Here is a 53,792-nt window from a genome sequence, read left to right as displayed (position 1 = left end):
CAGATGCGCCAGATATTCGGTGTGGCCGCGGAAACGGAAGCCGGCATCGTAAAGCGGCTTCTTGGCGATCGGGCAGGTGACGACTGCCGCCGCGCGGCCGCCAAAGCAGTCGTCAACAGCGCGGTCGATGGCCTCGATGATGCCGGCGGCGTTGGCAGGGTCCGGCCGGCCGGGGCCGTCGACGAAGCGGGCGACAAGGGGCACGACGGGCAGGGCGCGTGCAAAGACGCGCGCCGCTTTGGCTGGTATCGTCTCCGTGATTGGCACATCGGCGCCGAGCAAGCGCGCCCGTGCGGCAATCAACGCCGGATCGGAAATAAGATAGAAGGGCGGCACACCGGCGCTGTCGCGCGCTCGCCAGGCGGCAATGGCGATTTCCGGCCCGATGCCGGATGGATCGCCGACGCTCAGCGCCAGCGGAAGCTCTGCCTCTGGCGACTTCAGCGCTCGACGATGCGGGCTTTCTTCCGCAACTCCTCGACATACTTCTTGGAGAGCTCGTCGGCGTCCTTGCCGCTCGAGCCTTCACTCTGGAACACCATCTGGGCGGCCTTGTCGTCGGACACTTCGCGCGACGAGCAGATGCCGATGAACTCGACGCCGCGGTCTGTCTCGCGCGTGGGGGTGGCGCCGCCGACCTTGGTGGCCTTGATCTGGTCGGCCCAGTCCGGCGGCAATTGCGGCGCCAGTATCCGGCCGAGATCGCGAACGGTGACGTCGATCAGGCCCTTGGCAAATTCGCGCGAGGTGTTGCAGCTGTTGAAGCGGGCGCGCATGGCATCGGCTTCGCGCTTGCGCTTGGACAGAGTAGCGCTGCGCTCGGCCGCCGGCACGACGAAAATGACCTGCTGCAGCATGTACTCCATGGCGGTCGGCTTGGTGCCGCCATTGTCGAGCATGCGCCTGACCACGTCCTGCTCGCTCAACGCGCCGCCGCTCTTGGAGCGATGGCGCGCGGTCAGCGCCTGGTTCCAGGCCATCTGGGAGCGGATGAACTCCTTGAAATGTTCCTTGCCGACGCCGGACTGCGCCATGACGCCATCGAGTTGTTTGAGCTGCATCTTGTTGGTCGTGGCAAAGCGCTGATAGGCGGCGTCGACCTGGGCGTCGGTGATGCGGATGCCGAGACGCCTGGCTTCGGCGACGCGCAGCGTCTGCTCGATCATTTCCTCGGCAGCGTCGCCTTTCTTGCGCTGCAGGCGCAGGAAGGCAGCGCGATGCTGGATGTCGCCGGTGGTGATCGGTACGTTGTTGACGACGTATTTGATCTGGCTGGCGAAGGCCGGCGGCGTCATCACTGTGATCGAGGCCGAGGTCGCCGCCACCAGCAGCGCGAACCCTGCCGAAAAGAGGTATTTCCTCATCGAAAGCATCCCAATTTTATCTCGGTTCCGGCCCAATTCTATCCCATTTTGAGGGAGCTGGAATCCGTGCCTGCCCTATGCGGCGAAACGATGTCGCTAGACGCGATGTGGGTCCACGTGGACGCACAAGATACGCTCTAACACTTTGAATCTACGCATCGTGCTTTCCGAAAATCAATTCCGATTTCGGGCCGATGCGTTCGCCGGCCGCCGTTCCGCCCGTCTGTTGTTGGCCAGTCGCCTGCTACTGGACAGTGTTGAAGGAGCTTTGTGTCGAACCGAAATCGCCGAGCGTGCGGAACGACAGGTTGAAACCGATGTTCTGCGACACTTCCTTGGTGCTCAGATCGCGGGATTCCGAGAATGTCATCAAGTAGGTGAAACATGAATCGCTATAGGCAAAGCCGACCCCGTCCTTGACCAGGACACTTTGCTCCAGATCGTAGGTGCCGGTACCGAAGACACGCCAGTTCTCTGCAAGTTGCGTCGAGGCACCGAGCGTGACCTCGTGACGATCGGTCGTGAAGCCATAGAGCGGCTGCGCCTGGATGAAGGCGTATTTGGCGCTGAACGAAATCGGCAGGCCGGAATAGGCCGCCTTCACCTCGGCGCGGCGAACCTCGAAGCTTTGCTCGTCGAAACGGCCGCTGACCGAGCCGGAAAGCCCGCTGGGGCTGTTGAAGCCGACGAGACCGACATAATCGGAGGTCGCGGTCTCAAGGCCCGAATCGGCGCCGACGTTGACCAGGTCCGGCGCGGCGAAGGAGTTCTGGCCGTCAAGCTGGTAGGATTGGCCGAACAGCGCGTTGGTGCTCCAGCCATTGTCATAGGCGCCGGAATAGCGCAGCCCGACATTGGCGCGCGTGCCGCCTTCCAAGCGGTCGTAACCGGAGAACTTGTCGCGCTCGAACAATGTTGTGGCATCAAAGACGAAGCTCTGCGCGTCCTCGTTGGGAACAGCGAGGCCGCCGACATATTGCTCGTTCGGACGCACGAACACCTGCGCCATCGGCTCGAAGATGTGGCTGGAACTGGCCGACGAGAACAGCACCGGCCAACGCATTTCCAGCCCGGCGGTCGCCATGAAGCGGGCGAGCGACGATCGCATATCGTCGTCGACGCCGAGGTTAGACGCCATCTGATTGATGGCATTGAGCGATCCCGAAGAGGCATTGACATAGCCAGCGTCGCCGCGCAGCGCCAGCAGCGGCGTCAGCAGCAGCCCGCCATCGGTGGTGAAGGTGCGCTTCCATTCCGCTTCGGCGGTGAGACGGCCCGACTGGCCCTCGATGCCGCGTACACTGGTCACGGACGCAGCGTTGTTCGGATCGGCAAGGACCCTGTCCAGCCTGTCGCGGCTGATGGCCTGCGCGTTGACATTGAACGCCAACTGCCCGCCGCCCAGCGCCATGTCTGGGATGTAGGCGTAGTCGAGCGAGGGCAGCACCCAGGGCTGCTTGCCGGCGCGCGCGGTCGGATCGTCAGAGAGCGTCTCTTCCTGGACCTCGAAGCGCATGGCGCGCACGTCGAAATAGTTGCGGCCGTTGAGGCCGGTCAGGTAGATCGAGGAGTGATGCACGCTGTCGTTGAAGTCTTCGATGGCGTAGGTGCGCGAGAAGTTCTTGTCGGTCTGCAGCAGGACATCCCAGCCGAAGTCCCAGCGCGGATTGATGGCGAACTGGCCCTTGGTGCCCATCATGCCGCGGAATTTGTTCGGGTCGCCGGCCGCTCCCGAATCGACATTGTGCCCGTCGCTGTCGATGAACTCGTCGGGATCTACTTGCCGGATGCCGGCGATCTTCAGGCTGTACTGGCCGTTGTTGAAGCGCTGACGCCACTCGGCTTCGCCGAGAAAGCCCTGCTTGGTGTAGCCGGTGCCGGCGACGGTGAGATCGTAGGTTGGTGAGAGAGCGAAATAATAGGGGACTTTAACGCCGACGCCGAGATCGCTCTTGTAGGCGATGCCAGGGATCAGGAAGCCGCTCTTGCGCTTGACGGTCGGGTCGGCAATCTCGAAAGCCGGCAGATAGGCGAGCGGAAAGCCGAAGAACTCGAAATTCGAATTCTCGAAGCGAACCGTCTTCTTCTCGCCGTTCCAGATGATTTTTCTGGCCTTGATGCGCCAGGTCGGCGCTTTGTCAGGTTTGTCCTCGCACGGCTCACAGGCCGTGTAGACGCCGTTGTGGAACGTCGTCAGCACGCCCCCCATGCGTTCCGCGCTTTCGGCGGCGAAATAGGCCTTGTCGACGGTTTCGACACGCAGCGCGTTGACGAAGCCGTCGGCGAAATCGTCGGTGATGTCGACGTGCTGCGAATAGATCTTGGTGCCGTCGCTGTTGACGACCTCGACATTGCCGCTGGCGACGAGCCGCTTGGTTTTGCGATTGTATTCGACCCGCTGGGCGACGAGGCGGTTGCCGCCATAATCGATCTGCACGCCGCCGACGGCCGTCACTGTCTGGTTGTCGTTGTCATAGACCAGCGTATCTGCCGCCAGCAGCATTTGCGAGCCGGCGGGGACGTCGGCTGCCATGTCGCTGATATCCTGGGCAAAAGCCGGAATACTCGGGACGACACAAGCGAGCAGGCATGCCAAGGCGCTCGCCCCATAGAGGCGCGCCGAACCGGCCTGCCTATGGATGCGCAAAACCGCCCCCCTCACTAGCCGTCTTCCTTGTACAGCAAGAAAGTCACCCCGAAGAACATAGCCACGACAACCGGAACCCATGCAGCCACGACTGTGGGTACGAATCCCGCCACGCCGAATGCCTTGACCAGCACTGTCACGACATAAAGCAGAAACCCGGCCAGGACGCCACCCAGAATCATCGTCGCGGATTGTCCCATCCTCGCAAATCGCATCGACACCGTTGCGGCGATCAGCGTCATGGCGACGAGAAGGAACGGCAGCGCCACCAGCGAATCGAACTGCATGGCAAAGGCATTTGCCTTGAGGCCGAAGGAGCGGGCAACCTCGATCTTGCCGGGCAGATCGTAGAAAGGGATGGTTTCCGGGCGCGCCAGCCGTTCTTGCACGAATTCGGGCTTGAGATTGGTCGGCACCCGGTCGCTTGCCACCGATTGGATATTGCCGTCCCGGAAAACCTTGACGTCCTGCAGTTCCCAGTAGCCATCCCGCAAAAAGGCGTGCGCCGCGTCCTTGCGTTCGACGATGTCGCCTTGCGGGTTGAGGACGAAGAAGACGGCATCGGCCATCTCCAGGCCCTGATTGAGAATGGCGCGCGCGCCGATGATGGTATCGCCGGAACTGGTCTTCTGCCGGATCCAGGGCTCGGCGTCGGCCGAGACGGTGTTCGACTTGCCGGAGCGGAGCTGGGTTTCGATTTTTTCGGACCAGGAAAACGCATGCGCGGCGATCGGATTGATGACGACGACCGACAACACCCCGAACAACAGCGCCCCGATGCAGCACGGCAGCAGGAATTGCCAGGCGGACACGCCGGCGGAACGCGCGATGACCAGTTCATACCTGCGATTGAGCGAGACCAGTGTCGCCATCGCCGAGAACAGGCCGACGAACGGCACCGTCTGCAGCATGATCATCGGCGTCCGCAACCCTGAAATGGCGAACGCCGTGCCGTAGGTGAAGCCCGGCAAGCCGTTCGTGCGGCCGGAAAGTTCGGTGAAGTCGATCAGGAACACAAGCGCCAGCAGGCCGATGAAGAACCAGATGGTGATCGTCACGTAGCGGAAGAAGAAGTATCTACCCAGAGTCCAGCCCATCAGCGTATCCAGCCCATTAGCCGGCCCCTTGGCCAGAAGCGCCGCGCCTGGCGAAGCGGAGCTTCAGGGCGCTCCAGCCGTCACTGAAGCGGCCAGCGAAATTCGTCATCCAGTCGGCCCAGGCGACCGGCAGTTCCATGGTCCGGTTGGAGACGATGAACCATGTCGCGACCGCGGACGCCACGATAGGAACGCCGTAGACCATATAGGCGTATTGCGGAACGTTGTCGGCATTGCCGGCGGCAAAGAAACCGAGCCAGCGCACGAAAAACGCAATCGCGATCGATGTGATCAGCGGATGAATGCGCGCCTCGCGATGGGAGCGCGCGTCTCCCGCGACCGCAAGCGCGATCAGTGCGAAGACGAGTGAATAGGACCATTCGGAAAAACGCTGGTTGAGTTCGGCCAGGTACCTGTTCGGCTTTTTCTGGAACACCTTGTCGTTCGGACTGGGATTGAGCAGGTACTGGGTCGTCCGGTCCTTCGGCAAAAGCAATACGTCCGATGAGGCCGACATGAAGGCGGACAGGTCGAAGGCATAGGAGGTGAACCGGATGACCGAAAGATCGCCGGCCAGCGTTTCGCGATGGATGACGCCGTCATTCATCATCAGCACTTTCTCGTCGCCGTTTTCGATGATGGCGCCGGTCTTGGCATAGTAGATGAGGTTGGCGCCTTCTTCGCGCGAATCGGCGACGAAGATGCCGCCGAGGCGGTTGTCCGGAAGCCGTTCGCCGATCTGCAGGAACAGGCCGTCGTCGATCTTGCGGAAGGTGCCTTCCTGGATGATCAGCGACAACAGATCGGCGCGCGACGACGCCACCAGCTCGCGGTTTTTCTGTCGTGCATAGGGATCGACGCCGTTGTCGACGGCGAACGAAAAGACGCTGGCCGCCAGCGCCAGGAACATGATCGGCCTGACGATGGTCCAGCGCGAAGCGCCCGCTGCGTTCAAGACGGCAAGCTCAGAATCGGAATTCATCGCGCTCAGTGTCTGAGCGACCGCGACCACCAGGGCGAAAGGCACGACGATCGGGACGATCGACGGAATGATCAGCGCAGCGAACTCGAAGAAGGTCAGCGCCGACTGCCCGCTGTCGGTGACGAGGTCGATGCGGGCGAGCACCTGCGTCGTCCACACGATCGCCAGCGTCCAGATGAGCGCTGCCAGGAAGACCGCCAACGCACGACGCATGATGTAGCGTTCAACGACCTTCATGAAGGCTTTTCTCGATTTTGCCGAACGGCATCATGCCTCCAGACAAGGTAGTCGCCCGGCGACGCCTGTACAACCGGTCCGTTGGCGGTTCGATCTGGTTCCGTCCCACATCGATATTTCCGGTGGGCCGGAGTGTCGGCGGCAATGGATAAGAAAGGGCGAACATCAATGGTTAACAACACGTTGCGGCAGGAAAGCGGGGCCGTGCCGCGACGAATCGCCATCGATTCCATCCGCCATATGGGATCGGATTCCGGCAAAGTCTTGCCAAATGCCGGAAAACGACCAAATGTCGCGCCGATCACGGTTATGGCCGCCGTGGCTGCGACAGGTACAGGCATGGAAACAGAAGTAACAGAATTGCGCAGCCAAACCGGCCAGATTTTTCACGGTGCGATCGTGATCGGCGCCGGCGCAGCGGGGCTGGCCGCCGCCCATGCGCTGATAAAGGCCGGCGTACCTTCTGGAAAAGGAAAGCCGGCTTGCCGAACCCTGGTATCGGCGGCACGAACGGTTGCATTTCGACTCGCATCGCGATCTCTCGACACTGCCTGGCGTCGCCTATCCCGCAGGCACACCCGCTTTTCCCCACAAAAACGCCGTCGTCCGCCATCTGAACGAGTTCAGCCAGGCGCATGGTCTGCCGGTCCGGCTTGGCGTGGCCGTCGAGGAGATCGCGTTCAACGGCGATTACTGGACCTTTAAGACCAGTGCCGGGCCGCGGCTGGCGCGTCAAGTCGTCATTGCCACCGGGGGCGACCGGCAGCCGTTCATTCCGCGGTGGAAGGGGGCCAACGACTTTGCCGGCCGCATCATGCATTCGGCGGATTTTGGCAAAACCGAGGATTATTCCAAAAAAGGTGCTAGTTGTCGGCGCCGGCAATTCGGGCTTCGACGTGCTCTACCATCTGGCAGGGGCGAACGCCGCCTCTATCTGGCTGTCCGCCGGCAACGGCCCCTCGCTATTGCCGAAACGCATCGGCAAGATCGCCGTCCACAGGCCTTTCGCCGTACTTGGCGCGATTGCCGCTTTGGCTCGCCGATGCGGTGATGGCGGCAACGCAGCGCCTGGTTTTCGGCGACTTGACGAAGTTTGGCCTGCCGCCCGCCTCCTCGGGAGGTGCAAGCCGCCTGACTGCCGACTATACCGCGATCGCCACCGACGACGGGCCGTCCGCGCCATCAAGGCCGGCAAGATTGTGGTACCGCCGCAGGTAAGGGAATTTACCCGCGACGGCGTTTTCCTCGACAACGGCAACCGGATCGCTCCCGAGATCGTCATCGCGGCGACCGGCTACCGCATCGGGCTCCAACGCATGGTCGGCAAGCTCGGCGTCCTCGATGGCAAGGGGGGTTCCGCTATTCAACGGCGGCGAGGCCGACCCGAAATTGCCCGGCCTGTGGTTTACGGGCATGCGGCCAAGCATTCGCGGTTGCTTCGCCAATGCCCGAATTCAGGCCAACGCAATCACGCAGCAGATCGTCAGGCATGGGCGATGATTGAAAATTGGGGTGGTGCTTCCGGTCGGAAACAGCCAAATATCTAGTTTCATCAAGGCACTCTCCCAAAAACCCAACGCCGTTCCCGAAAGCAGGACATGATGACTTCGAGACCTTCGATCGCCTTCGCCAAATTCGCAGCGCCTAAAAAGGGCAGTGTCTTCGTGCTGGCGGCCAACGATGGCGGTCTCGGCGACGCGGCAAAGGCTTGCGATCCGGCAAAGACCCTGGAGCGGGCGTTCCCGGTGGCCGACTTTTCCGGCAAATTCGCCGGCCTGGTCGAAGTGCTGGCGCCCGAGGGCACATCGCTCGACCGGCTGGTGGCGGTCGGCGCCGGCAAGGTCTCGGGGCTCGACGATCATGCCTGGCTCAAGCTTGGCGGCACGATCACTACATCCTTTCGCAAGGCGACGGAGGTGGCCGTCGTGCTCGACCTGCCCGGTGCTGACGTCGGCGGCAGGCAAGCGGCACAGCTTGCCGCGGGCATTCTTCTGCGCAGCTATGCTTTCGACAAGTACAAGACGAAAAAGGACAATGGCGACGGCCAGCGCGACGGCAACAAGGCCGAGCCCAAAAAGCCGGTCAAGGTGACCATCCACACCACCGATCCGGGGGCGGCGAAAAAGGCCTTCGCCGACGAGGTGGCGGTGATCGACGGGGTGCTCCTGGCGCGCGATCTGGTCAACGAACCGGCCAATATACTCGGGCCGGTGGAATTCGCCGCCCGCGTCAACGAACTGGAAGCGCTCGGCGTCACGGTCGAGATCCTGGTCGAGAAGGAGATGAAGAAGCTCGGCATGGGCGCGCTGCTCGGCGTCGCGCAAGGCTCGCCGCGTGGCGCGCGCCTGGCCATCATGCGATGGCACGGCGGCAAGGCCAAGGACAGCCCGATTGCTTTCGTCGGCAAAGGCGTCACCTTTGACACCGGCGGCAATTCGATAAAGACGGCCTCCGGAATGGAGGACATGAAGGGCGATATGGGCGGCGCTGCCGCGGTCACCGGGCTGATGCACGCGCTGGCCGCCCGCAAGGCCAAGGCCAATGTCGTCGGCATCGTCGGGCTGGTGGAAAATGCCGTCGACGGCCATGCGCAGCGCCCCGGCGATATCGTCACCTCGATGTCGGGCCAGACCATCGAGGTGCTCAATACCGACGCCGAAGGCCGCCTCGTTCTGGCCGATGCGCTGTGGTACTGCAACGATCGCTTCCAGCCGAAATTCATGGTCAATCTGGCGACGCTGACCGGCGCCATCATGGTCGCGCTGGGCCAGCACTATGCCGGCCTGTTCTCCAACAATGATGAACTGGCGAACAGGCTGACGAGCGCCGGGCAGGCGACGCAGGAACGAGTGTGGCGGATGCCGCTCGGCACCGAATATGACAAGCTGATCGACTCGAAAAATGCGGACATGAAGAATATCGGCGGCCGCTATGGCGGCGCCATCATCGCGGCGCAGTTCCTGCAGCGCTTCGTCAAGGATACGCCCTGGGCGCATCTCGACATCGCCGGCACCGCAATCGGCGCGCCGTCCAGCGAGATCAACCAGTCATGGGCCTCCGGCTTCGGCGTCAGGCTGCTCGACCGGCTGGTGCGCGACAACTACGAGGGGTGAGGCCTTTCAAGGCGCGATCATGGCCGACGTCCTGTTCTATCACCTGACCGAATCGACGCTGGAGGATGCGCTGCCCGGCCTGCTCGAGCGCAGCGTCGATCGCGGTTGGCGCGCCGTGGTGCAAACCGGCACCGAGGAGCGGCGCGACGCGCTGGACCAGCATCTTTGGATTTTCAGGGACGATTCGTTCCTGGCGCATGCGACCGACCGCGAATCCCATCTGGCCGAGCAGCCGATCCTTTTGACAACCGGCCAGGACAATCCGAACGAAGCGCAGATCCGCTTCCTGGTCGACGGCGCCATGCCGCCGGAGCTTACCGGTTATGAGCGCGCCGTGTTCCTGTTCGACGGCCACGATGCGGCCCAGGTCGAGGCGGCGCGCACGCACTGGAAGACGATGAAGGAAGCCGGCCACGTGGTCACCTACTGGCAGCAGACTTCAGACCGGCGCTGGGAACGCAAGCCGTAAAGCTGCCGTCTTGGCTATCCTCGACCTGGGGATCAGATCGCTGCGCAATTGGGTCATGACTCCGAGAGAGCATCGGACCGAAATGTGGAAGAACTCTGAGGGGTGGTTTGCTGATCGTTGAGAGGCGCTACAACTGAAGCCGTTCAGCCAAGTCAACGAAGTCGCTGGCCACCAGGTCCCAGGCCTGATCTGGGTGCAAGTCCGTGGTCTGCGCTAACCCGTGCTCGGTCGGACGCGGGACAAAGGCTGTTCGTAGTCCGCATGCCCGAGCCGCTGCAAGGTCGCCATTGTGGGCGGCCACAAGACAGATCTCATCCGGCTTCATTGCCAGCACGTCAGCGGTGCGAAGATAAGCTTCCGGCATCGGCTTGTACGCTTGCACGAGTTCGGCGCCGAGGATCGCATCCCAGGGGATACGACTACGCTTCGCCATGTTGAGCATGAGGACGATGTTACCGTTCGAGAGCGGCGCGATGATATAGCGGGCCTTCAGCCGCGTGAGGCCGGCCACCGCGTCCGGCCATGGCTCCAATCGGTGCCATGCCAGGTTCAGTTCGTCCAGTTCGGAGGCTGGCACCGAAGCCGGGTCGATCTCGAATTCCGGCAAAACAGCTTCCAGATTCTCCCGATGCAGCACGTCGAGACGTGTAAAGGGCCGCCGGCCGCTGCGCACCTCCTCCATCGCTGGCGAGTAACGGCGGCGCCACGCATCCGCGAAAGCGGTAGGAACGGCCGTTCCGGCTCCATACCGCTTCAGGAACGGTTCAGCTTCGCGCGCCACGCCGCTGCGCCAATCGACGACAGTGCCGAATACGTCGAACACCAAGGCACGTACACCATCCAAGACCATCACATTCGGCTCCTTGATCGGCACACTGCATGACCGTCGCATTCGGGTGGCGAGCACCCCTTGCGGCTGTCGCAAAAATCGGTCGCGAAACACCACTTTTGCGAGGACATTTGCGACAGGCAAACCATTGACTGGATGGACAGGGTGAAACTATCGCGAAGCTTAGGATATTTGCGATAGGCGATCGGATCACTACTCCAGAATGACGACGGCTTCCACCTCGAAGAGCATGGGGTCAATTGCAAGCTTGGGCACGGGAATCAGGGTCTGCGCCGGCAGCGCCTCGCCGAACATTTTCTTGATGTTCTTGGTCAACACCTCAAGCTTGGACATATCGTGATCGACCACGAAGACCGTGAGCTTTGCGACCCGATCCGGCCTGGCACCGAGCGCATCGAGGGCAGTACGCAAATTTGCGTAGGCCTGCTCGACCTGGACAGCGAAGTCGGGCGACAAGGCTCCCGTACTGTCTTGGCCGCCCTGTCCGGAGATGTAGGCCACCCGGGCTTCGCGGGGCGTGATCACCGCCGTGCTGTAGCCGTTCGGCGACGGGTCGTAGAGGTTTTGTGGATTGACGATGGTCAGCTTGAGATCGTTCTCATTCACTGTCGTCGCAGTGGGAACTCCCATGGTCATGATGATTAGTCCTCCGGTAAGCAGATGCTTGATTTCGCGTGACATGATTTTCTTTGGCTTTGCGGACTGCGAGCAACGTACCCTCGCGGCCGGTGTGATTGAACTTTAACCGTATCGCTCATACGATGACTCGTGCGACGTACGAGTCATCGTATGGTACACCGTACGAGTCAATCGTCCAAGATCGACATTCCTTGCATTGCCGGTCAAAATCGACGTTCTCAACAGCGAGGAAGAGCGGATGGCAGCCAAACGTACCGGCGCCCGGAGCAAACGGTCTCAACCGACAAGTGAGTGGCTCCAGCCCCTGCAGGCGCGCAGTGAACCGCTGCTCTCTCGGGAACGCATCGTGGCGACCGCGGTAGAACTGCTGGACGCCCAGGGAGTCGACGGATTGACCATGCGTCGGCTGGCCGATCGCCTCAGCTCGGGCGTGATGAGCCTATATTGGCACGTCGACAACAAAGAGGGTGTCTTTGATCTGGCGCTCGACTCGGTGCTCGAATATCGCGGACCGCCACAAATGGGTGAGTCTCAAGACTGGCGCGGAGAAGTCGTTCATATGCTTGAAGACTGGCGCGCCAGCATGCTGCGCCATCCTTGGTCGGCGTCGCTGTTGCCGCGCCGGGCGCTCGGGCCGAACATGCTCAGCCGCCTAGAACTGCTAAGCAAGACCTTGTCCGGAGCCGGTGTAGCGGACGCAGATCTGAACGTCGCGATATGGTCACTCTGGAACTATGTGATGGGCGCTACCATCACCCGGGCGAGCTTCGACCTCTCGGACGACGACAGGGTCGCCGCGCAGCAGCGCCTTACACGTCTCAGCGAACGCTACCCGACAATCGAACGCTCTCGTCTGCTGTTGGACAACGATTGGGACGGCGCTTTCCGGAAAGGCCTCGGCTTTCTGCTCGATGGCCTCTCTCCAGGATGAGGCTGAACGGCAGCTTTGGGCTCAACGCGACTGTCGCAAAATCCCCGTGTAAACGACAGTTTTTGCACCTGATTTTTGCAACGTCGCAGAAGAAGCCTTTGCGGCAAGGTTTAGGTTCCGCAGTGGGTCGTGAGCCGAAATGCAAACTGAGACACTGCCCAGGGCACTTGACGAAAGGTCGGCCGCGCGCAAAACTGCTAAGATGTCAGACCAATTGTGGATGTAGGTTCCATGCGAGCGCGCGGCGAACTGCCCGGGGCACCTGCCACGCGTGTGGCAATCGCCACGCTCCCGCCGTTGGATCGCGGCAAGCAGGTCATGGAAGCGCTGGCCGACTATGTCGAGCGCGCTGCGCTGAAGAGCGGCGACCGGCTTCCGACCGAACGCGAATTGATGGCCGCGCTTTCCGTCGGGCGCTCGACGATACGCGAGGCGATGGGGCGTTTCGAAGCGCTCGGCGTCACCGAGACCCGCAAAGGCAGCGGCACCTATCTGCTCAAGCCGATATCCGCCGGCACGATCCATTTGCCGCTGTCGCTCGATACGGCAGAGCTGCGCGATGGCCTCTTGCACACCCTCGAGGTACGCCGCGGCATCGAGGCCGAGGCAAGCATGGTCGCGGCGCGGCGGCGGACAGTCGACGATCTGCGGACGATCGAGGATAAACTCATCGAGATGGAGCGCGTCCATCTCGCCACCGGCACGTCGGGTCCGGAAGACTTGGCCTTTCACCTGGCCGTCTACGACGCCACGCACAACCCGCTTTTCCGCCAACTCCTGGGGCAGATGCGCGAAGCGTTCGAGCGCTTCTGGGACCATCCTTTCGACCGGCAGGATTTCGCGCGGCGATCGTTCCCGTATCACCGCGAGCTGTTCGACGCCATCGTCGCCAGGAACGCGGAGCTGGCGCGCGGAAAAACGCTGAAGATCCTCGAGATCGTGGAAGAGGATATCGAGGAAATGTCGAAATGAACGGTGCCGATTTTTTCGACCAGGCGTCGCTGATCGCCGCCCATGACGAGGGCAACGCCTTCGATGCCGTCGTTCCGCCGATCGTGCAGACCTCGCTCTTCACCTTCCCGAACTATGACGAGATGCTCGAGACATACCGCGGCGAAAAAGTGCGGCCGACCTACACGCGCGGGCTGAACCCGACCGTGCGCATGTTCGAGGAAATGTTGGCAAAACTGGAGGGTGCTGAGGACGCCATCGGTTTTGCGAGCGGCATGTCCGCCATCTCATCGGCAGTGCTGAGCTTCGTCGAACCGGGCGATCGCATTGTCGCGGTCAGGCATATCTACCCGGACGCGTTCCGGCTGTTCGGGACGCTGCTCGCGCGCATGCGCATCGAGGTGACCTATGTCGACGGGCGCGACGAGGCGGCTGTCGCGAGCGCCCTGCCTGGCGCCAAGCTGTTCTATATGGAAAGCCCCACCAGCTGGGTCATGGAAACGCATGACATCGGTGCGCTCGCTGCGCTGGCAAAGTCCAGCGGCATCCCGACCATCATCGACAACAGCTGGGCCAGCCCGGTTTTCCAGCGTCCGCTGTCGCTCGGCGTCGACGTTGTGGTCCACTCCGCATCCAAGTATCTGGGTGGCCACAGCGATGTCGTGGCCGGGGTGGTCGCGGGCTCGAAGGACTTGATCGGCCGCATCCGCGGCGAAGCCTATCCATATCTCGGCGGCAAGCTATCGCCATTCGACGCCTGGCTCTTGATCCGCGGCTTGCGCACGCTGCCGATCCGGATGCGCGCGCATCAGGCCTCCGGCCTCGAAATCGCACGGCGCCTGCAGGATCATCCGATCGTGGAGAAGGTCTGTCATCCGGGGTTGGCCAACCAGCTTCCTGCGGGGCTCACCGGCACGTCGGGCCTGTTCTCATTTGTCTTCCGCGACGGCATCGATATCCGCACGTTTGCCGACTGCCTCAAGCTGTTCAAGCTGGGCGTGTCCTGGGGCGGCCACGAAAGCCTCATTGTGCCCGGCGAGGTCGTGCTGCAGCAGAAGGCCCAACCCAATTCCGCGATGGCGTTCGGCGTCCATCCGCGGTCCGTGCGTCTCCATGTCGGCCTTGAGGGAACCGAGGCGCTGTGGAGTGACCTGGAAACGGCGATCGACGCCGCGTCCGAAGAAAAGACCTGAAGCAACCAGACAAGAAGGGAACGGAAATGAAGAAGCTTCTTATCGCCGCATTCGCCACCGTACTGATGTCGGGTGCTGCACTCGCCGACACGACGCTGAAGCTCGTGGAGGTGATCACCAGCCCCGAGCGCACCGAAACCCTGAAATCGATCGTGTCCAAATTCGAGGCTGCCAACCCGGGCACGAAGGTCGAAATCATCTCGCTGCCCTGGGGCGAGGCGTTCCAGAAATTCGCGACCATGGTGTCCGCCGGCGAAATCCCCGACGTCATGGAGATGCCGGACACCTGGCTCTCGCTCTATGCCAACAACGGCCTTCTCGAAAGCCTCGAACCCTATCTTGCCAAATGGGAGCACACCTCGGGCCTCACCGATCGCGCGCTTGAACTCGGCCGCGACGTGAACAACACCGCCTACATGCTGCCCTACGGCTTCTATCTCCGGGCGATGTTCTACAACAAGAAGCTGTTCCAGGAGGCTGGTGTCGCCGAGCCGCCCAAGACGATGGACGAGTTCGTGGCGGCGTCGGAGAAAGTTTCCAAGCTTCCGGGCAAATATGGCTACTGCCTGCGCGGCGGGCCGGGCGGCCTCAACGGCTGGATTATGTTCGGCGCAACGATGGCCGGGTCCAACAAATTCTTCAACGACGACGGCACCTCGACGATGAACAGCGAGGGCTGGATCAAGGGACTGACCTGGGTCGTCGATCTCTACAAGAAGGGATTGGCACCGAAGGACAGCGTCAACTGGGGTTTTAACGAAATCGTCGCCGGATTCTACACCGGGACTTGCGCAATGCTTGATCAGGATCCGGACGCACTGATCGCGATAGCCGAGCGGATGAAGCCGGAAGACTACGGCGTCACGACCATGCCGAAGGGGCCTGGCGGCAAGACGTTCCCGACCATCGGCTATGCCGGTTGGTCGATGATGGCGGCCAGCCAGAACAAGGACCTGTCCTGGAAGCTGATCGAAACGCTCGAAGGGCCCGAGGGCAACGTCGAGTGGAACAAGCGCACTGGAGCGCTGCCGGTCCACAAGTCGGCCGAAAAGGATCCCTTTTACTCAAGCGAGCAGTTCAAGGGCTGGTTCGCCGAACTCGAGGACAAGGATGCAGTGCCGACGGTCATGCCGACCTATCTCGAGGAGTTCGCCTTCTTCAAGGACTCGATGGTCATCAAGACCAGTCAACAGGCCCTGCTCGGCGATATCACACCCGAGGAAATGGCCAACCAGTGGGCCGACTATCTGACCAAGGCGCAGCAGAAACACCTGGCCAAGAAATAAACGGCGGACCGAGAGCATCGGAGCCGCCCATCGTGGGCGGCTCCGATAGATCTCGTCCATGGTCGGTTGGAAGGATGGCCAATTGGAACGAAAGCGTTAGCTGATGGTTTTTGACGCCACCGCCGGGTTCACGGAATCGCGCCGCCGGTCGCTGGTCGACCGGATCACGCGCCATGCCGAGCCGTATCTTTACACCGCCCCGGCGCTGATTCTGATCGTCACCATCATGCTGGCGCCGCTGGTGCTAGGCCTGTCCTACGCCTTCCGCGACGTGCACTTGCTCAACCCGTTCTCTGGCGGCTACGTCGGGCTCGATCATTTTCGCACCCTCTATGACGACGAAAATTTCTATCGGGCGCTGCGCAACACGCTGTGGTGGACCGGCGCATCCGTCTTCCTGCAATTCGTGTTCGGCCTGGTCCTGGCGCTGTTGCTCGACCGGCCGTTTGCCGGCCGCGCCATCGCGCAGGCGCTGGTGTTCCTGCCCTGGGCGGTGCCGACCTTCCTCACCGGGCTCAACTGGGCGTGGCTGTTCAACCCCGTCATCGGACCGCTGCCGCATTGGCTTTATGCGCTCGGCCTGATGAGTGAGCCGGCCAACATCCTTTCCAATCCGCAGCTCGCCATGTGGGGACCGATCATCGCCAACGTCTGGTGGGGCATTCCCTTCTTCGCCATCACGCTGCTGGCGGCGCTCCAGGCCATCCCGCGCGACCTCTACGAGGCGGCGGCGATCGACGGCGCCGGTGCGGTCAGGCGGTTCACGTCGATAACGTTGCCATTCCTTGCGCCGACCATTGCGATCACCGTGCTGTTGCGCACCGTCTGGATCGCGAACTTCGCCGACCTGATCATCGTCATGACCAGCGGCGGCCCAGCCGACCGCACGCAAATTGTCGCGAGCTACATCTTCACGCAGGCCTTCAGGGCCCTTGATTTCGGCTATGCCTCGGCCATTGCGCTGGTGCTGCTCATTCTGCTGCTCGCCTATTCGATGCTGATCGTCATCCTTCGGCAAGTCCTGATGGATCGGGCTTGATGGATCGGGCGATGACCAGATGAACAGGTATTCGATTTTCGGCACCGCGCTGCACCGCCTGGCGATCCTCTGCTACGTGGTCTTTGCGCTGTTCCCGCTGTTCTGGCTGTTGAAAGTATCGGTGACGCCGAACGACCTGCTCTATTCGGAGGGCGTGCGGATGTGGCCGTCGCGGATGAGCTTTGAACATTTCCGCTTCGTGCTCGCCCACAGCGCATTCCCGGTCTTCTTCAGGAACAGCATGATCGTTGCCGGCGCAACGGCCGTGATCGTGACGCTGCTCGCGTCTCTCTCTGGCTATGCGTTGTCGCGCTTCACCTTCCGCGGCAAATACTGGCTGGTCGCGCTGATGCTGCTCACCCAGATGTTTCCATTGGTGATGCTGGTCGCGCCGATCTTCAAGATGCTCTCGCCGATCGGGCTGACCAACAGCCTGACCGGGCTTGTCGTCGTCTACACCGCCTTCAACATCCCTTTCGCGACGTTCCTGATGCAGTCGTTCTTCGACGGCATTCCCAAGGAGCTGGAGGAGGCGGCCAAGATCGATGGCGCTACGCAGTTCATGGCATTTCGCCAGATCGTCCTGCCGCTGACGCTGCCGGGCATTGCGGCGACGCTGGGTTTTGTGTTCACCGCCGCATGGAGCGAACTGCTGTTCGCGCTGATGCTGATTTCGGGCAACAGCGCCGCCACGTTTCCGGTCGGTCTGCTCACCTTCGTGTCGAAGTTTTCGGTCGATTTCGGGCAGATGATGGCGGCCGGCGTGCTGGCACTGATCCCGGCCTGCCTCTTCTTCCTGTTCATCCAGCGCTATCTGGTACAGGGCCTGACGGCCGGCGCGGTCAAGGGCTGAGTGAGGTTTCATGGCATCGATCGACATCCGCAACGTCCGCAAGAATTTCGGCAGCGTCTCCGTGCTGCACGGCGTCGATCTGGCGATAAAGAACGGCGAGTTCGTGGTGCTGGTGGGCCCGTCGGGCTGCGGCAAGAGCACGCTGCTGCGGATGATCGCCGGGCTCGAGGAGGTGACCGAAGGTGAGATCCGGATCGACGGCATGCGCGTCAATGAGCGGGCGCCCAAGGACCGCGACATCGCCATGGTGTTCCAATCCTACGCGCTCTACCCACACATGAACGTCGCCGAGAACATGAGCTATGGCTTGCGGATCCGGAAGGCCGCCCACGAGAAGATCACAGCCGCTGTCAGCAATGCCGCCCGGAAGCTTGAGCTGCAGCCGCTGCTTGCGCGGCGGCCGAAGGCACTGTCGGGCGGTCAGCGCCAGCGCGTCGCGATGGGCCGCGCGATCGTGCGCCAACCCAAAGCATTCCTGTTCGACGAGCCGCTGTCCAATCTCGACGCGCGCCTGCGTGAGCAGATGCGGGCAGAGATCAAGAAGCTGCACCGCGATCTCGGCGCGACCTCGATCTATGTCACCCACGACCAGATCGAGGCGATGACACTGGCCGACCGGATCGTCGCCATGCATGAGGGCGTGGTGCAGCAGGTCGGCAGCCCGCTGGAGCTTTACGACCGCCCTGCCAACCTGTTCGTGGCCGGCTTCATCGGATCGCCGGCCATGAATTTTCTGTCGGCACGCTATGAGGTCGGCGCAGGCACGGCCGGCGCACGATTGCCTGACGGAACGCTGATTGGGCTTTCGTCGGGTTATCAACTGGAGGAAGGCGCGGCGGTGACGCTGGGCATCCGGCCGGAGCATGTCGAGATGTCGCCGGCCTCGGAGAGCGGCCTGAGGGCGACGGTCGACCTGATCGAGCCGACCGGCTTCGGCATCATCCTGCATCTCGGCCTGCACGGCCTGCCATTCAACGTCTTCACGCTCGACCGGGCGGCGCTGACGGCCGGCCCGACGGTGACGGTGGCGTTCCCGCCGCAATATCTGCATTTGTTCGATGAGACGGGAAAGCGCGCATTGGAATCGAGCCTCCAGAAGGGGAAGGGCTGATCCTCCTTACGATCGCTCAGATCATTCGGATTCTCCCAAAACCGGTTTCCACTTTTAGGTCCCATGTTATTGTCTATCTTGGCACCGCCGAATTCGATACAACGTCCGAGCTCGGCCTCGACATGCTCCTGGACGAAATGGAACGCGCCCGCGGCGGCGCTAAATAATATCCGGGCAAGGTAGTCGAGCGCATGCGCTTTCTGTTTTTTCTGATCCTGCTCGCCGGCACCGGCATCGGCGTCGTCTATCCCTGGGCGATGAGCAATTTCTCCGGCCATGAGATCGGCACCTGGCGGGTCTACGAGCAGGGCCGGTTCAAGCCGGTGACGGTACCACTCGCCGCTCGCGACGCGCCGGTGCGGGTGATGGTCGACCTCACCGCGAGGGCCGAACGCATCGTCGTCTCGCAACAGCGCACCGTGCTGACGCTGACCGCCGCCACCGGCGGCAGGACGGTGCTCGCCTCGACGCTGCAATTCAACCATTCGGAAAATCCGCGCCAGGTCAGCCCGCAACTGCCGGACAAGATCTTTCGCGACGAGGCAGGCCTGATCCCGACGGTCAGCCCCGGCCCCTACATCTTCACCGTCGGCCCAGGCGACGCCGAGGGCATCGAGATGCGGGCGGTGGACCTAGTGCTGCGCTCCGGCGTTGGCGAGGTCGATCAACGGGCGCAGCCGGTCGGCTTCTCGTTGATGGCAGTCGGCCTGATCGGGCTGGTGCTGGCGTTTCGTTTCGGTGGCGGCGGCCGGCCGCAAAATCCGAATTCGCAGCCGCCACCGCCGCGCTGGGGCAGGGGCGGGTCGTCGAATTGAGGATCGTATGAACTACCGCCACGCCTATCACGCCGGAAACTTCGCCGATGTCGTCAAGCATGTCGTGCTGAGCCGGCTCGTCGAATATCTGAAGCAGAAGGACAAGGCGTTTCGCGTCATCGACACCCATGCCGGCATCGGCCGCTACGACCTGTCATCGACTGAAGCGCAAAAGACTGGCGAATGGCAAGGCGGCATCAGCCGGCTTTTCGATGCCGCGCTCGACGCGCCGGCGGCAGCACTTCTGGCGCCTTATCTGGAAGCCGTCCGTTCGCTCAATTCTGAAGGCGGCCTGAAAAAATATCCGGGCTCGCCGCTGATCGCGCGTCATCTCATGCGCAAGCAGGACCGGCTGTCGGCGATCGAGTTGCATCGCCAGGATGCCGCGAAGCTGAGAGCGCTGTTCGCCGGCGATTTCCAGACCCGGGTGATCGAGCTCGATGGCTGGCTGGCGCTCCGCGCGCATCTGCCGCCGAAGGAAAAGCGCGGTCTCGTGCTGGTCGATCCGCCGTTTGAGGAGGAGGGCGAGTTCGACCGCCTCGTCGATGGGCTGCGGAAAGCCCACAAGCGCTGGCCGGGCGGCATCTATGCGCTGTGGTATCCGGTCAAGGACCGCAAGGCGGTCATCGCCTTCCGGAAAGCGCTGGTGCAGTCAGGCGTCCCGAAGCTGCTCGACATCGGCTTCGAGATCAGGCCGCCATCGGCCGAGCCCGGCCTCGACGGCAGCGGCATGGTGGTGGTCAACCCGCCGTTCACGCTGGAGCGCGAGCTGCGCACGCTGCTGCCGGCCTTGCACAAATTGCTTGTCGTCGGGAAACCGGCGCACTGGACGCTGGAATGGCTGGCGGCGTAAGGCGGCAGAGGTATCCGCGCGCCTGCATTGGCTGAAGGCGATTTCAAACTAAGAAACCATCGTCTCTACAACCGCTTGACCGCGCGCAAGCGAATCCGCACAGTGCGCGCAGTCGACCATAAGAGGCTGCCATGACTCGCTTCGCCCAATCCGCACTTGCCGCACTGATCGCCCTTTGCACGCCGCTAGGCGCGTCCCTCGCCGTCACCCAGGCAGCAAAGGCGGCCGACCTTGCCGTCTATACCGAAGAAGACAGCGGCGTTTGCGGTGAGGCCTGGGTGCTGAACAAGATCACCAGCCGCTTCTCCTACCAGGTGCGCCACGTGCCGAATCTGCCCGATGTCGAGATCACCGATTTCCAGGGGATCCACCAGCACCGCTATCTGCCAGCCAATGAAACCTGGCCGATCGGCCGTCGCTATTGCGGCGCCACCGTCAGCCTGTCCGACGGCCACGCCCGCACCATCTGGTATCTGATCGAGGAAGGGCAGGGCTTTGCCTCGATCGGCGATAATGTCGAATTCTGCGTCGCGGGCTTCGACCGCTGGATGGTCTACAACGGCCGCTGCCGCGTCCTGCGCTGAACGCGTTTACCTGGCTGCTCCGCCTCATCGAGGATGGCGCGAAGGAAGGCGGCGTGACCGCGAAAGGCGCGCCGTCCGATTGATGTTGCCTTGACCCGCGTTTGCGGCCGGCGTCCGACAAACAGCTTTTCGACATCGACATATCCCGCCTTGGCAAGCGTATCGATATGCGCGCCGAGATTGCCGTCGGTGGCATTGACGATGGCCTTCAATCGGGTGAATTCCAGCGCTTCGCGCCTTTCCAGAGAATTCAGCGCCGCCATGATCATGAGCCGCACGCTCTGGTGGATGATTTCGTCGGCAGCCATCATTGGGCCTGCTATGGTGTCAGGGGTTCAGTCTCACTGATCTGGGACAGCGCCGCTAGATCTTGCGCGGATGACATTACGCTTCCCCCGCATACCAGAATACTCTGTCGGATCGAGTAATCTGTCAACTAGCAAAAAGTTGCCTTCTCAAGCCCCAGACAAGGTCATGGCGCGGAACGAGCCGGGCTTTGCTTTTGTAGCTTGTGTAGATCGTCTCGTTGGACAAGACGATGAGATCGATGAAGCAGCCCATCATGATGTTGCCGGTCGATGATCGACGAGCAAAACGCTTGCTAACCTTCAGCACTTTGTAGTGCGATTGGTTCCGGTTAAGCGCGCAGAATGTCTGTCGCAAACCCTCGGCAAGCTCGAAGAGCAGCAGCGGCATTTTGCGAAATCAGGACGAGCGTGTGTCGCCGGTAATCAAAATTTAAACTGAAAAAATCATGCTAATGCTTCGCTGGCTAGACAAGCGCGAGTCAGATATGCATTACGCGCCGGGTCATTAACGGCCGTCGGCACAACGAAGGGGCATGATATGGCTAAACAGTCATCCAAAGCGCCGGCATCCAAGTCTCCGGCAAAGAAGGCACCGGCAAAGAAAGCACCAGTAAAAGCTGTGGCGGAAAAGGCCGCAGCAGCTGTGAAGAAAGCAGCACCTGCTGCCAAGCCGAAGGCCGCCGCGGCCAAGGCAAAAGCAGCGCCGGCCAAGAAGCCGGCCGCGAAAGCCGCGGCAAAGCCGGCAGTGAAGAAAGCAGCACCAGCCAAGGCCAAAGCAGCACCAGCCAAGAAGCCGGCTGCAAAGGCCGCGGCGAAGCCGGCAGCGAAGAAAGCAGCACCTGCCAAGGCTGCACCGGCCAAGAAGGCTGCGCCGGCAAAGAAAGCGGCTGCAGCGAAGTCTTCGGTGGCAGTGAAGAAAGCAGCGCCGGCGGCCAAGCCGAAGGCGAAGGCAGCGCCCGCGAAGGCGAAAGCCAAGAAGTAATCGCATTTCTTAGCTCGCGGGGGACAGTGCTGAAGACCGTTGAGGGCGGGTGCCGGACAGGCGCCTCGCTCGCAGGGTCAGTGCTCGGGCAAGAATAGAGGCGGAGGGAAGACAGCTTTTCGCAACTCCCAGGACTTCGCCGTACGGCGAAGTCCGGTGGGGCATGTCTCTGTGCCCGGAGAGAAATTCTCGGTGCAAGACCGGGTTGGCTAGGTTCGGATCTGTTGACCTGTTCAGATCCTCTTGGGCTGCAACTGCCGTACCGCTCATTGCCTAAGATCGCGGAGGAGGACGTCGTTCTCCGTGGCGCCCGGTTTTTCCGCCTGTGACTGTTGATCATGCCGGCATGTCCAGTCAACAGTGCACAAAAATCAAAGCGCTACGGCGTCCTTTGCGCGTCCAATAGGATACGCGGCGCTGTAGCCGGCAACCAGGAACCCGATCATGCCCAGACTGCTCTACGCCTCCACATCACCCTACAGTTCCAAGGTGCGCATGGCCGCGCGTTATGCCGGCATCGCAGTCGATCTCGTGTCGATAAAAACCGAAGACAAGCCGGCCGAGCTGATCGACGCCAATCCGCTCGGCAAGATCCCGGTGCTGGTGCTCGACGACGGCCGCTCGATCCACGACAGCCGCGCCATTACCCAGCATCTCAACCGCATGTCGAAGAACGCGCTGTTCCCGCGCAATCCCGACAAGCGCCTCGAGGCAGAAGTGCTGGAGGCACTGGCCGACGGCATCTGCGACTGCGCGCTGTCGATGGTTTATGAGCGGCGCGCGCGCCCCGAAGACATGGTCTACCAGCCTTGGCTCGACCGCCAGTGGGCGAAGATAACCGGTGCGCTCGATCTGCTCAACGCCAATCCGCCAAAGCTGCCGAAGAAGATCACCGCCGGCCAGCTGGCGCTGCGCGCCTGCCTTGGCTATCTCTCGCTGCGCTTTGCCGGAAAATGGGAAAAGGGCCGCAACCGGCTGGTCCGCTGGGCAGCGCGCTTCGACCAGAAGTTTCCGGAGCTGAAACCCTGCGTCCCGGCGTGAGCTGGCTGGCACCCAGCTAGAGCATTTTTGCAGCCAAGTGGAATCACTTGGCGTCGTAGAAATGCGGCTTCAATCTGAATGCATCCCGCTCTAGAGAAGGCGATCACAAAAAAAGCCGGGCACGAGGCCCGGCTTTTTCGTGTCGTGGCTTGGACGTATTTAGAATTTCATACCGACGCCGAAAGTGACCCGGTTGTCGGTCGACTTGACCTTGCCGATACCGTCGAAGTCCTTGTCGCCGAAGTCGGTGTAGCGATACTCGACACGGCCGAACACATTGTCCGTGATCTTGATGTCGGTACCGACGCCGGCCGTCCAGCCGAGCATGGTGTTTTCGTCGCTGGAGCCAGCGGCTTCGATTTCCTGGTTCTTGAGCGCGCCACCGGCGGTGCCGTAGAGCAGGATCTCCGGGGTGACCGCGTAGCCGAGGCGGGCGCGCAGCGAGCCTTCGAAGCCGCCCTTGGCCTCGACGCCGCCATCGTCGCCCTCGATGCCGCTATAGCCGATATCGGCTTCAGCACCGTAGACGAAGTTCTCCGCCTGCCACTGATAGCCGCCGAAGACGCCGCCGACAAAACCATCGGTGTCGACGTCAACGCCGATATCGTCGGCATCGGCATGACCGCTGAAGCCGTAGCCGACGCTCACACCGGCATAGGGACCGGCCCAGGAAGCGACCGGAAGTTCGGCGATCGGGGCGGGGGCCGGCGGCTCTTCCGAGATGACGTCAGCAGCATAGGCGGTTCCGCCGAGGGCGAAGAGCCCGAACGCCACCGCCAGCGGTCGCGCAAATTTAAGATTGGCTTGCATTGTTCTTTACTCCTTAAGCCACAGGCACAGGCTTGCTTTTCACAAGCGCCCTCAACCCGCCGGGGGGATAAACGGGTCTGGCGCTCAACGGTTTCGAATGTCGTGTCGAAATGCGGCTGAAGCGAACCTGAACTTGGGTCATTACTGGGCACGAATGAGGCCGAACTTTGACGTTGCATCTGCGCAACAGATGGTGTCAGGAGGCCTTGCCGTGCCGCGCTGAACGACGCTTGGAGCAAGGGGTCCGGAGCCCTATATTGCGGCTGGCAGGCCGAGTCCCGGCCACAGTCGAAAGACCGATCCGGCCGCTTTGCCACAATGCTGCCCAAGGTCCGAACGGCATTTAACGCTTCACCGGCCATATTTTGCCCGCTGGCTGAAATCGAGGCCCATTGAGGATTGACGCGATGAGCAAGGGCGCTGGAACGGCACTGGTGACGGGCGGGGGCCGGCGGATCGGCAAGGCGATCGTCGAGGATCTCGCCGCGAACGGTTTTGCCGTCGCCATCCATTGCAACCGCTCGCGGGCCGAGGCGGAAGCATTGGCCGCGCGGATCAACGACGGTCATTTTGGCCAGGGTGGCCGCGCTGCTGTGGTCGCCGCCGACCTGACCGACATGGCCGCGGTCGAGGACCTCGTTGGCCGCGCCGAAGCCGCGCTCGGGCCTGTTACGCTGCTGGTCAACAATGCGTCGCTGTTCGTGGACGATACGGTTCAGGACGTCGACTGGCTTGCCTGGGACCGTCACTTCGCCATCCACGTGAAGGCGCCTGCATTTTTGGCGCAACATTTTGCCCGCGCGCTGCCGGAAGGCGAGGAAGGGCTGATCGTCAATATGATCGACCAGCGCGTCTGGCGCCCGACGCCACGCTATTTCTCCTATGCGCTGTCGAAATCGACATTGTGGACAGAGACGCAAATGATGGCGCAGGCGCTGGCGCCTCGCATTCGCGTCAACGCCATCGGCCCCGGCCCGACGCTGAAGAGCGCGCGCCAGCAAGACAGCGATTTTGCCGCGCAGGTCGACGGCCTGATCCTGAAGCGCGGCCCGGAATTGCCTGAATTCGGCGCCACCATACGCTATCTCTGGGGCGCGCGCTCGGTCACCGGCCAGATGATCGCGCTCGACGGCGGCCAGCACCTTGCATGGCAGACGCCGGATGTGACAGGCATTATCGAATGAGTCCCGTGGACCAGAAACACAAACGGGGCGGCGCCGCCGACGACCTGCCCCCCGATGTCGACCTCGAGGACGAGGCGGCGGAGGAGATCGTCGAAACGTCAGCTCCCGGTTCCGGCGGTCCTGACGTTGCCTTCACGGTCATCGATTGGACGCCGCATGCCGGCGATGCCGACGGCATGGTCGGCGCCGAAGTCATCCAGACGCTGGTCAAACGGCTGCCCAACGCGCCCGGCGTCTACCGCATGATGAATGCCGCAGGCGACGTGCTCTATGTCGGCAAGGCGCGCAGCCTGAAGAAGCGGGTGACCAATTACGCGCAAGGCCGTTTCCACACCAGCCGCATCGGCCGCATGGTGCGCGAGACCGCGACGATGGAATTCGTCGTCACCCGCACCGAGATCGAAGCGCTGCTGCTGGAAGCCAACCTCATCAAGCGCTTGCGGCCGCGATTCAATGTGCTGATGCGGGACGACAAGTCGTTCCCCTACATCCTGCTGACCGGCGATCACGTCTCGCCCGGCATCTACAAGCATCGCGGCGCGCGTTCGCGCAAGGGCGACTATTTCGGCCCCTTCGCATCGGCCGGCGCCGTCGGCCGTACCATCAACTCGCTGCAGCGCGCCTTCCTGCTCAGGAGTTGCACCAACTCCTTCTACGAGAACCGCACCCGGCCGTGCCTGCTGTTCCAGATCAAGCGCTGCGCCGGCCCGTGCACCGGCGAAATCTCGCATGGCGACTATGCCAAGCTGGTCGCCGAGGCGAAGGACTTCTTGTCCGGCCGCAGTCAGAAGGTGAAGACCGATATCTCCGCTGCCATGCAGCAGGCTTCGGAAAATCTCGATTTCGAGCGCGCCGCCATCTATCGCGACCGGCTGGCGGCGCTGTCGCATGTGCAGAGCCATCAGGGCATCAACCCGCAGACCGTCGACGAGGCCGATGTCTTCGCCATCCACCAGGAAGGCGGCCAGGTTTGCATCCAGGTGTTCTTCTTCCGCACCGGGCAGAACTGGGGCAACCGCGCCTATTTCCCCAAGGCCGATCCGGCGCTGGACGCGGCCGAGGTCCTGGGCTCGTTCCTGGCGCAATTCTATGACGACAAGCCGACGCCGCGTACCATCTTGTTGTCGCATGGCGTCGAAGACCAGGAGTTGCTGGCCGAGGCGCTCTCCACCCGCGCGGGCCGCAAGGTGGCTATCTCGGTGCCGCAGCGCGGCGAGAAGAAGAATTTAACCGACAACGCACTGCAGAATGCTCGTGAGGCGCTCGGCCGCCGGCTGGCCGAGACCTCGACGCAAGGGCGGCTGCTCACCGGCTTCGCCGAGACCTTCGGCCTGAAGAAAACACCGGTGCGCATCGAGGTCTACGACAACTCCCACATCATGGGCACCAACGCCGTCGGCGCCATGGTTGTCGCGGGCCCTGAAGGCTTCGTGAAGAACCAGTACCGGAAATTCAACATCCGCTCGACCGAGATCACGCCGGGGGACGATTTCGGCATGATGCGCGAGGTGATGGAGCGGCGTTTTTCCCGACTGCTGAAGGAACATGGCGACGTGCCGCCGAGCGAACAGGCGGCGGACTACATCCTGTCCGAACAGGGCGACGATATCGAGGATGTGGGCGGCTTCCCGGCATGGCCAGACGTCATCCTTATCGACGGCGGTCAGGGCCAGATGACAGCGGTGCTCAAGATCCTCGCCGATCTCGGCATCGAGGACCGTGTCCAGGCCATCGGCATCGCCAAGGGCCAGGACCGTGACGCCGGCCGCGAACGCTTTTTCGTCATGGGCAAGCCACCGTTTTCGCTCCCCGTGCGCGATCCGGTGCTCTACTTCGTCCAGCGGCTGCGCGACGAGGTCCACCGCTTCGCCATCGGCTCGCACCGCGCCCGCCGCAAGAAGGAGATGGTCAAGAGCCCGCTCGACGAGATCAGCGGCATCGGCCCGGGCCGCAAGCGCGCGCTGCTCATGCATTTCGGCACCGCCAAGGCGGTCAGCCGCGCCGCGATCGAGGATTTGGTCAAGGTCGACGGCATTTCCGAGCAGGTAGCGAAACTGGTCTACAACCATTTTCATGAGAGCTGATGGATTCGGCTATTTTCGGTTGGTCCATCGACTATCGCCTGTTGACCCCCCACATTCGCTTCTGATTTGAGTAGGCAGGCAGAAAGAGTTCCCAAAAATATGGCCCAGCGCGCATTCAACCTGCCCAACATGCTCACCTACGTCCGCATTCTCGCGGTGCCGCTGGTTGTGCTGTGTTTTTTTCTCGAAGGGCATCTGAAGTCGAGCGACTTCGCCCGCTGGTCGGCGTTGATCATTTTTCTGCTGGCCTCTATCACCGATTATTTCGACGGCTATCTGGCGCGCGCCTGGCAGCAGACCTCGAATATCGGCAAGATGCTCGATCCGATCGCCGACAAGTTGCTGGTCGCCACTTGTCTGCTGCTGCTGGCGGCCGACACCGATCGCCATGCCGGCATCGCAGGCTGGTCGCTGTGGGCGGCGATCATCATCCTGTGCCGCGAGATCCTGGTCTCGGGCCTGCGCGAATATCTGGCGGCGCTGAAGGTCTCGGTACCGGTGACGCAGCTGGCAAAGTGGAAGACAACCATCCAGATGGTCGCCATCGCCTTCCTGCTCGCCGGACCTGCCGGCGACAAGATCTTCCCGCTGACCACCCAGACCGGGCTCGTGCTGTTGTGGATCGCCGCCTTGGTCACGCTCTACACCGGCTACGACTATTTCCGCGCCGGCCTCAAGCACATCATGGACGAGTAGGATGTCGACGAGGCTCATTTATTTTGCCTGGGTGCGCGAGCGGATCGGCAAGCCGCAAGAGGATGTCGAATTGCCCGCCGGCATCGAGACGGTGGCCGACCTGCTGCGCTGGCTGAAATCGCGCGGCGAGGAGTACGAGCACGCGCTGCAATACCCTGATGTGATCCGCGTCGCCATCAACCAGGAACATGTCGAGCACCGCGAGAAGATCGCCGGCGCGCGCGAGATCGCGCTGTTCCCGCCGATGACGGGTGGCTGAAATGCCCGGCGCGGTGGTGCCGACGGTGCGCATCCAGGCGGAGGATTTCGATGTCGCCGCAGAGATCGCCAAGATGACGCAAGGCCGCGCCGACATCGGCGCCGTGGTGACTTTCTCGGGTCTCTGCCGCGATGAAGCGGGCCGGCTCGCGGCACTCGAACTCGAACATTATCCCGGCATGGCCGAGGCCGAGATCGGCCGCATCGCCGCCGAGGCGGTTCACCGCTGGCCGCTGCAGGGCCTCACCGCCATCCATCGCCATGGCAGGATCGCGCCCGGTGAGAACATCGTGCTGGTGGTCGCTGCCTCCACGCACCGGCAGGCGGCATTCGAGGCGGCGAACTTCCTGATGGATTACCTGAAATCCCGCGCGCCGTTCTGGAAGAAGGAACACCACACCGACGGCTCGCAAGGCGGCTGGGTCGATGCCAAGGAGGCCGACGACGAGGCCGCAAGCCGCTGGAAGCGAAATTGACGTGTGGAAACCCATCAGCCCTCGATCAGCCCTTGTCGGTGCCGATCCAGTGATCGAGCGCAATCCGGCCGGGTCCCTACGCCATGATGCCGAGCGCCATCGCCGCCCAGGTGATGTGCAGCGGCCAGCCTTCCGGCACGGTGAGCTGTATGATCAACGTCATCAGCGGCAGCCCGAATGCCGCCAGTCGTGTCGCCAGCCCAAGAACAAGGAGAATTGGCAGCAGGATTTCCGCCGACCCTGAGGCGAACGCAACCAGCCCAGGTGCGGGGAAGTTGTAAGGGCCGCCGGGCAGATGCAGCTTGAGCTCCGAGCTGAAAAGCAGCAATGCGACATCGTTCAACTGTAAAAAACCGTCCCATTTGTTGACGCCGGACCGCCAGAACGGGACGGCGAGTGCGCATCGCAGGGCGAGCTGGGTCAGAGACGGTGTTGCACTCGTGCGAAGGGCGGCATTCACCCTCTCGACGAGGGCAGCGATCCCTCGCGGCTCGATGCTGGCGTTCTGCCCATGGTTCGTCATGCTCATCCTCCCTGGTGTGCCGCTGTGAAGGCGCCTGCTTGCAGCAGGTCGGCAATGTTGGCGGAAAGGTCGAATTCGGCACGCTCCGCAAACGCTGCCGCGGCCGCCGCGCCGAGCGGCTCACCCGCCATGAGGCGATCCAGAAAAACCGCGCTGCCGGGCGGCATATGGAGGACATAGACTTCGAGGCCGGGCCGCGTGATCAGCGCATCTTCACGGCCGTTTGCGTCGATCCGCCCGACAGGACCGTCGCTCCGGTTTGCCGCGAAGATCGTCACGAATGGCGCGCGTTGCCGGGTGCGGCACGAACACGGTATCGGCCAGTCGTTCGGGCGGGATCGACGTCAGTGCTCCGGAAGCCAACGGTTCCGCGTCGGCGGCATGATAGGCGTCGAGCCAAGCCCGCTCCATGCGCGCTACGTCGGCCAGCCACGGCATCGACTGCGCGTATTCGTAGCGCTCGATGAAATCGGGAAAGTCGCGGCCGTATTCGAACAGAAGCGGCGAGCTGGGTGGTGTTTCGCGAACGTGAAAGCGCGCCATTGCGCGAAAGAAGTCCGGGCCGGTGATACGCAGCGTCGCTGGAAAGCTGGCGGCTAGCGCATCGATCAGGCTGACCGTGACGTTGTTGCGGTAGACGGCATATCGCTTGACCGCAGCCTTCCCGTTCGGCCCCGAGACAGCGTGAGGCGGGGCGCGGTCAGGATCGAGCAAGCCGGCGCTGAATGCCGCGGCATAGTCAAACCGGTGGCCGAGATCGCCTGACTGGAGCTCATCCTGCGGCATGGGCTTTTCCGAATATGTAATCGCTGTCGGCGTGACGGTCGAGGTCGCTTGGGGCGACCGCCGCCTCCGCCTTGAGCACCGGCCAGTCGGGAATGTCGCTGTCCCATTCGATCAGCGTCGGAAGCGGCCCGCATCGGCCGATGACGACATCGAAGAGCTTCCAGACCGCGTCGGCGACCGGGCCGTCATGGCTGTCGATGAGCAGCACATCGCCCTCGTCATCCTCCTGCTCGGCGTGCCCGGCCAGATGGATTTCGCCGATATGTTCGAGCGGGAAATCCGCGAGGTAGGAAAGGGCTGAATAGCCGTGATTGGTGGCCGAAACGAACACGTTGTTGACGTCGAGCAGCAGGCCGCAACCGGTACGCCGCACCAGCTCGCGAATGAAATCTGTCTCGCTCATCGTCGATTCCGGGAAAAGGACGTAGGTCGAGGGGTTCTCGAGCAGGATGGGGCGGCCGATCGCCCGCTGCATTTCGTCGATGTGATCCGCGACCCGCGAAACCGTTGCCGGCGTATAGGGCAGCGGAAGCAGGTCGTTGTAATAGGTGGTGTCGTGGGTCGACCAGGCGAGATGCTCGGAAACGAGCGCCGGCTCATAGCGGTCGACGAGCGCCCTGAGACGGCCGAGATGCGCTTTGTCGAGCGGCCGCGGTCCGCCGATCGACATGCACACCCCATGCAGCGAAACGGGATAGTCGCGGCGGATCTTGGTCAACGCATCGTGAGGCGGGCCGCCGGCTCCCATATAGTTTTCGGCGTGGACCTCGAAGAAACCGTCCTTGCTGCCGCCGGCAATGATCGCGTGCGAATGTTCATGCTTGAAACTGGTGCCGGCAAGGCCGGCGACCGGGTGTGCCGGAAAGCGCGAGGTTTTCGACATGCGGGATGCTGGGGCCAGTCCGTTCATCTTCGTCTCCGCTTTCCGGGCAGTTGCATTGCTTACGAAGGGGATGTCGCGGGTCAGTTCCGTGGGCGAGCCCTTGCGGTCGCCGGGTAAGTCCATCGTCGTGCAGGTGCCGCCGTCGACAAACTTCGAGGCGTTGCCTTGGTAATCGACAGTCGAGGTCCCTTGGCAGGTAGTGCCAGGTCCTGCCGCGCAGTCGTTCTGCCCCTTCAGGGCGACGCCAAAGCACTTCTCCTTGCCGGCATCCATCGCCGCGTTGGCCTCTGCCTCGGATAGCGGCGCGGCCGTCGCAAAAGAAGCAAGAGCCGTGGCAACGGCGCCGGCCAGAAAGGCTGCGCTCACGGTTGATCTCGTTGTCATGATTTCACCTCCGATTGGGTTGTTGCGCGCCCGTTCCTCAAGCGCGCATTGGTAAGGTTCGGTCCGGAGGCCGCTGTGTTACATCTTTTGGGGAACACGACCTCGTGATCGCCTGGGACCTGGCTTGAGCATAATGCCGGTCATGCCAAGGCGGCCGACGAACAAAGACCACAAGCCGGATGGCACCGCCGTGCGAACAGTGCGTGTGTGGGGCGCCACGGAACCACCGCAATCCTGCGAGACGTTGCGACCAGTTTGGTGCGCTGGGGGAGCAGGATCATGCTGGGCAGGATCGCCAAGTTCTTCCTCTTCGGTGTCATGCCGCTGGTCGTTGGTATACTGGTGCCTGAGTTGTCCGTCGCTGCCGAGAAGACCCTGAAGGGCGAGGTGACGTATCGCGAGCGCATCGCGCTGCCGCCCAACGCGGTGCTTTTCGTGCAGCTTGCCAATGTCTCGCAGGCCAGTGCGCCGGCCGCTGTCATCGGCGAGCGCAAGATGGCGCCGGCCGGCCAGGTGCCGATCAAGTTCGAGATCAGCTTCGATCCCCAGGTGATCCGGCCTGATATGACCTATGTGCTGCAGGCGCGCATCACCGTCGACGACAGGCTGTTGTTCATCTCCGATATGCGCCACCACGTTGATCCGCTGAGCGACGCGCCGCAGACCATCATGCTGAAGATGGTGACCTCGAGCGAGCAGCCGGCGTCGGCGCCGGTGTTCGGGCAGAGCTGGCTGATCGAGTATATCGACGGCATTGGTGTGATCGCCGAGCCGCAGGCGACGTTCAGGATCAGCGAGGCCGGCAAGGCCGGCGGCAGCGGTCCTTGCAACGTCTACTTCGCCATCGCCAAAGTCGATGGTTCGACGATCGCCATCAATGACATCGGTTCGACCTTCAAAGCCTGCGCGCCCGAGATCATGGCCGAGGAAAAGGCGCTGTTCGAGGCGCTCGCCAAGGCGGCGTCGTACCATGTCGACGCCGGCAAGCTTGTTATCGCCGACAAGGACGGCCGCGTCATTCTGCGCTTCAACGCCGCGAGCTGATCGTTCAAACCGGTTTCGGTTTTGAGCATTATGCGCGGTTGGAGGGCGTCGGCGTCCGGTGCAGGATCGCCGCAACGAAAAAAGGCCAGCATTGCGCCGGCCTTTTTTTGCATGTGACGTGGTGATTGACTTATCGGCTCAGCCGACGATCTCTGTGTCCGAGAACCAGTATTTGATCTCCTGCGCGGCGGTCTCCGGCGCGTCGGAGCCGTGCACGGAATTCTCGCCGATCGACAGCGCGTGCACCTTGCGGATGGTGCCTTCGGCGGCGTTGGCCGGGTTGGTGGCGCCCATCACGTCGCGGTTTTTGGCAATCGCGTTCTCGCCTTCAAGCACCTGCACGACGGTTGGGCCCGACGACATGGACTCCACCAGCTCGCCGAAGAACGGACGATCCTTGTGGACGGCATAAAAGCCTTCCGCCTCGCGGCGGCTCATCCACACCCGGCGCGAGGCGATGACCCGCAGGCCGGCTTCTTCGAGCGTCTGGGTAATGGCGCCGGTGAGATTGCGTCGGGTCGCGTCCGGCTTGATCATGGAAAAGGTGCGTTCGAGCGCCATGGGATCGTCCTTGTGATGGAGAGTGGAATTCAGGGTGGCGGGCTCTATACAAGCCGCCCGCCGGCTTGCCAAGGGGAGGCTGGCCCTAGCCGCCGCATAGCGTGTCGCCGTCAGTCAGAACCAATGTTGTCATAACTGCATCTCGATCGTCAGGTTGGCCGTGTCGCCAGCCCGAAGGCCTTCGCGGACCCGGACCGCCGTCTTGATCGGCAAGAGCAGGCTGCCGGACTTCTTGTCAGGAAACAGCGATGTCCGCCATCTGGTCTGGCCGATGATGGCTTCCACGCCAAGCGAGCCCCAGGGCCGCGCCATCCCCGCCGTCGCCGTCTTGATCCGTGCCCCAAGCTCCGGCGGCAGCGTCACGAAATGCCAGCCGCCCTTGCCTGGATAGACCCAGATCTCAGCCTGCACGTCGTAGCGAAACATTTTGGCCCTTCCTCAGATCAAGGCCGTCAAGAGGAGATTGGCAGCGTTGCCGTTGCACTACCGCCTTATCACGGTCGAAGCGCGCCGAATTTCCCAGCCTTCCCGTTCCAGTTCCGGCACGCTGTGGTTCTCGCTCGGGTAGCCGACGCAGAAGTAACCGATCAGCGTCCACTCCGGCGGCGCGTCCAGGATCGTTGCCATTTCGGCCGGATCGAGAATCGAGACCCAGCCCATGCCTATTCCTTCCGCGCGCGCCGCCAGCCAAAAGGTGTGGATCGCCATCACCGCCGAATATTCGATGGTCGCGGGCATGGTCAGGCGGCCGAGCCCATGTCCCTGTTCTGTCGCGCGGTCGGCGAAAACCGCGAATTGACAGGGCGCCTCGTTCAAGCCGGCGAGCTTCAGGCGTGCATAGAGCGCGGCGCGTTCGCCGTCGAACGATGCGAGCGCCTCTGCATTGCAGCGCTCGAAGCATGTCCTGACCGCGGCGCGGCATTCCGCACTCTCGACCATGACGAAACGCCAGGGCTGGCTCAGCCCAACCGAGGGCGCAATGCTGGCGAGGTCAAGCAGCCGCTCCAGAGCGCCTTCCGGAAGCGGCGTCGGCTTGAATCGCCTGACGTCCCGCCGCCACAGGAAGAGGTTGCCCAACTCGGCGCGAAAATCGTCCGGGAATTCCGGGCCTGACGTCATGGGGTCGTGCTGCCTTTGTTAGGGGAGTAGGGGAGTAGGGGAGTAGGGCAGTAAGTCATGGGGGTGCGCATACCTACTGCCTTACTGCTCTATGCGGCAGCCGCCGCCACCTTGCGGCCGAGGCCGCCATGCAAATCGAGGCAGCGCTCGAACCACTGCGCCACCACATCGCTGTCGTCGAGCAACCGGTAGCGTGAGGCGATGCGCGCCCATTGCAGCGCGCCGAAGACGATGTAGTCGGCAAACAGCGGTGATTGGCCGCCGATGAACGGCTGATAGGTGAGCATCGAGCGCAACGGCTCCAGCGAGGCGCGGAAGGCGCCAAGGCCGAGGTCTCGCGCCGCCACCACCTCTTCCAGTCTCTTGCCGAAGCGCTGCTCGCGGCTCTGGCGGAAATAGGCGGCGTTCGGCTCATCCTGCATGGCGTGGAGGTCCATGATCGCCGCGGTGGTGACATAGGGGTGGATGGTCAGTTGCGACCAGCGTTCGATGAAGCGCGCCATCGCCTTGCCGCCGTCGCCGGAAAACAATGTCGGCCGCTCAGGATAGGCCTCATCGAGATAGAGCGCGATGGCGAAGGAATCGGCGACCACCTTCTCGCCGTCGCGGATCACCGGAACGAGTTTCGAAGCGCCGCCTTCGACAGTGGGCACTTCGAGAAAACGCGTCGGCACGGTTGAGATGTCGACCCCCTTGTGGGCAAGCGCCATCGTCGCCTTCCAACAATGTGGGCTGAACGGACGGGCGGCATCGCGTCCGACGAGGTCATAGAGCAGAATGGTCATTGGCGGCAGCTTCCTTGCGGTCTACTAGAGCGACGTTTCGGGCCGATGCGGTAGGCACCCGAAACGGGGTCTCGCGGGTCGGGAGAAAAAGATGAAACAGCACTTCATGATGTTTGCGGCCTACAATCAATGGGCCAATAGCCGCATCTACGATGCCGCCGCCGATCTCGACGAGGAAGAATTTCACCGCAATGTCGGGGTTTTCTTCGGCTCGATGATGGGCACGCTCAACCATGTTCTAACTGCCGATCGCATCTGGATGAGGCGCTTTACCGGCGAGGGGGACGCGCCGGCCAGGCTCGACACGATCCTGCACCGCGCCCTGCCGGGCTTGCGGCTGGCGCGCGAGGCCGAAGACAAAAGGATCATCGAGTGGGTCGGGGCGTTAAGCGACAAGGCCTTGTCCGGCCGCTTCTCCTACATGACCGTCTCCGACATGCGCACCGTCTCGCAGCGATTGGCGCCGGCGCTTGATCATTTCTTCAACCACCAGACCCATCACCGCGGCCAGGCGCACGCGATCCTGACCGTTCTCGGCCGGCCTTCGGTGCCACTTGACCTCACGCTGTTCCAGCGCAGCGAAGAGGGCCGCGACTTCGCCTGATTTGGATTATCCGGATCGATCACGATCGAATTGAAGCAAAGTCTTAGGACTTCATTCGTGTTCCCGCTTCAAAATAGCCTGCCATAGCGGGAGCAATGGCATGCGGATCGATTTTTCCCCCACGAGTTGGGGCAGGGTGGTGGCCGTCACCGTTGTCGGCACCGCGGCCTGCATCGCCGCCGCCTTCTTCGTCGATTCCTTCAATTTCCCGTATCTGTCGCCTGAAGCGCTGTGGCGGGCGAAACTCACCGATCTGCTGCTGCCGCTGGTGCTGGCCGGTTCGTTCCTGTCTTTCCTGATGTGGAAAATGCGTCAGCTGGCAATCGCGCAAAAGGAACTGACAATTGTCGCGGCGACCGACAGCCTGACAGCGGTGTTCAACCGCGGCGCGTTTTCATTGCTTGTCGAAGCCTATCTCGAGCAAGCTCGCAGCCATTCTGTCGCCAGCTCCGGCGCCTTGCTGATTGTCGACGCCGACCATTTCAAGTCCGTCAACGATCGCCTCGGCCACGACTGTGGCGATCAGGCCCTCAAGCTGATCGCCAAGACCATTCAAGACCAGCTGCGCGGCGCCGACATCGTCGGGCGAATTGGCGGTGAGGAATTCGCAGTCTTCCTTCCCGGCGCCGACCCATCGCATTCCTGGCTGGTCGCGGAGGGGATACGGCGCCGTATCCGCGAGGCGGATTTTTCCCCGGGCGGGCAACCCTGTCCCCTCTCGGTAAGCATCGGCGGCGTCGCCTTCAGCGGACCGACCACCTATGCCGAGATGTTCGTTGTGGCGGATAAACACCTATACAGGGCTAAATCAAACGGCCGCGACCAAGTCAGCTTTGAAGCGGCGGCATTGAGCGGTTTGCCGAACGCCGACCTGATGACGGTCCATTGAGGGCCGCGCCTGATACCCATGTCGGAAACCCGTCGAAGACGAACAGCATCTTCGGCGGGCCATAGTCGCAAAAGAGGCCTAGCCAGTCATGCGGCGTATCCGCCCTGGCCCCGCGCGACCGGCTTGACCGAGACTGCCGGTTGGGCCGAAGGCCAGAGAATGCCTGCCGCCGCCGCGAAGGTGATCATGGCATCGCGCGCCGCTTCGGGCGAGATCTCCGCGGCGCGTGCCGCCTCGCATGCCTTCACCGCCGCGCCATAGCTCAGGCGTCGCCGCGATGGCGGGAACTCGGTCAGGAACTCGTGCATGTCGAAGAGCGAAGCGATTATGCGCTTGTGGCCGGCGCCGACGGTAACGGCGACGGGGGTGAAGAGCATCGGGTCGTGCATTCTTGCCTCTCGAATTGGGCGGAGGTGACGGCGGACGCCGCTCTCCGATCTGAATCGGACGCCCAGAAACGCGGATTGCGGCATCAGGTTCCATGTTGCCGAGATTTGATTTTCGCCACCAAGCTCCGCCGTATGAGCGGCGTGCCGAAGAGGCAGCCTATTTCCACATGTCACGCATGCGGGCGCCAAGGTCGACGCGCACTTGCGGCTGGCGGCGCGGATCGTCCTTGGCCGGGACGCTCGCCCATGATGTCTGTTCGAAGGCGCCGAGGATCGACGCCGGGATGAAGCGGGTGCGCGAGGCGTAAACGTGGCGATCGCCGCGCGCCGCCTGGCCGTGGACGAAAAAGCGCTGCGGCATGACCAGGTGCAGACCGTCCTTGGCCCGCGTCATCGCCACGTAGAGCAGGCGGCGCTCCTCGTCGATATCCTCCTTCGAGCCGACGGCGAGATCGATCGGGATGCAGCCGTCGACGGTGTTGAGCACGAAGACGTTCTTCCATTCCTGGCCCTTGGCCGAATGGATGGTCGACAGGATCAGATAGTCCTCGTCGCGATGCGGCGGCCCGGCCTCGTCGCTGGTTGCATCCGGCGGATCGAGCGTCAGCTCGGTCAGGAAACGCTCGCGCGAGGCATAGCCCGAGGCGATCTGTTCGAGCTGCAGAATATCGGCCCGGCGCGTCGTTGCGTCCTCGTGGATGCGGTCGAGATGCGGCTCATACCAGAGCCTGACCTGTTCGAGATCAACAGGCCATTTTCCCGACCCGGTGCGAAGCTGCGAGAACAGCGCGACGAAACCCGGCCAGTCGTCGGCGGCGCGTTGCGGCGGCCGGTAGCGCGCCAGCCCCATCGTTTCGTCGAGCGAAGTCGCCATTGTGTCGACGATCTGCGAAGCCGCCGAAGGGCCGATACCGGGCAAAAGCTGCAGCACGCGGAAACCGGCGACGCGGTCACGCGGGTTTTCGGCGAAGCGCAGCACCGCCAGCACGTCCTTGACATGGGCGGCGTCGAGGAATTTCAGCCCGCCGAACTTGACGAACGGGATGTTGCGGCGCGTCAGCTCGATCTCCAGCGGCCCGCTGTGGTGCGAGGCGCGAAACAGCACGGCCTGCGCTTTCAGCGCCGTGCCGGCCTCACGCTCGGTCAGGATAGCTTGGCAGACGTAACTCGCCTGCTCGGCTTCGTCGCGAACGCTGACCAGCCTCGGCTTTTCCGCCGATTTGCGCTCCGACCAGAGGTTCTTGGTAAAGCGCTCCGAGGCCTCGCCGATCACCGCATTGGCGGCGGCCAGGATGGTCTCGGTCGAGCGGTAGTTGCGCTCAAGCATGACGATCTCGGCCGGCTGCGCGAACTGTTTGGGGAAGTCGAGGATGTTGCGCACTTCCGCCGCTCGAAACGAATAGATCGACTGCGCATCGTCACCGACCACCGTCAGCCCGGAGCCGTCCGGCTTGAGCGCCGTGAGGATCGAGGCCTGCAGCCGGTTGGTGTCCTGGTATTCGTCGACCAGCACATGATCGAAGCGCCCGCCCAGATGCGCTGATATCTCCGGCTCGCCGGCCATCTGCGCCCAGTAGAGCAGCAGGTCGTCGTAATCGAGCACGTTCTGCGCCTGCTTGGTCTCGACATATCGGGCGAACAGCGTCTTGAGCTGTTCTGCCCAACCCGCGCACCAGGGAAACACCGAACCGAGAATCTCGCCGAGCGGCGTCTGCGCGTTGACGGCACGCGAATAGATCGCCAGGCACGTGCCCTTGGTCGGAAAACGGCCTTCGGTTTTGGAGAAGCCGAGTTCGTGCCGGGCGAGGTTCATCAAGTCGGCCGAATCCTCGCGGTCATGGATGGTGAAGGCCGGATCGAGGCCGATCTCCGGCGCATAATCGCGCAGCAGCCTGGCGCCGATGCCGTGAAACGTGCCGGCCCAGCTCAGCGCATCGGTGATGATGGAAGCGTCTCGGCCGAGCACCTCGCCGGCGATGCGTTCGACGCGCTTGGCCATTTCCGATGCGGCACGACGCGAAAACGTCATCAAAAGGATGCGCCTGGGGTCAGCGCCCCTGACGATCAGATGCGCGACGCGATGCGCCAGCGTGCTGGTCTTGCCGGAGCCGGCTCCGGCGATCACCAGTAGCGGCCCGGCGACCTTGCCGTCGCCATGCTCGACGGCAAGGCACTGCTCGGCATTCAGCTTCGCGAGATAGGCAGGCCGGAAGGTCGAATCACGGGCAGCGAGGTTCATTGCCCATCAAGCATCGTTTCCGCTTTGTTCGCAACGGTTTCGACGCGAAAGTTGCGATTGATGCGTCCGTTTCTACTGGCGCACCAGCCGATGAACTGGACTTAGCGCTCGGGCTCTACGCCCATTGCCGCCGACTGCCGCCGCAACGACTTGTCGTCATCGGGAGGCGGCAGCAACAGCGGATCGAAGTCATCGGGCACCTCGTCAATGATTTCCCTGACTATACGGTAGGCCACGTAGACGGCGGCACCGGCTATGAGCAGACGGATCATGATTTTCTCCATTGGTGTGGACCAACCGAAGAGCCCGCGTTTTGTTCCTCGCTCTCTCGTTTTGTTCCCCGCTTTCCGAGCGCCCCCGAGCTCTGCCTGAGCGTGCAACCAAATCGGCACCGTCTCGTTTGCCCGATGACAGGAGGTTGCGATGAACAAGCTCTCAATTTTGCTGGCCCCGACCTGGCTCGTTTTGGCGGCAGCGCTGGCTGTCGCGGCTTGCGATAACAACATCCCACCGACAAAGGCCCCCGGCGCCGATCAAAACCCGCAGGTCGACCCTGCACCCAAGTCGACGTCAGGCGATGATCAACCCGGCACGCCGCCGGCGCAGTGATGGAACGCAGAAAAAGTGGCCGGCGCCGCTTGGGAGGGAGCGATGACGCCGGCCAGGCGGGTTCAGGTCCACCGCATACCTAGAGATAGCTGAGTCTTGCTGTTGCGTCATGGGGCGATTGCGGAAGACGACCTCGTTGGACAGTCAATCAACTGACAAATGTGACAAAACTGCCATTTTCAGATGCGAGAAGCCGATGCTCGCAAGGCGCCGCGCCGCCGCAGCAGGTTCCCGGCCCAACCCAGGGCTGGCTCTCTGATCCGGTGAGGCCGGCGATCGGATCTTTCCTCCCGCGGCATCAGGCGATCTGCCGACGCCGGCCATATTCATGCCTTATGCGGCCAACCGGCGCTCAAGCTCTTGCGAAGCGTTGACGTCCCGTGCAAAAGCGCGGCCATGCTGATCATTAACGACCTTTCGCTCCGCATGGCCGGACGCCTGCTTCTCGACCATGCCTCGCTGACCTTGCCGGCCGGCAGCAAGGCAGGCCTCGTCGGCCGCAACGGCACCGGCAAGACCACTTTGTTCAAGGCGATCACCGGCGACCTCGCCTCCGAGACCGGCTCGATCAGCCTGCCGAAGAACACGCGCATAGGCCAGGTGGCGCAGGAAGCGCCCGGCACCGAGGAGCCGCTGATCGAGATCGTGCTCAAGGCCGACCTTGAACGCTCCGCATTGATCGAGGAGGAAAAGTCGGCGACCGATCCGCACCGCATCGCAGACATCCACATGCGGCTGGCCGATATCGACGCCCATTCGGCCGAGTCGCGTGCCGCCACCATCCTCGCCGGCCTCGGCTTCGACGACGACGCCCAGCGACGGCCGGCCTCATCGTTCTCCGGCGGCTGGCGCATGCGCGTCGCACTCGCCGCAGTGCTGTTTGCCGAGCCCGATCTGCTGCTGCTCGACGAGCCGACCAACTACCTCGACCTCGAAGGCACGCTGTGGCTGGAAAACTACGTGTCGAAATATCCGCACACCGTACTTCTGATCTCGCACGACCGCGACCTGCTCAACCGCGCCGTCAACTCGATCGTCCATCTCGACCAGAAGAAGCTGACTTTCTGGCGCGGCGGCTACGACCAGTTCGAACGCCAATACACCGAGCAGCGCGAATTGCAGGAGAAGGGCAGGGTCAAGCAGGAAGCCGCGCGCAAGCACATGGAATCCTTCGTCGAGCGCTTTCGGGCCAAGGCTTCCAAGGCGAGACAGGCGCAGTCGCGCATCAAGGCGCTGGAGAAGATGAAGCCGATCGCCGCAATTGTGAACGACAATGTGCGGCCGTTCTCCTTTCCCGAGCCGGTGAAGACGGTCGCCTCGCCGATCATCGCGCTGAACAACGTCAATGTCGGCTATACCGAGGGTCAGCCGATCCTGAAGAAGATGACGCTGCGCATCGACGCCGATGACCGCATCGCGCTGCTTGGTGCCAATGGCAACGGCAAGTCGACCTTCGCCAAGCTTCTGTCGGGCCGGCTGAAGCAGGAGACCGGCACCATGACGGTGGCGCCCGGGCTGAAGGTGGCGATCTTTGCCCAGCATCAGCTCGACGATCTCCGGCCGAACGAAAACGCCTATGAGCATGTCCGCCGGCTGATGCCGGAAGCGCCGGAATCGAAAGTGCGCGGCCGCGTCGCCCAGTTCGGCCTGACCACCGAAAAGATGAACACCGCCGCCAAGGACCTGTCGGGCGGCGAGAAGGCGCGACTGCTGATGGGCCTGTCGGCCTTCGAGGGCCCAAACCTGTTCATCCTCGACGAACCGACCAACCATCTCGACATCGACAGCCGTGAATCGCTGATCCATGCGCTGAACGAGTTTCCCGGCGCCGTCATCCTGATCTCGCACGACCGCCATCTGCTCGAGGCAACGGCCGACCGCCTATGGCTGGTCAAGGATGGGACGGTCAATCCTTTTGACGGCGACCTCGATGACTACAAGACGCTGGTCACCGGTGTCTCCGGCGACCGCCGCGGCAAGCGCGAAGCCGAAAAAGCCTCGAAGGCCGACCGCCGCCGCGACGCGGCCGCACGCCGCGCCACCTTCGAGCCACTGGCCAAGGAAATCCGCGCCACCGAAGCGCTGATGGACCGCATCCGTAAGCGCATCGACTTGATCGAGGACGAACTCGCCAACCCGGCGGTCTATGAAAAGGACCCGTCGACGGCGACACGGCTGGCCAAGGAGCGCTCGCAACTGGCCCAGACGCTGGCCGCCCATGAGGAAAAATGGCTGTCGATGTCGGCGGAATACGAGGAAGGCACGGCGGAGTAGCGCCATCTGGCCCTACACGCCGCCGCCATAAACGGCTAGTTTGGCCCTATGAATCAGCACGCCAAGCTCAGGATCGGCCATTCGGCCTGTCCGCATGATTGCCCTTCGACCTGCGCGCTCGAGGTCGAGCTGCTCGACAGCAAGCGCATCGGCCGCGTCTATGGCGCAAAGGCCAACACGTATACGTCAGGCGTCATCTGCGCCAAGGTCGCCCGCTATGCCGACCGCGTCCATCACCCCGACCGCTTGTTGAAGCCACTGATCCGCGCCGGCGCCAAAGGCGAGGGCGCCTGGAAGGAAGCGAGCTGGGAGGCCGCACTCGACTTCGTCGCCGAAAAATTCATTGCGGCCGAGGCAAAACACGGCTCGCAGACGGTCTGGCCCTATTACTATGCCGGCACGATGGGACTGGTGCAGCGCGACGGCATCGAGCGGCTGCGCCACGCCAAGAAATATTCCGGCTTCTTCGGTTCTATCTGCACCAATCTGGCTTGGACCGGCTGGATGATGGGCGCCGGCGCGTTGCGCGGTCCCGACCCGCGCGAGATGGCCAAGTCCGACTGCGTGGTGATCTGGGGCACCAATGCCGTGGCCACCCAGGTCAACGTCATGACCCACGCGATCAAGGCGCGCAAGGAACGCGGCGCCAAAATCGTCGTCATCGACGTCTACGAGAATGCGACGATGAAGCAGGCCGATCTCGGCCTGGTGCTGAAGCCCGGTACCGACGGCGCGCTGGCCTGCGCGGTGATGCATGTGCTGTTCCGAGACGGCATGGCCGACCGCGCCTATTTGGAAAAATACACCGACGACCCGCACGGTCTGGAAGCGCATCTTCGGACTAGGACGCCGCAATGGGCGGCTGATATTACCGGGCTTTCCCTCGACGAGATCGAGGCCTTTGCCCGTCTCGTCGGCACGACGAAGAAAACCTATTTCCGCCTCGGCTACGGCTTCTCGCGCCAGCGCAACGGCTCGGTCAACATGCATGCCGCAGCCTCGATCGCCGCGGTCACCGGCTGCTGGCAATATGAGGGCGGCGGCGCCTTCCATTCCAATTCGGGTATCTTCAAGCTGAACCAGGAACTGCTGGAAGGCGCGCGGATGCGCGACCCCGCGATCCGCTATCTCGACCATTCACGCATCGGCCCGGTGCTGACCGGGGCGGCGGATGCGCTCTATGGCGGCCCGCCGGTGACGGCGCTGCTGATCCAGAACACCAATCCGGTTAATGTCGCGCCGGAGCAGCGGCTGGTGAAGCAGGGCTTTTTACGCGACGACCTGTTTTCCTGCGTGCACGAGCAGTTCATGACCGACACCGCAAATCTCGCCGATGTCGTGCTGCCGGCGACGATGTTCCTCGAGCATGACGATGTCTACAAGGGCGGCGGCAACCAGCACATCACGCTCGGTCCGAAGCTGATCGACCCGCCGGAAGGGCCGCGCACCAACCATTTCGTCATCGAGGAACTCGGCAAGCGGCTCGGTGTTGGCGACAGGCCTGGCTTTGGCATGACCGAGCAGCAGCATATCGACATCATTTTGGGCAAACGCGGGCTCGGCAGTTTTTCGAGCCTCAAGGAAGAAAAGTGGCTCGATTTGCAGCCGGATTTCGAGGCGGCGCATTTTATTGACGGCTTCGGCCACGCGGACGGAAAATTCCGCTTCCGCGCCGACTGGACCGGGCAGGCGGCGCCCAACCGGCCGCCGAAAAGCATGGGCCTGTTCGGGCCGGTGGCAAGCCTGCCGGAATTCCCCGACCACGTCGACCTGATCGAGGTGGCGGATGCGGCGCATCCGTTCCGGCTGACCACCTCGCCGGCGCGCAATTTCCTCAACTCGACTTTTTCGGAGACGCCGGTGTCGAAGGCCAAGGAGGGCCGGCCGGAACTGCTATTGCATCCGGACGATGCGGCAGCCTATCGGCTGGCCAATGGCGACCGCGTCGAGATCGGCAATGCGCGGGGCGAAGTCGTGCTGCACGCAAGATTGTTCGACGGCATCAGGCGCGGCGTCGTAATCGCCGAAGGTATCTGGCCGAACAGCGCCCACGAGCGCGGCGAGGGCATCAACGTCCTGACCGGCGCCGACGCGCCGGCGCCTTATGGCGGTGCTGCGTTCCACGACAATAAGGTCTGGCTGCGCGCGGCGAAGTGAGCGTCGGAACTACATCCACATGCTGCTGATCCTGCTGATGGCCTGGATCCTGAAACTGTCGACTCCCGGTCTTCTAACCGAAGGTGTCCGCATCGGCTTCGTCGGTCGGTGCGCGAGGCCGTCACCAGCGCCGCCCTGAGGCCTATTCCTGGCGTGGTCATCGCCGTGCTGGTCGCCGCACTCTATGCCTGCCTGCTGGTCATCGCGTTCCTGGGTGCTCGCGACGATGGCGAACTCTCCTTTGGTGACGTGCACGTCTAGAGCAGCAAGGCAAAGCCGGTAGATCTGCGAATTACATTTGTGCATCAGCGGAAATCGAACCGATCGGTTCGTTTCCTGTTGACGCGCCGTGCAGGACGGTGTGAACGCCGGCTCAGCAAATACCGTGCACCCGCGGCAGGAAAATTCGCCTAACACATTGAAAAAGATGTCAAAGATTGTGGCGAAGGAAGCCTTTTGGCGGATTTCAAGCACCCGATTCACGGCATGGCCGGAACATCTTTGTGATTGGAAACCGCCCCAATGCCAACCCACCTCGGGGTAGTCCGAGCGACGCGAAATCCTCCCAAGGCACGCCACGAGACGGACACAACACTGAAAAATATGAAATACTGGAGTACCTGAAATGACCAAGATTGCTCTTACCGCTGCCGCCATCCTCATTGCCGCAGGCAGCGCCTTTGCCGGCAGCGACCACTATGGTTCGGACGGCGTCAACCAGCCGGCAGCGCCCGCTGGCAATGCGCCTGTTGGAAATGTCGACGACACGTTCACGGGTTCGATCGGCAAGCTGCTCCCGACCGAGCATAACGCTGTCAACACCAATGCGACACCCGAGTCCGGCACGGCCCAGTCCGTCGTGCCTCAATCAGGCCGGGGCAACTGGGGCCGCTAAGCCCTCAAGCTCCGGAACGCAAAGTGCGGCGGGCCTTGGCCCGCCGTTTTGCTTCTGCCTATCAAGAAGTCTCAGCCTAAGCACCCGCCCCGTTTTTTGCACGCGCATAGGACGCTGCAGCATTTAATTTTGCGCATGATCCTTTCCGAACCGAAGGACAGCGCAGCAAAAAATCAATTTCGATTTTCGGGCCCATGCGCTAGCGCAGATCCTTCGGCCAAACGCAGTGCGTCAGCCGGGCATCGCCGAGGGCCAGCCGTGCCCAGTCACCGTCGAAAACGAAGCGGGCCAGAGCTGCGGTCGGGAATTTTTCTTCAAGCTTTTTGAGTGCCGCGGCATCCGATCCGGCGCCGGCCAGCCGGCGTGCGAATTCCTCCAGGCCGGGATTATGACCGAGAACCAAGAGGCTGCTCGTTGCCGCATTTGCCTGCCGCACCTTGGCGAGAACGTCTGCCGCGCTGGCCTCGTAGAGCGCCTGAACAAATTTGGCCGGCGTTTTCGCCGGCAGTTCCGCCGAGACCAGCCGCCATGTGTCGCGGCTGCGCAGCGCCGGCGACACCAGCGCCAGGTCCGGCAGCCAGCCCTGCCTGGCCAGTTCGCGCCCGGCCAGCGGGGCGGCCTTCACCCCGCGCCCGGAAAGCGGCCGGTCGAAGTCGATAAGGTCAGGATCGTCCCAGCTCGATTTGGCATGACGCAGAAGAAGGAGTTGCTTCGTTGTCGCCATGCCAGCCTTCTCCTGCTCAGGGCGTGATGCGCGCCAGATGCTCGAGGTCGGTCTCCTCGCGCAGCGGATCGGGTGCCATGACCACGGAGGAGCTGTTGTCGGCATCCTCGGCGAAGTGGGCAAGCACGGTACGGCCGCCCTCCATCCGCGCCTTGCCTTCGGCGACCAGCCCGAGCGCCAGCGGATAAAGCCGGTGCTCGGCCTTCAGCACGCGCGCGGCGAGCATGTCCTCATTGTCGCCGACCATCACCGGCACGGCGGCCTGGGCGATGATCGGGCCGTCATCCATGTCCAGGGTGACGAAATGCACCGTGCACCCATGGATGCGGATGCCCGCGCGGATGGCTCGCGCATGCGTATCCAGCCCCTTGAAGGCCGGCAACAGGGCAGGGTGGATGTTGATCATCCGTCCCAGCCACTTCTCGACGAAGCGCGCGCCGAGGATGCGCATGTAACCGGCCAGCGCCACGATCTCGGCGCCGAACGAGACAAGTGCGGCGTCGATCGCCCCGTCATGCGCTTCCTTGCTGGTATAGTCGGCTCGCGAAATCACCTTGGTGGCGATGCCGCGCGCCGCGGCGATACCGAGACCGGCGGCATTGGCCCGGTCGGAAATGACGCCGACGATCTCGGCCGGATAGTCCAGGTTGCTGGCCGCGGCGATCAGCGCCGTCATGTTGGAGCCGCGTCCCGAAATCAGCACCACGGTGCGTTTGCGCGCGTTCATAGGCCGATCGAGCCCCGATAGATCACGCCGGCGTCGCGGCGCGGCACGATGCGGCCGATCGGCGTCACGCTCTCACCGGCCTCCTGCAGGACGGCCGCGACCTGTGCCGCCTGGCCGGAGGCGACGGCGAGGATCATGCCGACACCGCAGTTGAAAGTGCGCATCATCTCTGCGGGCGCCACGCCGCCGGTCTTCGCCAGCCACGAGAATACCGCCGGCACCTCGATGGCATCGAGATCGAGCTCAGCGGAAAAATCTTTCGGCAGGACGCGCGGGATGTTTTCAGGAAAGCCGCCGCCGGTGATGTGGGCCAGCGCCTTGATGCCATGCGTGTTACGGATCGCCTTGAGGATCGACTTGACGTAGATGCGGGTCGGCTCGAGCAGCGCCTCGGCCAGCGTCGCTTCATCGTTGAAGGGCGCTGGATCGGTCCACGCAAGGCCGCTGGTGGCGACGATGCGGCGGACCAGCGAAAAGCCATTTGAATGCACGCCCGAGGAGGCCAGCCCCAACAGCACGTCGCCCTCGACGATGTCGTCGGTCGGCAGCAACTGGCCGCGTTCGGCCGCGCCCACGGCAAAGCCGGCAAGGTCGTAGTCGTTGCCGTGATACATGCCGGGCATTTCCGCCGTCTCGCCGCCGATCAGCGCGCATCCGGCCTGCCGGCAGCCCTCGGCGATGCCGCCGACGATCGAAGCACCCTGGTCTGGATCGAGCTTGCCGGTAGCGAAATAGTCGAGGAAGAACAATGGCTCGGCGCCCTGCACGACAATATCGTTGACGCACATCGCGACGAGGTCGATGCCGATCGTGTCGTGCTTGCCCGCATCGATGGCGATCTTCAGCTTGGTGCCGACGCCGTCATTGGCGGCGACCAGCACCGGGTCGGTGAAGCCGGCGGCCTTGAGGTCGAACAGGCCGCCAAAGCCGCCGATCTCGCCATCGGCGCCCGGCCGACGCGTCGCGCGCACCAGCGGCTTGATCTTCTCGACCATGAGATTGCCGGCATCGATGTCGACACCCGCCTCGGCATAGGTGAGCCCGTTCTTGCGCTTGCTCATTTTCCGGCGCCTGCTCATCGCTGTTTCGTTTGCTTGAGGGCTCTTCGCATGAACGGTTTTGCCCCGCAAGGCAAGGCCGATGGCGGTGTTCAATTAGACCGGCCGAACCGGGCTCCATACGCTCCAGCAGTAGAAAGAAATGCCCGCCAGCGCAGCGGCCAGGGCACCGACGGTCGCTAAAGACCTGACCTCGCCGCTCGGGAGGACTCCGTAGGAGAAACCGGCGGCGATCAAACTTGCCGCCACACTCCAGACACCTGGGTTTACGTCGACTGACCGCCCGAAAACGAACGCCACGGCGGCAGCCACTAACCAGAGAGGCCAAGACACGAGAAGGCCGACGACCAGTTGAAGAACGAAACTGGTCAAATGATCATGCATCGCCGAGTCGCGGTGTGGAGTCGTTAAAGATGCGAAAGCCAGGAGGCTTTCTGTCACTCCGGCCAAATAGCAAAGTGTGACACGCAGGGCGATTGTAATTCTCTGTACCATCGACATTCGCTAGCTTCTTTTTCGGTTTGGAGTGGAGCAGGTGAGCGAGCAGAGAGCGTCGCCACTTGCCGTAGCCTCTCATCTCCATCATGTATCATCAAAACAGAAGCGACGGGATATGCGTTTGACCATCCCCAACATGATCACGATCATGCGTTTCGTGCTGGTGCCGGGCGTGGTGCTGGCCATGCTGCAGGCGCGCTGGGACTGGGCTTTCGCCGGCTTCCTGATCGCCGGCATTTCCGACGGCGTCGACGGCTTCATCGCCCGCCACTTCAATCAGTTTTCGCAGCTTGGCGCCTATCTCGATCCGATGGCCGACAAATTGCTGCTGGTCTCGGTGTTCGTGGTGCTGGGCTTCATTGGTGAATTGCCGCTGTGGCTGGTCATCACCATGGTGTCGCGCGATGCGCTGATCGTCTGCGCCGTCGTTTTGTCCACCGTCATGGCCCACCCGGTCGAGATGAAGCCGCTCTTCGTGTCGAAAGCCAACACTGCCATCCAGATCGGGCTGGCGGCGGTGGTGCTGGGCGAGCTGGCCCTCGCCATCGATCTCGACCCGCTCAGGCCGACGCTCATATTGCTGTCCGGGGTCTTGACCGTGGCTTCGGCCGCGGCCTATCTCGTGGCTTGGCTGAGGCATATGAGCGGCTATGGCGAAGGCTCCACACCGGGCACCTGACCAGGACATCGACGCGGCTGCCGAGGCTGCGGCTGCCGATGCTGCCGCGTCTGGCGTGTTTCGGCGCCAAATCCGCTTCTGGCTGATCAGCGCCGTCATCCTCGCGATCTTCCTCTATGTCTTCAGCGGCATCCTGCTGCCGTTCGTCGCCGGCATGGTGCTCGCCTACTTCCTCGACCCGGTCGCAGACCGGCTGCAGCGGCTCGGCCTGTCCAGGCTGATGGCGACGATTGTCATCCTGTTTGCCTTCATCGTCGTTCTGGTACTGGCCTTCGTCATCCTGATTCCGGTGCTGGCTTCGCAGATGGCCGATTTCGCCAGCAAGCTGCCGGAATACCTGACCCGCCTGCAGACCCTGATCACCAGCTTCGATCCGAGATGGCTGGAAGAGAATTTCGGAGTCGACGCCAATGGCCTGCGCGAAGGGTTGAATTCGCTGCTGACCTCCGGCTTCGGTCTTTTGACCACGGTGTTCACCTCGATCTGGAGCTCCGGCGTGGCGCTGGTATCGGTGGTCAGCCTGTTCGTCGTCACGCCCGTCGTCGCCTTCTACATGCTGCTCGACTGGGACCGCATGGTGGCGATTGTCGACAGCTGGGTGCCGCGCGACTATGTCCAGACCGTCAGGGCAATCGCCAACGACATCAACACCGCCACCGCCGGCTTTGTGCGCGGCCAGGGCACGCTGTGCCTGGTACTGGGCGCCATGTACGCCACCGGGCTGACCTTGACCGGCCTGAATTTCGGCATCCTCATCGGCCTGTTCGCCGGGCTGATCTCTTTTATTCCCTATGTCGGCTCGCTGACCGGGTTGGTGCTGGCCGTCGGCGTCGCCTTCGTCCAGTTCTGGCCGGACTGGACCATGGTCGCGGCGGTGGCCGGCGTGTTCTTCGTCGGCCAGTTTATCGAGGGCAACATCCTGCAGCCGAGGCTGGTCGGCAAAAGCGTCGGCCTGCATCCGGTGTGGCTGATGTTTTCGCTGTTTGCCTTCGGCGCGCTGTTCGGCTTCGTCGGCTTGCTGATCGCCGTGCCGGCCTCGGCCGCCGTTGCCGTTCTGGTGCGCTTTGCCATTTCCCGCTATCTCGATTCGCCGCTCTACAAGGGCCACAATACCGAACCTGTCCCGCCGCTGCCGGCGCGTCGCCGCGGGAGCGGTGGGCCGCGCAGTTGAGCCAGATGCCGGACCACAACAAGATCGACCCGCCGCGCCAGTTGCCGCTCGATCTCGGCCACGGCACCGGCTATTCGCGCGATGAGCTCGTCGTCTCCGGCACCAACCGCCAGGCGGTGGCGCTGGTCGACCGCTGGCCGGACTGGCCGTCGCCGGTGGTCGTGCTCGCCGGTCCGGCGGGCTCTGGAAAAACCCACCTGGCCTCCATCTGGCGCGCCCGCGCCGGCGCAGTGAAGATCGACGCCGGGCGGATCGGCGACTGCATGGCGAGCCTCGGCGCGCGGCCGGCCCTGATCGACGATGCCGATGCCGGTCCGGTCGATGAAGAGGGGCTGTTCCATCTGATCAACGCAGTGCGCGGGGCCGGCTCGACCTTGCTCTTCACCGCGCGGCGCTTTCCGTCCGCCTGGGGCGTCAGACTTCCGGACCTCGCTTCGCGGCTGAAGGCGGCGGCAACGGTCGAGATCCACGAGCCCGACGATCACTTGCTGGCCGGCGTCATCACCAAACTGTTCGCCGACCGCCAGGTCGAGGTCGAGCCGCATGTCGTGCAATATCTGGTGCGCCGCATCGAACGCTCGCTGGCAACCGCGATGCGGGTGGTCGAGCGGCTGGATCGCACGGCACTGGAGCGCAAGACGCCGATCACTAGGGCGCTGGCCGCCGAAACCGTCAGCGCCATGGATGAGGGGCAGGGCGAGTTCGAGATCTGATACGACAGGCTCAGGCGGTGTCCCATTTCGGGAAATCAGTGCTGGCATCCATTTTGCAAGGTCAGCCTTGCCGGCTAACCCCGGTCCTGATGCGTATCAAATCAGGTTGTAGGCTCGCCGGGAGATGAGGCGGTTGGGGTTCTCTTCCCGGCGAGCTTGCCTTCAAAGAGGGGTCGCCAGTCGCGCGTATACGGCACTGGCAACCGCGCCCACGGATAATCGCAATCCCGCTCCGCCTTTGGCTGTTGTAATGGACCGTTGAATGGTCTATTTTCACTGCAAATATGGACCAGAGGATGGTCCATAGAGGAGGCGCGATGCAGGTATCCGTTACAGACGCCAAGGGACAGCTGACCGAGTTGGTGCGTCGTGCCGAGGCAGGTGACGAGATCATTCTGACCCGCCACGGTCATGCGGCCGTGCGCCTGGTTCCGGTCAAGGCAGTGCCGGACAGGAAAAGCCGTCGGGCATTGCTGGAGGCGATGCGCGCATCCGGCGCCGCCAGGGCGAAGGTTGGGCCATCTGCCGCGCGAAGCCAGGATTTTCTTTACGGCGACGATGGCCTGCCTGAATGATGGTGGTCGATACCTCGGCGCTGATGGCGATCGTTCTTGACGAGCCGGAGGCTGATGTCTGCATCGCGGCGCTCGAGGCCGAAGACGTCATTCTGATTTCCGCCGGCACCGTGGCCGAAGCGCTGATCGTCGCGGCGCGGCGCAATGTCGGCGAAGAGCTGTCCGGCCTGATCGACGGGCTTGGTTTCGAAATTGTGGCAGTGACGCCGGCCTCTGCGCGTCGCATCGCCGAGGCCTACGCAAAATGGGGTAAGGGAATTCGCCCGGCCGCGCTCAATTTCGGTGACTGCTTCGCCTATGAGGTGGCCAAGGAACATGCCTGCCGCCTGCTTTATGTCGGCGACGATTTTTCAAGGACCGATATCGAAAGCGCTCTCTAAGGAAGGACGCAAGCAGACGATAGGCGCGATCCTGTTTGCCGCCCATTCGCGTCGTCCGGCCGTCCCGGTCGAGACTCGTCACACCGCAACCGCCACCGCTCAGCTTTCGCCGGGCAGGGCCGCTCGTTACACGCCAAAACGCCTGCGGTAATCGCCCGGCACCAGGCCGGTTATCCTGGCGAACACTTTGCGGAAGGAGCCGGGATCGTCATAGCCGACATCCCAGGCGATCTGGTCGATGGATCGGGTCGTCGTTTCCAGCATCTCACGCGCCTTGCCGACGCGCAGGTGCTGGCAATACTCGGTCGGCTTGAGGCCGGTGGCGTTGCGAAAGCGGCGCAAAAAAGTCCGCTCCTCCAAGGCCGCATGCTCCGCCATGGTGGCAAGCGTCACATCGCGCGCGCCTCTCGCCTGGAGCCAGTGCTGCACCTTGAGGATGGCCGCGTCGCCATGGTTCAGCCTGGGAGCAAACGGGCTGTAGAAGCGTTGCTCGCGTCCCGGCGGGTCCACAAGCATGAAACGGGCCGTCTCTATCATGACGGTCGACCCAAGCACCCGGTCGACGAGTTTCAGGCCGAGATCGGTCCAGGCCATATAGCCGCCGGCGGTGATGATGTCGCCATCGTCGATGACCAGCTTGTCGGCATCGAGTAGGATGTCGGGAAAGCGTATCGCCAGCGCGTCGCGATAGGCCCAATGCGTGGTCGCAACACGACCCGACAGCAGGCCGGTCTCGGCCAGCACGAAGGCGCCGGCGCAGACCGAGCCGAGCGTCGCGCCCGCCGCATGGCGGGCCCTGAGCCAGTCGGCATAGGGCGCGGCCGCCTCGCTTGGAATCGGATCACCCAGCGTCGGAGGCAAGATGACCATGGCAGGTCCATGGCCAGGGCGGGGCTCGCTGTCGAAGGTGGGGATGACCGTTTGACTCGCCTCTTGCCACTGCCAATGTGTGACGCGAAGCCTCAGCGCATCCGGCGACCGTTCGGAAGCCAGCCGGTTGGCCAGCTGAAAGAGATCGGTGAGGCCCAGTACTGCCGCTTCCTGAACGCCGGGATACACCAGAAGCCCGATTTCGACCGGATCATGCGCCGCAATCATCTGTCAGTTTTGCCATGTTCAATGTCTGTTTTGCCAATCCTCACCATGACTCCGTTGCGATAGCTTTGTCCACAGAAGGACCAACCTTCCCCCAACCAATTCAGCCACCTGCATCAAGGAGTAAGAGGATGAGCACATTCACCACCAAGGACGGCACCGAGATTTTCTACAAGGATTGGGGCACAGGCCAGCCAATCGTGTTCCATCACGGCTGGCCGCTCAGCGCCGATGACTGGGACAACCAGATGCTGTTCTTCCTCGACAAGGGCTATCGCGTGATCGCGCATGACCGTCGTGGGCACGGCCGCTCGACACAGACGGCGACCGGCAACGAGATGGAGACCTACGCCGCCGATGTCGCGGCTCTGGTCGCTCACCTTGATCTCAAGAACGCCGTCCATATCGGCCACTCGACCGGCGGCGGCGAGGTGGCGCGTTACGTTGCCCGCTACGGTGGGGAAGGACGCGTCGCCAAGGCGGTGCTGATCGGCGCGGTGCCGCCGATCATGCTCAAGACCGACAGCAACCCCGGCGGCCTGCCGATCGAGGTCTTCGACGGCTTCCGTGCCGCTTTGGTCGCCAACCGCGCCCAGTTCTACAGGGATGTGCCGGCTGGCCCGTTCTACGGCTTCAATCGCGAGGGCGCCAAGGTCTCGCAAGGGGCTGTCGATAATTGGTGGCGCCAGGGCATGATGGGCGGAGCCAAGGCCCATTACGACTGCATCGAGGCTTTTTCCGAGACCGACTTTACGGAGGACCTGAAGAAGATCGACGTGCCTGTCCTGATCATGCACGGCGATGACGATCAGATCGTGCCGATTGCCGACTCCGCTCTGCTTGCAGCCGAGCTGGTGAAACACGGCACGCTCAAGGTCTACAAGGGCCTTCCGCACGGCATGTGCACCACCCACCCGGAGATCATCAATCCGGATCTCCTGGCGTTCATCCAAAGCTGACGCTTCGCAGCTTCAGGCGGGCACGCGCGGAAATACGGGCTGCCCGTCGGTCGCTGGGTGCTTCGTCGGCCGCAGATGCTGTCCGGCGCAGGTGCGCCGGCAGCACGGCTGCTGCTCGTCGCGGTGAATTAATGGTCGGAGTGGAGAGATTCGAACTCCCGACCCTCTGGTCCCAAACCAGATGCGCTACCAGGCTGCGCTACACTCCGAGTCCTTGCG

The 53,792-nt window shown here is 62.8% G+C and carries 57 protein-coding genes, 1 tRNA gene and 3 pseudogenes (1 of these 61 only partly in view); 33 read left to right on the top strand and 28 right to left on the bottom strand.

Annotated elements, in window-relative coordinates; genetic code table 11:
• The 6 genes from pdxA to ACWTU8_RS26470 form a co-directional block, all read right to left on the bottom strand.
• Positions 1-444, bottom strand: the 5' end (the start) of a protein-coding gene (gene pdxA / locus ACWTU8_RS26495) for a 4-hydroxythreonine-4-phosphate dehydrogenase PdxA (protein ID WP_455850532.1). It extends 591 nt beyond the left edge of the window; 444 of the gene's 1,035 nt are visible here — the first part of the coding sequence; the start codon lies at positions 442-444; the stop codon falls past the left edge of the window.
• The gene (locus tag ACWTU8_RS26490; protein ID WP_455850470.1) at positions 441-1,373 is read right to left on the bottom strand and encodes a peptidylprolyl isomerase; all 933 of its coding nucleotides are present in this window, start codon (positions 1,371-1,373) and stop codon (positions 441-443) included. The genes pdxA and ACWTU8_RS26490 overlap by 4 nt, the downstream gene beginning before the upstream one ends.
• A gap of 235 nt (positions 1,374-1,608) precedes the next feature.
• Positions 1,609-3,897: an LPS-assembly protein LptD gene (locus tag ACWTU8_RS26485; protein WP_455850469.1), complete on the bottom strand. Its 2,289-nt coding sequence runs from the start codon at positions 3,895-3,897 to the stop codon at positions 1,609-1,611.
• Between the two features lie 128 nt (positions 3,898-4,025).
• On the bottom strand, positions 4,026-5,111 hold the full coding sequence (gene lptG / locus ACWTU8_RS26480; protein ID WP_455850531.1) for an LPS export ABC transporter permease LptG: 1,086 nt from the start codon (positions 5,109-5,111) through the stop codon (positions 4,026-4,028).
• Positions 5,112-5,124: 13 nt separating this feature from the next.
• Positions 5,125-6,327 carry an LPS export ABC transporter permease LptF gene (gene lptF, locus ACWTU8_RS26475; protein WP_455850468.1) on the bottom strand — a complete coding sequence of 401 codons (1,203 nt, stop codon included), beginning with the start codon at positions 6,325-6,327 and terminating at the stop codon, positions 5,125-5,127.
• Entirely contained in the window at positions 6,324-6,632 is a 309-nt protein-coding gene (locus tag ACWTU8_RS26470; protein ID WP_166487824.1) for a hypothetical protein, read from the bottom strand. The genes lptF and ACWTU8_RS26470 overlap by 4 nt, the downstream gene beginning before the upstream one ends.
• A gap of 34 nt (positions 6,633-6,666) precedes the next feature.
• On the opposite strand from ACWTU8_RS26470, the pseudogene ACWTU8_RS26465 reads away from it, so the two are divergent.
• The 3 genes and pseudogenes from ACWTU8_RS26465 to ACWTU8_RS26455 all read left to right on the top strand — a co-directional run bounded on the left by ACWTU8_RS26465 (position 6,667) and on the right by ACWTU8_RS26455 (position 9,909).
• Positions 6,667-7,827: pseudogene (locus tag ACWTU8_RS26465) on the top strand (flavin-containing monooxygenase).
• A 101-nt stretch (positions 7,828-7,928) separates the two neighbouring features.
• Entirely contained in the window at positions 7,929-9,440 is a 1,512-nt protein-coding gene (locus ACWTU8_RS26460; protein WP_455850530.1) for a leucyl aminopeptidase, read from the top strand.
• A gap of 19 nt (positions 9,441-9,459) precedes the next feature.
• Positions 9,460-9,909: a DNA polymerase III subunit chi gene (locus ACWTU8_RS26455; RefSeq protein ID WP_455850467.1), complete on the top strand. Its 450-nt coding sequence runs from the start codon at positions 9,460-9,462 to the stop codon at positions 9,907-9,909.
• 127 nt (positions 9,910-10,036) lie between these two features.
• Here ACWTU8_RS26455 and ACWTU8_RS26450 read toward each other — a convergent pair whose 3' ends face one another.
• Together ACWTU8_RS26450 and ACWTU8_RS26445 are read right to left on the bottom strand one after the other, a co-directional pair.
• Positions 10,037-10,759: a haloacid dehalogenase type II gene (locus ACWTU8_RS26450; RefSeq protein ID WP_455850529.1), complete on the bottom strand. Its 723-nt coding sequence runs from the start codon at positions 10,757-10,759 to the stop codon at positions 10,037-10,039.
• Positions 10,760-10,951: 192 nt separating this feature from the next.
• Positions 10,952-11,440, bottom strand: a complete 489-nt coding sequence (locus tag ACWTU8_RS26445; protein WP_455850466.1) for a RidA family protein — start codon at positions 11,438-11,440, stop codon at positions 10,952-10,954.
• Positions 11,441-11,636: 196 nt separating this feature from the next.
• On the opposite strand from ACWTU8_RS26445, the gene ACWTU8_RS26440 reads away from it, so the two are divergent.
• The 10 genes from ACWTU8_RS26440 (at position 11,637) to ACWTU8_RS26395 (ending at position 21,014) form a co-directional block, all read left to right on the top strand.
• The gene (locus ACWTU8_RS26440; protein WP_455850465.1) at positions 11,637-12,329 is read left to right on the top strand and encodes a TetR/AcrR family transcriptional regulator; all 693 of its coding nucleotides are present in this window, start codon (positions 11,637-11,639) and stop codon (positions 12,327-12,329) included.
• A gap of 231 nt (positions 12,330-12,560) precedes the next feature.
• Entirely contained in the window at positions 12,561-13,301 is a 741-nt protein-coding gene (locus tag ACWTU8_RS26435) for a FadR/GntR family transcriptional regulator (protein ID WP_455850464.1), read from the top strand.
• Positions 13,298-14,473, top strand: a complete 1,176-nt coding sequence (locus ACWTU8_RS26430; RefSeq protein ID WP_455850463.1) for a PLP-dependent transferase — start codon at positions 13,298-13,300, stop codon at positions 14,471-14,473. The genes ACWTU8_RS26435 and ACWTU8_RS26430 overlap by 4 nt, the downstream gene beginning before the upstream one ends.
• Positions 14,474-14,499: 26 nt before the next feature.
• Positions 14,500-15,759 (top strand): ABC transporter substrate-binding protein, encoded by a 1,260-nt coding sequence (locus ACWTU8_RS26425; RefSeq protein ID WP_029354364.1) that lies wholly within the window; start codon positions 14,500-14,502, stop codon positions 15,757-15,759.
• Between the two features lie 103 nt (positions 15,760-15,862).
• Positions 15,863-16,798, top strand: a complete 936-nt coding sequence (locus ACWTU8_RS26420; protein WP_455850462.1) for a carbohydrate ABC transporter permease — start codon at positions 15,863-15,865, stop codon at positions 16,796-16,798.
• A gap of 19 nt (positions 16,799-16,817) precedes the next feature.
• Positions 16,818-17,651, top strand: a complete 834-nt coding sequence (locus ACWTU8_RS26415; protein WP_455850461.1) for a carbohydrate ABC transporter permease — start codon at positions 16,818-16,820, stop codon at positions 17,649-17,651.
• Positions 17,652-17,661: 10 nt separating this feature from the next.
• Positions 17,662-18,762: an ABC transporter ATP-binding protein gene (locus tag ACWTU8_RS26410; protein ID WP_455850460.1), complete on the top strand. Its 1,101-nt coding sequence runs from the start codon at positions 17,662-17,664 to the stop codon at positions 18,760-18,762.
• Between the two features lie 191 nt (positions 18,763-18,953).
• Positions 18,954-19,577, top strand: coding sequence for a hypothetical protein (locus ACWTU8_RS26405; protein ID WP_455850459.1), 624 nt, complete (start codon positions 18,954-18,956; stop codon positions 19,575-19,577).
• Positions 19,578-19,584: 7 nt separating this feature from the next.
• Positions 19,585-20,430, top strand: coding sequence for a 23S rRNA (adenine(2030)-N(6))-methyltransferase RlmJ (locus tag ACWTU8_RS26400; RefSeq protein WP_455850458.1), 846 nt, complete (start codon positions 19,585-19,587; stop codon positions 20,428-20,430).
• A 131-nt stretch (positions 20,431-20,561) separates the two neighbouring features.
• On the top strand, positions 20,562-21,014 hold the full coding sequence (locus ACWTU8_RS26395; RefSeq protein WP_095519595.1) for a hypothetical protein: 453 nt from the start codon (positions 20,562-20,564) through the stop codon (positions 21,012-21,014).
• Here ACWTU8_RS26395 and ACWTU8_RS26390 read toward each other — a convergent pair.
• From ACWTU8_RS26390 to ACWTU8_RS26380, 3 genes are all read right to left on the bottom strand, one after another.
• Complete coding sequence (locus ACWTU8_RS26390) at positions 20,984-21,325, bottom strand: transcriptional regulator (RefSeq protein WP_029354350.1); 342 nt, start codon at positions 21,323-21,325, stop codon at positions 20,984-20,986. The two genes, ACWTU8_RS26395 and ACWTU8_RS26390, sit on opposite strands and share 31 nt — an antisense overlap.
• 121 nt (positions 21,326-21,446) lie before the next feature.
• Positions 21,447-21,710 carry a hypothetical protein gene (locus ACWTU8_RS26385; RefSeq protein WP_455850457.1) on the bottom strand — a complete coding sequence of 88 codons (264 nt, stop codon included), beginning with the start codon at positions 21,708-21,710 and terminating at the stop codon, positions 21,447-21,449.
• A gap of 56 nt (positions 21,711-21,766) precedes the next feature.
• Positions 21,767-22,258, bottom strand: a complete 492-nt coding sequence (locus ACWTU8_RS26380; protein WP_455850456.1) for a hypothetical protein — start codon at positions 22,256-22,258, stop codon at positions 21,767-21,769.
• 490 nt (positions 22,259-22,748) lie between these two features.
• Here ACWTU8_RS26380 and ACWTU8_RS26375 point away from each other — a divergent pair, with 490 nt between their 5' ends.
• Positions 22,749-23,345: a glutathione S-transferase family protein gene (locus ACWTU8_RS26375; protein WP_455850455.1), complete on the top strand. Its 597-nt coding sequence runs from the start codon at positions 22,749-22,751 to the stop codon at positions 23,343-23,345.
• A gap of 159 nt (positions 23,346-23,504) precedes the next feature.
• Here the strand turns inward: ACWTU8_RS26375 and ACWTU8_RS26370 are convergent, their stop codons facing one another.
• Positions 23,505-24,155, bottom strand: a complete 651-nt coding sequence (locus ACWTU8_RS26370) for an outer membrane protein (protein ID WP_455850454.1) — start codon at positions 24,153-24,155, stop codon at positions 23,505-23,507.
• Positions 24,156-24,562: 407 nt separating this feature from the next.
• On the opposite strand from ACWTU8_RS26370, the gene ACWTU8_RS26365 reads away from it, so the two are divergent.
• The 5 genes from ACWTU8_RS26365 (at position 24,563) to ACWTU8_RS26345 (ending at position 28,853) form a co-directional block, all read left to right on the top strand.
• Positions 24,563-25,339 (top strand): SDR family oxidoreductase, encoded by a 777-nt coding sequence (locus ACWTU8_RS26365; protein WP_455850453.1) that lies wholly within the window; start codon positions 24,563-24,565, stop codon positions 25,337-25,339.
• Positions 25,336-27,423 carry an excinuclease ABC subunit UvrC gene (uvrC, locus tag ACWTU8_RS26360; protein WP_455850452.1) on the top strand — a complete coding sequence of 696 codons (2,088 nt, stop codon included), beginning with the start codon at positions 25,336-25,338 and terminating at the stop codon, positions 27,421-27,423. Before ACWTU8_RS26365 ends, uvrC begins: the two co-directional genes overlap by 4 nt.
• Positions 27,424-27,522: 99 nt before the next feature.
• On the top strand, positions 27,523-28,119 hold the full coding sequence (gene pgsA / locus ACWTU8_RS26355; RefSeq protein WP_065008950.1) for a CDP-diacylglycerol--glycerol-3-phosphate 3-phosphatidyltransferase: 597 nt from the start codon (positions 27,523-27,525) through the stop codon (positions 28,117-28,119).
• A gap of 1 nt (position 28,120) precedes the next feature.
• Complete coding sequence (gene moaD, locus ACWTU8_RS26350) at positions 28,121-28,378, top strand: molybdopterin converting factor subunit 1 (RefSeq protein WP_065008951.1); 258 nt, start codon at positions 28,121-28,123, stop codon at positions 28,376-28,378.
• 1 nt (position 28,379) lies between these two features.
• The gene (locus ACWTU8_RS26345; protein ID WP_455850528.1) at positions 28,380-28,853 is read left to right on the top strand and encodes a molybdenum cofactor biosynthesis protein MoaE; all 474 of its coding nucleotides are present in this window, start codon (positions 28,380-28,382) and stop codon (positions 28,851-28,853) included.
• A 76-nt stretch (positions 28,854-28,929) separates the two neighbouring features.
• On the opposite strand, the gene ACWTU8_RS26340 is transcribed toward ACWTU8_RS26345, so the two are convergent.
• The 4 genes and pseudogenes from ACWTU8_RS26340 to ACWTU8_RS26325 all read right to left on the bottom strand — a co-directional run.
• Entirely contained in the window at positions 28,930-29,376 is a 447-nt protein-coding gene (locus ACWTU8_RS26340; protein WP_455850451.1) for a DoxX family membrane protein, read from the bottom strand.
• A gap of 2 nt (positions 29,377-29,378) precedes the next feature.
• A pseudogene (locus ACWTU8_RS26335) lies at positions 29,379-30,162 on the bottom strand (HvfC/BufC family peptide modification chaperone).
• A complete protein-coding gene (bufB, locus tag ACWTU8_RS26330) occupies positions 30,149-31,072 on the bottom strand; it encodes an MNIO family bufferin maturase (protein ID WP_455850527.1) in 924 nt (307 codons plus the stop codon). Before bufB ends, ACWTU8_RS26335 begins: the two are co-directional and overlap by 14 nt.
• Positions 31,073-31,171: 99 nt before the next feature.
• A pseudogene (locus ACWTU8_RS26325) lies at positions 31,172-31,318 on the bottom strand (BufA1 family periplasmic bufferin-type metallophore); the annotation flags it as partial.
• A gap of 390 nt (positions 31,319-31,708) precedes the next feature.
• On the opposite strand from ACWTU8_RS26325, the gene ACWTU8_RS26320 reads away from it, so the two are divergent.
• Positions 31,709-32,473, top strand: a complete 765-nt coding sequence (locus tag ACWTU8_RS26320; RefSeq protein ID WP_455850450.1) for a YbaY family lipoprotein — start codon at positions 31,709-31,711, stop codon at positions 32,471-32,473.
• 138 nt (positions 32,474-32,611) lie between these two features.
• On the opposite strand, the gene ndk is transcribed toward ACWTU8_RS26320, so the two are convergent.
• The 4 genes from ndk to ACWTU8_RS26300 form a co-directional block, all read right to left on the bottom strand.
• The gene (gene ndk / locus ACWTU8_RS26315; RefSeq protein WP_455850449.1) at positions 32,612-33,034 is read right to left on the bottom strand and encodes a nucleoside-diphosphate kinase; all 423 of its coding nucleotides are present in this window, start codon (positions 33,032-33,034) and stop codon (positions 32,612-32,614) included.
• Between the two features lie 129 nt (positions 33,035-33,163).
• A complete protein-coding gene (locus ACWTU8_RS26310) occupies positions 33,164-33,460 on the bottom strand; it encodes a DUF1905 domain-containing protein (RefSeq protein ID WP_029354315.1) in 297 nt (98 codons plus the stop codon).
• Between the two features lie 57 nt (positions 33,461-33,517).
• Positions 33,518-34,153, bottom strand: a complete 636-nt coding sequence (bluB, locus tag ACWTU8_RS26305) for a 5,6-dimethylbenzimidazole synthase (RefSeq protein WP_455850448.1) — start codon at positions 34,151-34,153, stop codon at positions 33,518-33,520.
• Between the two features lie 89 nt (positions 34,154-34,242).
• Positions 34,243-34,938 carry a glutathione S-transferase family protein gene (locus ACWTU8_RS26300; protein ID WP_455850447.1) on the bottom strand — a complete coding sequence of 232 codons (696 nt, stop codon included), beginning with the start codon at positions 34,936-34,938 and terminating at the stop codon, positions 34,243-34,245.
• A 91-nt stretch (positions 34,939-35,029) separates the two neighbouring features.
• Here ACWTU8_RS26300 and ACWTU8_RS26295 point away from each other — a divergent pair, with 91 nt between their 5' ends.
• On the top strand, positions 35,030-35,542 hold the full coding sequence (locus tag ACWTU8_RS26295) for a DinB family protein (protein WP_455850446.1): 513 nt from the start codon (positions 35,030-35,032) through the stop codon (positions 35,540-35,542).
• 100 nt (positions 35,543-35,642) lie between these two features.
• Entirely contained in the window at positions 35,643-36,431 is a 789-nt protein-coding gene (locus tag ACWTU8_RS26290; RefSeq protein WP_455850445.1) for a GGDEF domain-containing protein, read from the top strand.
• Positions 36,432-36,517: 86 nt separating this feature from the next.
• On the opposite strand, the gene ACWTU8_RS26285 is transcribed toward ACWTU8_RS26290, so the two are convergent.
• From ACWTU8_RS26285 to ACWTU8_RS26275, 3 genes are all read right to left on the bottom strand, one after another.
• Positions 36,518-36,820: a DUF982 domain-containing protein gene (locus ACWTU8_RS26285; RefSeq protein ID WP_455850444.1), complete on the bottom strand. Its 303-nt coding sequence runs from the start codon at positions 36,818-36,820 to the stop codon at positions 36,518-36,520.
• A 157-nt stretch (positions 36,821-36,977) separates the two neighbouring features.
• Positions 36,978-39,059, bottom strand: coding sequence for an ATP-dependent helicase (locus tag ACWTU8_RS26280; RefSeq protein ID WP_455850443.1), 2,082 nt, complete (start codon positions 39,057-39,059; stop codon positions 36,978-36,980).
• Positions 39,060-39,160: 101 nt separating this feature from the next.
• On the bottom strand, positions 39,161-39,331 hold the full coding sequence (locus tag ACWTU8_RS26275; protein ID WP_084831665.1) for a hypothetical protein: 171 nt from the start codon (positions 39,329-39,331) through the stop codon (positions 39,161-39,163).
• A gap of 151 nt (positions 39,332-39,482) precedes the next feature.
• Here ACWTU8_RS26275 and ACWTU8_RS26270 point away from each other — a divergent pair, with 151 nt between their 5' ends.
• The 5 genes from ACWTU8_RS26270 (at position 39,483) to ACWTU8_RS26250 (ending at position 44,994) form a co-directional block, all read left to right on the top strand.
• Entirely contained in the window at positions 39,483-39,668 is a 186-nt protein-coding gene (locus ACWTU8_RS26270; protein ID WP_029354302.1) for a hypothetical protein, read from the top strand.
• A 396-nt stretch (positions 39,669-40,064) separates the two neighbouring features.
• Positions 40,065-41,942 (top strand): ABC-F family ATP-binding cassette domain-containing protein, encoded by a 1,878-nt coding sequence (locus ACWTU8_RS26265; protein WP_287338188.1) that lies wholly within the window; start codon positions 40,065-40,067, stop codon positions 41,940-41,942.
• A gap of 48 nt (positions 41,943-41,990) precedes the next feature.
• Positions 41,991-44,099 (top strand): molybdopterin-containing oxidoreductase family protein, encoded by a 2,109-nt coding sequence (locus ACWTU8_RS26260; RefSeq protein WP_455850442.1) that lies wholly within the window; start codon positions 41,991-41,993, stop codon positions 44,097-44,099.
• A 108-nt stretch (positions 44,100-44,207) separates the two neighbouring features.
• The gene (locus tag ACWTU8_RS26255) at positions 44,208-44,360 is read left to right on the top strand and encodes a hypothetical protein (protein WP_455850441.1); all 153 of its coding nucleotides are present in this window, start codon (positions 44,208-44,210) and stop codon (positions 44,358-44,360) included.
• Between the two features lie 364 nt (positions 44,361-44,724).
• Complete coding sequence (locus ACWTU8_RS26250; protein WP_455850440.1) at positions 44,725-44,994, top strand: DUF680 domain-containing protein; 270 nt, start codon at positions 44,725-44,727, stop codon at positions 44,992-44,994.
• A 199-nt stretch (positions 44,995-45,193) separates the two neighbouring features.
• Here the strand turns inward: ACWTU8_RS26250 and ACWTU8_RS26245 are convergent, their stop codons facing one another.
• From ACWTU8_RS26245 to purM, 3 genes are read right to left on the bottom strand one after another with little or no spacing between them, the layout of a single operon-like run.
• On the bottom strand, positions 45,194-45,718 hold the full coding sequence (locus ACWTU8_RS26245) for a SixA phosphatase family protein (RefSeq protein WP_029354299.1): 525 nt from the start codon (positions 45,716-45,718) through the stop codon (positions 45,194-45,196).
• 16 nt (positions 45,719-45,734) lie between these two features.
• A complete protein-coding gene (purN, locus tag ACWTU8_RS26240) occupies positions 45,735-46,445 on the bottom strand; it encodes a phosphoribosylglycinamide formyltransferase (RefSeq protein WP_455850439.1) in 711 nt (236 codons plus the stop codon).
• Positions 46,442-47,506 carry a phosphoribosylformylglycinamidine cyclo-ligase gene (gene purM / locus ACWTU8_RS26235; RefSeq protein ID WP_455850438.1) on the bottom strand — a complete coding sequence of 355 codons (1,065 nt, stop codon included), beginning with the start codon at positions 47,504-47,506 and terminating at the stop codon, positions 46,442-46,444. The genes purN and purM overlap by 4 nt, the downstream gene beginning before the upstream one ends.
• A 616-nt stretch (positions 47,507-48,122) precedes the next feature.
• Between purM and ACWTU8_RS26230 the strand changes: the two genes are divergently transcribed.
• The 5 genes from ACWTU8_RS26230 to ACWTU8_RS26210 all read left to right on the top strand — a co-directional run bounded on the left by ACWTU8_RS26230 (position 48,123) and on the right by ACWTU8_RS26210 (position 51,519).
• A complete protein-coding gene (locus ACWTU8_RS26230) occupies positions 48,123-48,680 on the top strand; it encodes a CDP-alcohol phosphatidyltransferase family protein (RefSeq protein ID WP_455850526.1) in 558 nt (185 codons plus the stop codon).
• The gene (locus ACWTU8_RS26225) at positions 48,652-49,851 is read left to right on the top strand and encodes an AI-2E family transporter (RefSeq protein ID WP_455850437.1); all 1,200 of its coding nucleotides are present in this window, start codon (positions 48,652-48,654) and stop codon (positions 49,849-49,851) included. The genes ACWTU8_RS26230 and ACWTU8_RS26225 overlap by 29 nt, the downstream gene beginning before the upstream one ends.
• A gap of 5 nt (positions 49,852-49,856) precedes the next feature.
• Entirely contained in the window at positions 49,857-50,564 is a 708-nt protein-coding gene (hdaA, locus tag ACWTU8_RS26220) for a DnaA regulatory inactivator HdaA (protein ID WP_455850525.1), read from the top strand.
• A gap of 317 nt (positions 50,565-50,881) precedes the next feature.
• Complete coding sequence (locus tag ACWTU8_RS26215) at positions 50,882-51,139, top strand: type II toxin-antitoxin system Phd/YefM family antitoxin (protein WP_029354283.1); 258 nt, start codon at positions 50,882-50,884, stop codon at positions 51,137-51,139.
• Positions 51,136-51,519, top strand: coding sequence for a type II toxin-antitoxin system VapC family toxin (locus ACWTU8_RS26210; RefSeq protein WP_455850436.1), 384 nt, complete (start codon positions 51,136-51,138; stop codon positions 51,517-51,519). Before ACWTU8_RS26215 ends, ACWTU8_RS26210 begins: the two co-directional genes overlap by 4 nt.
• A gap of 126 nt (positions 51,520-51,645) precedes the next feature.
• Here the strand turns inward: ACWTU8_RS26210 and ACWTU8_RS26205 are convergent, their stop codons facing one another.
• A complete protein-coding gene (locus ACWTU8_RS26205) occupies positions 51,646-52,617 on the bottom strand; it encodes a GlxA family transcriptional regulator (protein ID WP_455850435.1) in 972 nt (323 codons plus the stop codon).
• Between the two features lie 128 nt (positions 52,618-52,745).
• Here ACWTU8_RS26205 and ACWTU8_RS26200 point away from each other — a divergent pair, with 128 nt between their 5' ends.
• Positions 52,746-53,573, top strand: a complete 828-nt coding sequence (locus tag ACWTU8_RS26200) for an alpha/beta fold hydrolase (RefSeq protein WP_455850434.1) — start codon at positions 52,746-52,748, stop codon at positions 53,571-53,573.
• 132 nt (positions 53,574-53,705) lie between these two features.
• Here ACWTU8_RS26200 and ACWTU8_RS26195 read toward each other — a convergent pair.
• Positions 53,706-53,782, bottom strand: a tRNA-Pro gene (locus ACWTU8_RS26195).
• Positions 53,783-53,792: the final 10 nt, after the last annotated feature.

It is taken from the genome of Mesorhizobium sp. BHbdii, assembly GCF_053848045.1.
Note: the sequence above shows the minus strand (reverse complement) of the source record. Positions and strands in the feature narration are given on the sequence as shown.

Bases quoted from the DNA above. Each gene is read 5' to 3' on its own strand.
- ACWTU8_RS26490 (WP_455850470.1), bottom strand. From the start codon at position 1,373: ATGCTTTCGATGAGGAAATACCTCTTTTCGGCAGGGTTCGCGCTGCTG.
- ACWTU8_RS26485 (WP_455850469.1), bottom strand. From the start codon at position 3,897: ATGGCAGCCGACGTCCCCGCCGGCTCGCAAATGCTGCTGGCGGCAGAT.
- lptF (WP_455850468.1), bottom strand. From the start codon at position 6,327: ATGAAGGTCGTTGAACGCTACATCATGCGTCGTGCGTTGGCGGTCTTC.
- ACWTU8_RS26460 (WP_455850530.1), top strand. From the start codon at position 7,929: ATGACTTCGAGACCTTCGATCGCCTTCGCCAAATTCGCAGCGCCTAAA.
- ACWTU8_RS26455 (WP_455850467.1), top strand. From the start codon at position 9,460: ATGGCCGACGTCCTGTTCTATCACCTGACCGAATCGACGCTGGAGGAT.
- ACWTU8_RS26450 (WP_455850529.1), bottom strand. From the start codon at position 10,759: ATGGTCTTGGATGGTGTACGTGCCTTGGTGTTCGACGTATTCGGCACT.
- ACWTU8_RS26445 (WP_455850466.1), bottom strand. From the start codon at position 11,440: ATGTCACGCGAAATCAAGCATCTGCTTACCGGAGGACTAATCATCATG.
- ACWTU8_RS26440 (WP_455850465.1), top strand. From the start codon at position 11,637: ATGGCAGCCAAACGTACCGGCGCCCGGAGCAAACGGTCTCAACCGACA.
- ACWTU8_RS26435 (WP_455850464.1), top strand. From the start codon at position 12,561: ATGCGAGCGCGCGGCGAACTGCCCGGGGCACCTGCCACGCGTGTGGCA.
- ACWTU8_RS26430 (WP_455850463.1), top strand. From the start codon at position 13,298: ATGAACGGTGCCGATTTTTTCGACCAGGCGTCGCTGATCGCCGCCCAT.
- ACWTU8_RS26425 (WP_029354364.1), top strand. From the start codon at position 14,500: ATGAAGAAGCTTCTTATCGCCGCATTCGCCACCGTACTGATGTCGGGT.
- ACWTU8_RS26420 (WP_455850462.1), top strand. From the start codon at position 15,863: ATGGTTTTTGACGCCACCGCCGGGTTCACGGAATCGCGCCGCCGGTCG.
- ACWTU8_RS26415 (WP_455850461.1), top strand. From the start codon at position 16,818: ATGAACAGGTATTCGATTTTCGGCACCGCGCTGCACCGCCTGGCGATC.
- ACWTU8_RS26410 (WP_455850460.1), top strand. From the start codon at position 17,662: ATGGCATCGATCGACATCCGCAACGTCCGCAAGAATTTCGGCAGCGTC.
- ACWTU8_RS26405 (WP_455850459.1), top strand. From the start codon at position 18,954: ATGCGCTTTCTGTTTTTTCTGATCCTGCTCGCCGGCACCGGCATCGGC.
- ACWTU8_RS26400 (WP_455850458.1), top strand. From the start codon at position 19,585: ATGAACTACCGCCACGCCTATCACGCCGGAAACTTCGCCGATGTCGTC.
- ACWTU8_RS26395 (WP_095519595.1), top strand. From the start codon at position 20,562: ATGACTCGCTTCGCCCAATCCGCACTTGCCGCACTGATCGCCCTTTGC.
- ACWTU8_RS26390 (WP_029354350.1), bottom strand. From the start codon at position 21,325: ATGATGGCTGCCGACGAAATCATCCACCAGAGCGTGCGGCTCATGATC.
- ACWTU8_RS26385 (WP_455850457.1), bottom strand. From the start codon at position 21,710: ATGCCGCTGCTGCTCTTCGAGCTTGCCGAGGGTTTGCGACAGACATTC.
- ACWTU8_RS26375 (WP_455850455.1), top strand. From the start codon at position 22,749: ATGCCCAGACTGCTCTACGCCTCCACATCACCCTACAGTTCCAAGGTG.
- ACWTU8_RS26370 (WP_455850454.1), bottom strand. From the start codon at position 24,155: ATGCAAGCCAATCTTAAATTTGCGCGACCGCTGGCGGTGGCGTTCGGG.
- ACWTU8_RS26365 (WP_455850453.1), top strand. From the start codon at position 24,563: ATGAGCAAGGGCGCTGGAACGGCACTGGTGACGGGCGGGGGCCGGCGG.
- uvrC (WP_455850452.1), top strand. From the start codon at position 25,336: ATGAGTCCCGTGGACCAGAAACACAAACGGGGCGGCGCCGCCGACGAC.
- pgsA (WP_065008950.1), top strand. From the start codon at position 27,523: ATGGCCCAGCGCGCATTCAACCTGCCCAACATGCTCACCTACGTCCGC.
- moaD (WP_065008951.1), top strand. From the start codon at position 28,121: ATGTCGACGAGGCTCATTTATTTTGCCTGGGTGCGCGAGCGGATCGGC.
- ACWTU8_RS26345 (WP_455850528.1), top strand. From the start codon at position 28,380: ATGCCCGGCGCGGTGGTGCCGACGGTGCGCATCCAGGCGGAGGATTTC.
- ACWTU8_RS26340 (WP_455850451.1), bottom strand. From the start codon at position 29,376: ATGACGAACCATGGGCAGAACGCCAGCATCGAGCCGCGAGGGATCGCT.
- bufB (WP_455850527.1), bottom strand. From the start codon at position 31,072: ATGAACGGACTGGCCCCAGCATCCCGCATGTCGAAAACCTCGCGCTTT.
- ACWTU8_RS26320 (WP_455850450.1), top strand. From the start codon at position 31,709: ATGCTGGGCAGGATCGCCAAGTTCTTCCTCTTCGGTGTCATGCCGCTG.
- ndk (WP_455850449.1), bottom strand. From the start codon at position 33,034: ATGGCGCTCGAACGCACCTTTTCCATGATCAAGCCGGACGCGACCCGA.
- ACWTU8_RS26310 (WP_029354315.1), bottom strand. From the start codon at position 33,460: ATGTTTCGCTACGACGTGCAGGCTGAGATCTGGGTCTATCCAGGCAAG.
- bluB (WP_455850448.1), bottom strand. From the start codon at position 34,153: ATGACGTCAGGCCCGGAATTCCCGGACGATTTTCGCGCCGAGTTGGGC.
- ACWTU8_RS26300 (WP_455850447.1), bottom strand. From the start codon at position 34,938: ATGACCATTCTGCTCTATGACCTCGTCGGACGCGATGCCGCCCGTCCG.
- ACWTU8_RS26295 (WP_455850446.1), top strand. From the start codon at position 35,030: ATGAAACAGCACTTCATGATGTTTGCGGCCTACAATCAATGGGCCAAT.
- ACWTU8_RS26290 (WP_455850445.1), top strand. From the start codon at position 35,643: ATGCGGATCGATTTTTCCCCCACGAGTTGGGGCAGGGTGGTGGCCGTC.
- ACWTU8_RS26285 (WP_455850444.1), bottom strand. From the start codon at position 36,820: ATGCACGACCCGATGCTCTTCACCCCCGTCGCCGTTACCGTCGGCGCC.
- ACWTU8_RS26280 (WP_455850443.1), bottom strand. From the start codon at position 39,059: ATGAACCTCGCTGCCCGTGATTCGACCTTCCGGCCTGCCTATCTCGCG.
- ACWTU8_RS26275 (WP_084831665.1), bottom strand. From the start codon at position 39,331: ATGATCCGTCTGCTCATAGCCGGTGCCGCCGTCTACGTGGCCTACCGT.
- ACWTU8_RS26270 (WP_029354302.1), top strand. From the start codon at position 39,483: ATGAACAAGCTCTCAATTTTGCTGGCCCCGACCTGGCTCGTTTTGGCG.
- ACWTU8_RS26265 (WP_287338188.1), top strand. From the start codon at position 40,065: ATGCTGATCATTAACGACCTTTCGCTCCGCATGGCCGGACGCCTGCTT.
- ACWTU8_RS26260 (WP_455850442.1), top strand. From the start codon at position 41,991: ATGAATCAGCACGCCAAGCTCAGGATCGGCCATTCGGCCTGTCCGCAT.
- ACWTU8_RS26250 (WP_455850440.1), top strand. From the start codon at position 44,725: ATGACCAAGATTGCTCTTACCGCTGCCGCCATCCTCATTGCCGCAGGC.
- ACWTU8_RS26245 (WP_029354299.1), bottom strand. From the start codon at position 45,718: ATGGCGACAACGAAGCAACTCCTTCTTCTGCGTCATGCCAAATCGAGC.
- purN (WP_455850439.1), bottom strand. From the start codon at position 46,445: ATGAACGCGCGCAAACGCACCGTGGTGCTGATTTCGGGACGCGGCTCC.
- purM (WP_455850438.1), bottom strand. From the start codon at position 47,506: ATGAGCAAGCGCAAGAACGGGCTCACCTATGCCGAGGCGGGTGTCGAC.
- ACWTU8_RS26225 (WP_455850437.1), top strand. From the start codon at position 48,652: ATGGCGAAGGCTCCACACCGGGCACCTGACCAGGACATCGACGCGGCT.
- hdaA (WP_455850525.1), top strand. From the start codon at position 49,857: ATGCCGGACCACAACAAGATCGACCCGCCGCGCCAGTTGCCGCTCGAT.
- ACWTU8_RS26215 (WP_029354283.1), top strand. From the start codon at position 50,882: ATGCAGGTATCCGTTACAGACGCCAAGGGACAGCTGACCGAGTTGGTG.
- ACWTU8_RS26210 (WP_455850436.1), top strand. From the start codon at position 51,136: ATGATGGTGGTCGATACCTCGGCGCTGATGGCGATCGTTCTTGACGAG.
- ACWTU8_RS26205 (WP_455850435.1), bottom strand. From the start codon at position 52,617: ATGATTGCGGCGCATGATCCGGTCGAAATCGGGCTTCTGGTGTATCCC.
- ACWTU8_RS26200 (WP_455850434.1), top strand. From the start codon at position 52,746: ATGAGCACATTCACCACCAAGGACGGCACCGAGATTTTCTACAAGGAT.